The following is a 49,718-nucleotide window of genomic DNA, read 5'->3' on the forward strand; positions in this document are numbered from 1 at the left end:
ACATCGCCTCGATCGACGGCATCTTCGTCAATCCGATGGAGACCTATTCCTACGCCGCGAGCAAGGCCGGGCTGATCCATTTGACCCGGCGCATGGCGGTGAGGCTGATCTCCGACCACGTCGTGGTCACGGCAATCGCGCCGGGCCCGTTCCAGTCCGACATGAACCGCGCCGCGCGCGACCATGGCGACGAAGTCGCAACGCGCGTGCCCGCGGGGCGCATCGGCACCGACGAGGACATGGCGGGCGCCGCAATCTATCTCGCCTCGCGCGCGGGCGATTACGTGGTGGGCGCGACCATCGCGGTGGACGGCGGCATCGTCTACGCCAACCCGGGGATCAAGGGGAGCGGGTGGGATAGCTGAATGCGCGAGTAGCGAGGTAGCGAATGGCGAATAGCACCTCTTGCACTATTCGCCACTCGCCATTCGCCTATCTCACGACTCGATCTTCACGTACTCGAAATCACCCGGCTTGTTGTCGATGCCGACCTTCGGCGGCGAGATCCACGAGGCGAACTTGCCGCTCTCGGTGACGGGCTGCATCAGCGAGGTGATGAAGTCGCCGTCGGCGGTCGAGGGCAGCCATTCGTCCTTGCGCTTCGCCCAGGTGGCATCGTCGATCAGGAGGCCGTCGGGCGTCGCGCGCACGTCCTTGAACTCGCCGATGTGGCGGTGGAAGGCGACATTGGGCAAGGTCAGCTTGAAGTCGTAGCCCGCGGTCGAGATCACCTTGTTCCAGCGCAGCATGCCCTTGACGCAATCCTGGCTGTAATCGTCGCGCAGACGCATGTTGAGCGCGGTCAGCGCCGGCTCGTCGACCAGCTTGATCTCGCCGTTGATGAACTTCAGCACCGGATAGGTCGCGTTCTTGAGCTGGTGATCGTCGTCGATCTGGGTCTCGTGATAGCGGCCCTTGATGCCGGTGTTGAAGGCGTTGGCAGCGTTGGTCGAAACCTCGGAGCCGAACAGGTCGAGCGACAGCGTATAGTGCAGGTTCAGCTTCTTCTGGATGGTCGGCAGGTCGATCACGCCGAGCGCGCGGACTTTTGCGATATCGGTTGGATCGGTGATGCCGGCCTCGCGCATCGCATCGCAGGTGCGCTGCACGACGCGGGTGATGCCGGTCTCACCGACGAACATGTGATGGGCTTCCTCGGTCAGCATGAAGCGGCAGGTGCGCGACAGCGGATCGAAGCCGGACTGCGCGAGCGAGTGCAGCTGCATCTTGCCGTCGCGGTCGGTGAAATAAGTGAACATGAAGAAGGACAGCCAGTCCGGCGTCGCCTCGTTGAAGGCGCCGAGCATGCGCGGTGCGTCGGCATCGCCGGAGCGGCGGCGCAACAGATCGTCGGCTTCTTCGCGACCGTCGCGGCCAAAATATTTCTGCAGCAGATAGACCATCGCCCAGAGGTGACGGCCCTCCTCGACATTAACCTGGAACAGGTTGCGCATGTCGTAGAGCGAGGGCGCGGTCTTGCCGAGATGACGCTGCTGCTCGACCGAGGCCGGCTCGGTGTCGCCCTGGATCACGATCAGGCGGCGCAGCATGGCGCGGTATTCGCCCGGGACTTCCTGCCAGGCCGGCTCGCCAAAATGCTCGCCGAACGGAACGACGCGGTTCTCTTCCTGCGGCGCCAGCAAGATGCCCCAGCGATAGTCGGGCATGCGGACATAGTCGAACTTGGCCCAGCCGCGCGGATCGACCGAATAGGCGGTGCGCAAATAGACCAGCGATTCCTGGAAACCTTCCGGCCCCATGTCGCTCCACCAATCCATGTAGCCGGGATGCCAGCCCTCGAGTGCTTTGAGCACCTGGCGATCTTCGGCGAGATTGACGTTGTTCGGAATCTTGGTCGAGTAGTCGACGTTCATGATGTTCATGTTCATGTGGACCTCCCGTGGGGGACTAGCTCGTTAAGGGGGCGAATGGCGAATGGCGAGTAGCGAATGGAAACTCCTATTCGCCATTCGCCACTCCCTACTCGCTAGACTCGCGTCATATCGAATTTCGGCTTCTGCCCGCTGCCGTAGCGGCGCAGCGCGCCTTCCTCGCCGACCGCGTTGGGGCGCTGGAAGATCCAGTTCTGCCATGCGGTCAAGCGCGAGAAGATTTTCGATTCCATCGTCTCCGGGCCGACGAAGCGCAGGCTCGCTTCCATGCCTGTGAGGCTGTCCGGCGAGAAGCTGGCGCGCTCCTCCAGGAACACGCGGACCTCGTCGTCCCAGTCGATGTCGTCGAGCGCGAAGGTGACGAGGCCGAGCTCTTCGGCCTGCTCGGCGTCGAGCGCGGTGCCCATCGTGGCCTCGGCGCGCTCCACATCCGACGGATCGGCCTGGAAGCGCGACTCCAGCCGCGTCAGGCCGTGGCTCATCGGATACGGGCCGAAATTCATGGCGGAGAGCTCGATCGACGGCGGCGGGCGGTTGTCGCCCTGGCGCGTGCCGATCAGCATGTAGGAGCGGTCGGCGGCGAAGACGAGCTCGGCGAGCGTGCCGGCAAAGCAGGAGCCGGGCTCGACCAGCGTCACCAGCGTGCGCGAGGTGACGTCGATGCGCTTCAGAACGCGCTTCCAATAGTGTCTGATCTCGTTGACCAGCCAGTGCGCCTTGTTGGCTTCGAGGAAGGCGTCACTGGCCAGCACATGGGCGCGGTCGCCATGGCTCTTGAACACCAGCATGGCGATCTCGAGCTCATTGATGCGCAGATGCAGGATCGCGTCATCGAGCTCGCGCGCGACCTGGAGCGGCCAGAACGACGCGCCTTGCGCCATCATGCCGTCGATGTCCGCGGGTGCCGCGGTCTCCGGCGCCTTGATCGAGATGGTGGCGATGCGAGCGGCACGGTCGATATCGACCGTGACGAAGCCGTAGCGGATGCTGTTTTCGTCGATGATGCGCTTGAGCGGCGTCAGCGCGATGCCCTTGCCGCTGCCCTTGCGCTTCGAGGCGGTCGCGAACTCCTTGGCACGCTCGGCGATCTTCGCCTCGAGCTTCGAGTTCGGCGCGATCTCGTCGACGAGGCGCCATTGCACGGCGCGCTTGCCCTTGACGCCTTCCTCGATGGTGCAGAAGAAATCGGCATGATCGCGGCGCACTTTTCGCTTGTCGACGACGCGCGTCAGCCCGCCGGTGCCCGGCAGCACCGCGAGCAGCGGCACTTCAGGCAAAGCGACCGCAGACGAGCCGTCGTCGGCGAGGATGATGTGGTCGGTCGCGAGCGCCAGCTCATAGCCGCCACCGGCGGCGGAGCCGTTCACGACCGTGATGAAGCGCTGGCCGGAATTTTCGGAAGAATCTTCCATGCCGTTACGGGTCTCATTGGTGAACTTGCAGAAGTTCACCTTGTGGGCATGCGTCGAGCCCGCGAGCATGCGGATGTTGGCGCCGGCGCAGAACACGCGGTTCTTGGCCGAGCGCATCACCACGACCTTCACCTCGGGATGCTCGAAGCGCAGCCGCTGGACCACGTCGGCGAGCTCAATGTCGACGCCGAGATCGTAGGAGTTGAGCTTGAGTAGATAGCCCTCGAACAGGCCGCCATTCTCGTCGACGTCCATGGTCAGCGTCGCGACGTCACCCTCGATCGCGAGCTTCCAGTGCTTGTAGCGGGACGGTTCGGTCTGGAAATCGATGAATGTCGCGCCGCCTGCGAGGCGCCGATCTTCCCCGGCCATGGGCCACCCTTGAGCTCGTTTTGGTTTAGCGTTAGATGCACAATAGTGCATCTTTTTGGATGCGTCTAGCCCTTAACCGCCGACGCATGCACTTTGTTTCATGCAGTCGGCCAGGACCGCACAATGGCACCCAGCGGGATCCAGTCGGCCTTCGCGAGCTGCGGGCGGCCGATATTGGCCTGGAGCAGCGCCACCAGGGCCGCGACCGGAAAGCTCTCGACGAAGCCGTCGCCGCCGCTTGCGACCTTGCGCGCGCTCAACGCCCGCAGCTCGGTCAGAGCGTCGCCGAACAGGCGCGCGGCCGAATGCGCCTTCTGCATGCGCAGGCGCAGATTGGCATTGGCGATGTGGATGCAGGCGCGCAGCAGGATGCGTTCGCGGCCGCTCTGCGGGGCCGCGGCCCACACCGTCTCCAGCACCTCCTGCGCTTCCCAGAAATAACCGCGGTCATTGAGCGCGTGTCCGTAGCGCAGCGCGGGATGACGGGCCGGCACGTGGCCGCGAAAGGCCGAGGGCACCAGCGCCTTGGCCAAGCGAAGCGTCTCGTCATCGGCCTCGATGGCGCCGGTTTCGCCCGGCACATAGGCCCATTGCGGCCATGGCAATTGGCCGGTCGCATGTGAAGGCACATTCATGGATGTGCCTCCGCATGGTCATGCGGCGCGTACCCCGAGTCCCTGATCGTCGCGCAGGGCCGCTTTTGCAAATTGCTCAATCGCGTCAAGCGTCGCCCCCGGCGCTTCACGATGCGGGGAATGGCCCGCGTCTGAAATGACTTTAAAATCTATCGGACAGTAACACTCTTCCTGCGCAATTTCGACCTGACGCAATGTCCCATATTGGTCGCCTGCACCTTGCACGACCATCATGGGTACGCGGATATAGGCCAGATATTCCGAGATGTCCCAGTCGCGGAATTTCGGATCGAGCCAGGCGCAGTTCCAGCCGTAGAAGGCGTTGTCGACGTCCTTGTGCCAGCGCGCCAGCTTGGCCTTCAGGTCCGTGGTCTCGAAGCTGGTCTTGATCTCCGCGATGGATTTCACCGAGATGTCCTCGACGATGAAATGCGGCGCGATCAGCACGAGGCCGCTCAGGCGGTGGTCCTGATGCGCGCCGGCATAGATCGTCGCGATTGAGGCGCCGTCGGAATGGCCGAGCAGCAGGCCGCGCCTGAAGCCGATCGCATCGAGCAGCTTCGGCAGCACGTCCAGCGCCTCGCGCTGCATGTAGTCCAGCGGCCGCGGCAATTTCACCGGGCTCGACTGGCCGTAGCCGGCGCGCGAATAGGCGAAGATGCCGGCACCGGTGGCTTGCTGCAGCTTCTCGGGAAAATCGCCCCAGAGCCCGACCGAGCCGAGGCCTTCGTGCAGCATGACGATGGTCGGTGCGTCGGCCGATGCAGGCGCGAGCCATTTATATTCGAGGCTGGCGCCGCCGATGTTGAGGAAGCCGGTGGGGGTGAGGTTTATCATTTCTGCGCTCTTCTCTCTCCGTCGTCATGCCGTCGTCATGCCCGGGCTTGACCCGGGCATCCACGTCTTTCCTCGTACGCGGCGACGCGTGGATGGCCGGGACAAGCCCGGCCATGACGGCTGTGGCTAATTCGCCCCTTCCCGCAACTTGAACCGCTGGATCTTTCCCGTCGCTGTCTTCGGCAAGGACTCCACCACGTCGATCCAGCGCGGATATTTCCAGGGGCCGATCTTCTGCTTGACGTGCTCCTTCAGCATTTCCTGAAGATCGCTCGTCGTCGCGCCCGGCCGCAGCACGACGAAGGCTTTTGGCTTCAACAGCCCTTCCGGATCGGCTTCGGGCACGACGGCGGCCTCCAGCACGGCGGGATGGGTGATCAGCGCGCTCTCGACCTCGAACGGCGAGACCCAGATGCCGGAAACCTTGAACATGTCGTCGGCGCGGCCGCAGAAGGTGTAACGGCCGTCAGCGTCGCGGACATATTTGTCGCCGGTGCGGGTCCACGGTCCCTCAAAAGTACGGCGGCTCTTGTGGCGCTGATTCCAGTAGCCTTCGCCGGCCGAGGGCGCATCGACCAGGAGCTCACCAACCTCGCCATCGGCGACATCCTGGCCGGCCTCGTTGACCAGCCGCACCGCATAGCCCGGCACCGGCTTGCCGGAAGAGCCGTATTTGATGTCGCCGGGCGCGTTCGACAGGAAGATGTGCAACAGCTCGGTCGAGCCGACACCGTCGAGGATGTCGACGCCGAAGCGCGCCTTCCAGCTGGTGCCGACGGATTCCGGCAGCGCCTCGCCGGCCGAGGTGCAGATGCGCAAGGCGCCGCCGCCACGCTCGGCCTTCATGGTCTCGTCGTTGAGCATCGCCGCGAACAAGGTCGGCACGCCGTAGAAGATCGACGGCTTGTAGCGGTTCATCAGATCGAACATGCGCGCCGGCGTCGGCCGTTCGCTGTTGAGGATCACGCTGGCGCCAACCGACATCGGGAAGGTCAGCGCATTGCCGAGCCCGTAGGCGAAGAACAGCTTGGCAGCGGAGAGGCACACATCGCTCTCGCGGATGCCGAGCACCTGCTTGGCGTAGGTGTCGGCGGTCGCCTGCAAATTGGAATGGATATGGCGCACGCCCTTGGGCATGCCGGTCGAGCCGGACGAATAGAGCCAGAACGCTGGCTCATCCGGATGCGTCGCGGCGGTGGAGAACTGATCACTCTCGCCAGCGAGCTCCTCGGCGAGCTGCTTGTGGCCGTTCTGCTTGGCGCCGGAGACCACGACATGCTCGAGATCGGGCATGCGGCCGACCACGTCCTTGATGACAGGATAGAGCGCTTCGGAGACGAACAGCACGCGCGCGCGGCAGTCGGCGAGGATGTAGGCGTACTGGTCCGCGGTCAGCAGCGTGTTCAGCGGCACCGGCACGATGCCGGCGCGGATCGCGCCCAGGAACACCACGGGGAAATCGACGGTGTCCAGCATGATCATCGCCACGCGCTCCTCGCGGCGGACGCCGAGCCGGCGCAGCATGTTGGCGGCGCGTCGGCTCTCGCACTGAAGCTCGCCATAGGTGAGCCGCGAGACGGTGTCGTCGAAGGCCAGCTTGTTGCCCCGGCCCTCCTCGACATTGCGGTCGAGCAGCCAGGTCACCGCGTTATAGGATCCCTCGCTCACGGACTTCTCCCCCGAATTTAGAATTATAATTCATAGAAAGACACCGCTGCGGCTTGCTGTCAATGCTAGCAGGCATTATGTTTCATTAAAATGCGCCGCAGGACATCCTTCAAGAAGACATCCCTTAAAGAAGGCTCATGACCGACAGTCCCGACGCAGAATCCCGATTTCTCGAACAGCTCGGCCAGCGCGTGCGCACCATGCGCGCGTTGCGCGGCATGTCGCGCAAAGTGCTCGCCAAGGTATCAGGAATCTCGGAGCGCTACATCGCGCAGCTCGAAAGCGGCAAGGGCAATGTCTCCATCGTGCTCTTGCGCCGCGTCTCGGACGCGATGGGCGCGCATCTCGAAGATCTGCTTCCCAGTGTCGATCCGACACCGGACTGGCAGATGTTTCGCGACCTGCTGCGCAAGGCCACGCCTGCGCAGATCGCGCAGGCAAAAGATCTGCTCGCCGGCGGCAGTGCCTCCGCGCCGCGGCGTGCGCCGTTCTGCGGCATCGCGCTGATCGGCCTGCGCGGGGCCGGCAAATCCACGCTCGGGCGAATGCTGGCGAAGAAAGTCGGCTGGAGTTTTGTCGAGCTCAACAAGGAGGTCGAGCAGCAGAACGGGCTCTCGGTCGCCGAGATCATCGCGCTGTACGGCCAGGAAGGCTTTCGCCGCATGGAGCAGGCAGCGCTGCAGCAGCTGCTCGCACGCAACGAGCTGATGGTGCTGGCGACCGGCGGCGGCATCGTGTCCGAGCCTTTGACCTTCGACCAGATCCTGACCTCGTTCTACACGATCTGGCTGAAGGCCGAGCCCGAGGAGCACATGGCCCGCGTCCGTCGCCAGGGCGACCTGCGCCCGATGGCCGACGACCGCTCCGCGATGGCGGAGCTGCGCAACATCCTGCTCAGCCGCGAGCCGCTGTACTCGCGCGCGACGGCAGTGGTGGATACCGCGGGCCTCTCCGTCGATGCAGCGGCCGCACGGCTGATCGATGCGGTACGGCCCGTGCTGCAGAACGAGGCCCGCAGCTTCGGCCTGCGGAGTGTGGCGCTGTAGAGATGACCTCCACCGACGTCACCACCTCCATGTTCGAGCGGATCGGCGGCAGCGCGACGATCGACGCCCTCGTCGACCGCTTCTACGACCGCATGGACACGCTGCCGGAGGCGAAGATCATCCGCGCGATGCATGCGGACGACCTCGGCCTGATCAGGGACGTGCTGAAGCGCTATCTCACCGAATGGACCGGCGGACCGCGGCTTTACTCCGTCGAGAAGGGCCATCCGCGGCTGCGCCAGCGCCACATCGGCTTTGCCATCGGCGATGCCGAGCGCGATGCCTGGATGCTCTGCATGCGCGGCGCGCTGGAGGAGACGGTCACCGACACCGCCGCGCGGCAGGAGCTCGACAAGGCGATATCGGGCCTCGCCGACTGGATGCGCAACCGGCAGTGAGAGGGCGGCAGCGCCTCGACGCAATTCGAAGGCGTATCATGGACAGTATCGCGTGATTTGAGTTCCGCAGCGATCGCCTGCTAAGCTCCAGACATGACCGATATCCTTCCCGATACTATCCGCCATCTCTACACCGATCCCGGCGAGTACATCGACAGCGATCATCCGGCCGTGCAGCAATTTGCGGCCGACGCGGTGCGCGCGGATGCGAGCGCGCGCGAGAAGGCGAGCGTGCTCTACAAGGCGGTGCGCGACGGTATCCGCTATAACCCCTACGTCAGCATGCGTGTCGCCGAGACGTTTCGTGCTTCGAGCGTTCTCGCCGCAGGCCAGGGCTATTGCGTCGGCAAGGCCGCGCTCTATGCCGCCGCCTGCCGCGTCCACGGCATCCCGGCACGGGTCGGCTTTGCGGACGTGAAGAACCATCTCACCACAGAGAAGCTGCGCGCGAGCATGGGCACGGACATCTTCACCTGGCACGGCTTTACGGAGGTGCATGTCGATGGCGCCTGGCGCAAGGCGACGCCAACCTTCAACGACACGCTGTGCGCCAAGGTCGGCGTGGCCCCGCTCGATTTCGACGGCCATACCGACGCGCTGCTGCATCCCTTCGACGGAGAAGGCCGCGCCTACATGCAATATGTCAACGACCGCGGCACCTATCACGACGTGCCCGCAAAATTCCTGATGCGCGAGATGGCGCGCGATTACGCCAACATGCAGGGCGAGGATCTGTCCGGCCGCGACATGGAGCGCGAGGCGGAAGCGCAGTAGAGCGCGGAGCCGTAGCCCGGATGAGCGAAGCGACATCCGGGACTCGCAATGACTTTCCCGGGTATCGCTTCGCTCACCCGGGCTACGACACTGCAAGCGTACCGATACTTGGCGCCATGCTGCGCGCGAACGAATGAGACGCACGATGGACGCACCTGCCGATGTCATCCGTCGACCGGCCTCGCCCCGCCTTGCGCGGCTGATCTCCAGCATCTCGTTCTACCGCGAGCGCGGCCTCGGCTTGGCGGCCTTCCGGCACGCCGCGCCGCTTGCGCTGCCTCTCCTGGTGAATCTGGGAACGCCCTTCCGTATTGCACTCGGACACCAACCAGATCGTGCCGACGCGCAGCCGAGTTTCGCGGCGGGTCTGTTTCCCGGGCCGGTCGTGATCGAATCCGACGGCCGCGCCGAATGCGTTCAGGTCGATTTCACGCCGCTCGGGGCGTATCGCTTCTTCGGAGGCGCCGTGCCCGATCTGACCGCGCGCATGGTCGGCCTCGACGACATTCTGGGACGGGATGGCGAGAACCTCCGCGCCAGGGTGGCCGACGCGGTCGGCTGGCAGCGGCGATTCGAGATCGTGGAAGACTTCGTGCGTCGCCGCGCCGTGCACGTGCCCTCGCCTGCGGTGGCTTTCGCCCTGGAGAAGCTCTGGCGAGGCGCGGGCGCGGTCAGGATCGCCGACATCGCCTCCGATATCGGCTGGAGCCGCAAGCATCTCACGCGCCGCTTCCACAACGAGATCGGCGTTGCGCCCAAGACGCTGGCGCAGATGCTGCGCTTTTATCGAGCCTGCGCGCTGGCCCGGACGGACGGCACGGGCGGCTGGGCGGCAATTGCCGCGGACGCCGGCTATGCCGACCAGGCACATCTCGCGCGCGATTTCCGGATCTTCAGCGGCGAGACGCCGACCGGATGGGCCGCGCGGCTCGACGTCGTCGATCCTCGCCTGATGCGCGACGGCGGGGGCTAGCGCCAAAACAGCGGCCAGACGGCGCGAGACGGTCAAGTCCCATTTGTTCAAGCCGGCCGCCGTGATCCGAACTAGGGTCAGCTCTGCAGCAAGCTTGCAAGCACTTGCATCGAACGTCTCGTACCGAACCTGGAGAGTTTCATGAACCAGCCGAACGGCTATGAAGCGCCGCGCCTCTACCACACCATGCGCTGCAAGGATGCCGAGGCGATGATCGCCTGGCTGAAGAACGTTCTCGGCTTCGTCGAACGCGTGGTGTACCGCAACGAGGGCACGGTCGTTCATGCCGAGCTGGCGTTCGGATCGTCGATCCTCATGCTTGGCGCGCATCGAGACGATGCCTACGCCAAACAGGTTGGCGACATCGGCGGCCGGCGGACGGATGCCGTCTATCTGGCCGTTGATGATGCCGACGCGCTCTATGAGAGGGTGAAAGCCGCTGGAGCACAGATCGAGATGGAGCCCTACACAACCGATTATGGCAGCCGCGATTTCGCCGCGCGCGATCCGGAGGGCGGCCTCTGGAGCTTTGGCACCTATTGGCCCAAGGTCGGCGAACAGCCGCTCGCCGGATAGGCGGACGCTCACGTCAGCGACTGCTCGGCGGCCGCGGCTCGAGCCCCGCCGCGTCCGCGCCGGGAAATGCGGGCGGCCGGGCCGTCTTACTTGCTAGATCGACCAGTAGTTCGGATGCTGGTAGGGCCGCGAGCGGTCGCCCCAGTCGAACTCATCGCCATCGAATTCGCAGGGACCGCTGCTCAATTGCTCCGGCGTCAGGTCGGCCTGGAAGGCCTGACGTCCCGGATCATATTTCAACGCGCTCCACTGCACGGGATAATGATGATGTGTCCGGAGCAGCCTGCCGGTCTTGATCACCGCGTAAGCGACCGTTCCACTGACCTTGTCGAGCATCAATCGCTCGATCGTGCCGAGCTTCGTGCCGTCGCCACCATAGACGGCGACGTGCTCGACGCGATCACTGGGAACCATGGTGTGTTGCATGGCATACTCCCTCGTCTGGTGTAGAGCAGATTATAGGCCCAGAGCCCGGATGAGCGAAGCGGCATCCGGGGTCTTGAGATCATTTCCCGGTAGCGCTGCGCTCACCCGGGCTACAGCAGCGAACCTACCCTACTACGCCGCCGCGCGGCCGAAAACTGCCCGATACCAGGGCGTCTGCGGATCGCGAAACCAGACTCGATTTTTTGTCGTCTCAAATTTTGCCAGTTGCTTCATGTCGACGCCATAGCGACGGCAGAGCGCAAGAAACTGCCTGAGATCGTCGTTTCCGGGACGACGCTTTAATCGAACAACCAGACCCCGATTGCCATTGCCCTCGCAACTCCGCACGCACGGGATACGCGTCAACCATTCGAAGAACGCTCTCTCATCACTCAGATGATAGAACTTCACACCCGTATCCATATGCGTGAGCGTAAGAAGAGGTGTGCCTGTTACGCTATTTTTCATAGCAACCTGTCCTTAACATTCGCCGTCCCCTCCTGCAGCAGCGGCAGGAAGCGCTCAATCAATTCCTGCGCCGGCACGCGATCGACATGGGCGCCCATGTTGATTGCGGCGACGATCACGTCGTCGTAGCGGCGGACGGGAACCGAGATCGAGCGGAATTGCGGCTCGGCCTCGCGGTCGACCAATGAATAGCCCTGCGCGCGGTCGGCGGCGATGCGCGTGAGCAGCGCCTTGGGGTCGGTTACAGTCTGCGGCGTCAGCGCCTGGCGCGGCATTGCTTTCAGGCGCGCGGCAAGGTCGGCATCGTCGAGTTGGCTGAGCATGGCGCGGCCGACCGAGGTGCAGAACGCCGGCAGGCGATAGCCGATCTCCAATCCGCCGGAGAACACGCGCGCCGGGCTGCCGCGGGCAATGAACACGACGTCATCGCCGTCGAGCACCGCGAGCGAGGAGATTTCGTTCGCCGCGGTCGCAACGCGATCGAGCACCGGCTGAAGCACCGCGACGAGCTGGTTGGACCGCAAGTAAGTCGCCGCCAGCGTCAGCACATGCGGCGTCAGCGAGAACAGCTTGCCATCGCCGCTGACGAAGCCGCCGCGCTGCAGCGTGAACAGCATGCGCCGGGCGGTCGCGCGCGGCAGATCCGCAGCGCGGGCGAGATCGCTCAGCGTCATCGGGCCTGCCGTCGTGCCGAAGCATTGCAGCAGGCGCAGGCCGCGATCGAGGGCCTCGACAAAATCCGTCGCGCGCTCGTCGCTCTCACTGCGCTTCAGCTTGGGCATGTCCGGGACAATCCTGCAAGATAGTGCTTGCTGCCTTTCCAAGGCATGTCATAATTCGCCCATTCGTTCAATAGGCGAACAAACGCCACTCCACAAAGGGATGCTACTGCCATGATGAGCCAGGAGCAGAACGACCTGATCACCCGCACCGGTCCGAAGGATCCGTGCGGAAAACTGATGCGGAGCTACTGGCAGCCGGCGGCGCTGGTGGATGAACTTGAGGGCGCGCGACCGATCCGCCCCGTCAAACTGCTCGGCGAGAATCTGGTGCTGTTCCGTGACGAGACCGGACGCTACGGCCTGATCGACCGCCACTGCGCGCATCGCGGCGCCGACCTCGCGTTCGGACGGTTAGAACATGGCGGTCTGCGCTGCGCCTTCCACGGCTGGCTATTCGACGCCACCGGCCAGTGCATCGAGACGCCGGCCGAGCCGAAGGATTCAAAGCTTTGCCAAAACATCCGCCAGCGCTCCTATCCCGTGGTCGAGAAGAGCGGCATCCTCTGGGCCTATCTCGGCGAGGGTGACCCGCCGGCTTTTCCGGAGCTCGACTGTTTCGTCGCCCCCGGCACGCACACCTTTGCGTTCAAGGGCCACATGGCCTGCAACTGGCTGCAGGCGCTGGAGGTTGGCATCGATCCCGCGCACGCCTCCTACCTGCACCGCTTCTTCGAGGACGAGGACACGTCCACCGCCTACGGCAAGCAGTTCCGCGGCGCATCTGCAGGGTCTGATCTGCCGATGACGAAAATCCTGCGCGAATACGACCGCCCGATCATCAATGTCGAGCACACCGAATACGGCCTGCGGCTGATCGCACTGCGCGAGATCGACGAGGAGCGCACCCATGTGCGCGTCACCAACCAGCTCTTCCCGCACGGCTTCGTCATCCCCATGAGCACGGAGATGACGATCTCGCAGTGGCACGTGCCGATCGACGACGTGAACTGCTACTGGTACGCGATCTTCACCAGCTATTCGAACCCGGTCGACAAGCAGAAGATGCGTGACCAGCGGCTCGAGCTCTATGAGCTGCCCGACTACAAGTCGCGCAAGAACCGCAGCAACGATTACGGCTTCGATCCGCACGAGCAGCAGACCGCGACCTATACCGGCATGGGCACCGACATCAACGTCCATGACCAATGGGCGGTGGAATCGATGGGCGCGATTCAGGACCGCACCAAGGAGCATCTCGGCTCGAGCGACAAGGCGATCGTGCAATATCGCCGCCTGCTGCGGCAGGAGATCGAGAAGGTCGGCGGCGGCGAGAAGCCGATGCTGTTCCTGGACGACAGCAGAGCACGCAGCATCCAGGGACCGGCCACCATGGACGGCATCGGGCCGACCCAGGGGTGGGAGCTCTACTGGATGGAGGTCGACGTCAAGCGCCGCCGCGGCGCACCTTGGGCCGCACCAGTGCCGAAGGAGATCGCGGACAACGTGCACCGGCTGACGGCGGCGGAGTGATATAGGTACCGTCGTTCCGGGGCGATGCGCCAGCATCGAACCCGGAACCTCGAGATTCCGGGTTCTCGCTTCGCGAGCCCCGGAATGACAAGCAGCGAGGAGCAACCCAAGTGACTTTCGTCGCGCGTCATGCGCTGTGGTCGGATGAGCAGAGGGACGCGGCGGCGCGCATGCGCCGCATCGTCGAGGAGAAGAACCTCGAGGTCATCCGCCTCGCCTTCCCCGACCAGCACGGAATCCTGCGCGGCAAGACCATCATCGCCTCCGAGGCGATCGCCTCGCTGGAGAGCGGATGCTCCATCACCACGACCATGCTCGCCAAGGATACGTCGCACCGCACGGTATTCCCGGTGTTCACCGCGGGCGGCGGCTTCGGCATGAAGGAGATGGAAGGCGCGGCCGACGTGCTGATGGTCGCCGACCCCACCACGTTTCGGGTTTTGCCATGGGCGCCGACCACGGGCTGGGTGCTGTGCGACCTCTACTTCAATGACGGCCGCCCGGTGCCGTTCGCGACGCGCGGGCTCTACAAGCGCGCGCTGGACGAACTCGGCACGCGCGGACACGATTTCGTCGCCGGGCTCGAGGTCGAATTCCACATCTTCAGGCTCGACGACCCGCATATGCGGCCCGAGGACGCCGGCCAGCCGGGCACGCCACCATCGGTGAGCCTGCTCAGCCACGGCTATCAATATCTCACCGAGCAACGCTTCGATCAGATGGAGCCGGTGCTGGAGATCCTGCGCCGCGACATCGTCGCGCTCGGGCTGCCCCTCCGCTCGGTCGAGGTCGAGTTCGGGCCGAGCCAGTGCGAATTCACCTTCGCGCCGCGGAAGGGGATCGAGCCCGCCGACAACATGGTGCTGTTCCGGAGCGCCGTGAAGCAGATCGCACGTCGGCACGGCTATCACGCCACCTTCATGTGCCGCCCGAAACTGCCGAACGTGTTCGCGAGCGGCTGGCACCTGCACCAGTCGATCGTCTCACGCGCCAGCGGCGAAAACATCTTCATGGCCAAAGAAACGGAAAAGGACGGCAGTGAGCCGCTCAGCGCCTTCGGCCGCTCATACCTCGCCGGCCTGCTCGAGCACGCCCGGGCCTCGACGGTGTTCACCACCCCGACCATCAATGGCTACAAGCGCTACCGCTCCTACTCGCTGGCGCCGGACCGCGCGATCTGGGGCCGCGACAATCGCGGCGTGATGATCCGCGTGCTCGGCGGTGCCAATGATGCCGCAACGCGCCTGGAGAACCGCATCGGCGAGCCCGCCGCCAACCCCTATCTCTACATGGCCTCGCAGATCCTCTCGGGCCTCGACGGCGTCGACCGCAAGCTCGATCCCGGTCCCTCCGCCGACACGCCCTACGAGACCAAGGCGCCACTGCTGCCGAAGTCGCTGCGCGATGCGGTCAGCGCGCTGAAGGACGATCCGTTCTTCCGCGAGAAGTTCGGGCCTGAGTTCGTCGACTATTACACCCACATCAAGAACGCCGAGATCGACCGCTTCCTGTCCGAGGTGACCGACTGGGAGCACCGCGAATATTTCGAGGTGTTTTGATAGGGATATGCCTCACATCGGCGTGAGGCGACTTCGTCCTCCCTGTTCCGACGACATCACTCCGCTCTGCGAAGAAGCCGTTTTTCATGCGCCTCGAAAACTGCCGGAAAGAGACGGGGTCTAGATTTCCGTCCATGATCAACAGTGGAGTTCGGTCATGTGGGATCAATTGTTCAGTCTGATCTACCGCTTGTCCTGCCGGTCCACCCTGATCGAGATCGGCACGCACCGTCTATCGCACTAACAGCGGGCAGGTCGAACCAGGTAAGACGGGTTGACCAAAGCGCCGAAAGCCAAACGCCGGCAGCAGTCGAGCGAAGTCCGCGTCATCCGCGAACTGCACCGTCACGGGATCCATGGTGATCGTCCGACCGCCTCCGTCCCGTGGGAACCCTCACCAGCGATAGCCGAGCGTTGCGATGATGGTCAGCGGTGCGCCGCGGTAGCAGTACCCGACCTGGCACGTCGTGTAGTGCAGATTGAAAAGGTTCTTGGCGTTGACCTGGAACTGAACGCCCTTCAGCTCCTTCGCCGCCTGGCCGAAATCATATTTCAGCGCAGCATCAACCAAGGTCACTGAGCTGTTCTTGAACGTGTTCAGATCGTCACCATAGCTCCAGGACATGTAACGCACGCCGCCACCGATGCTCAGCCCGGCAAACGGGCCGGCCAGCGGCAGGGCATAGTTGCCCCACAGCGTCGCGGTGTGCGGCGGATTGCCCGACGGAAACTTGCCGATCTGCGCGCTGTCGCCGGCCTGCTTGGTGACCATGTCGAGATAGGTGTAGGACGAGGTGATGTCGAAACCGCCGCCGAGGCTCGCCAGCGCCTGCAATTCGAAGCCGCGGCTTTGAATCTCGCCGCGCTGGACCGTGACGCCAGTCCCGGTCGTGACGAGGCCCCCGCTCTGGGTCAGGTCGAACACCGCAGCAGTGATGAAGCTCCTCGTCCCCAGCGGCTGATATTTGACGCCGATCTCGGTCTGCTTGCCGGTGGTGGGCTTGAAGAAGGCGCCCGTGGGATCGACGCCGAGATTGGGAAAGAACGAGGTTGAATAGGCGACGTAAGGCGCAACCCCGGAATCGAACACATAGGTCAGCCCGGCTCGCCCGCTATAGGCCTGTTCGGACTGCTGCTGGCGGGTCAGCGCGAACTGATCCTCGCCCGTGGTGCGAACCCAGTCGCTGCGGCCGCTCAGCGTCAGGATCCAGTGGTCGAGCTTGGCCTGGTCCTGAATGTACACGCCGGACTGGGTCTGCCGCTGCTGCGTTGAGGACGAGATCGCGGGATCCGGAATCGATTCCGGCACATAGGCCGGCGCGGCCAGATTGAGGTCGGAGACGCCGAAGCCGAAGCCCTGCTTGTCGTTGAACTTCGATGCCGTGTAGTCGGTGCCGACCAGGAGCGTGTGCTGCACGGGACCGGTCGAGAGTTTTGCCTCGACCTGGTTGTCCATGATGGCCGATTGCAGCGTGTCGTGGACGTAGCCGGTGTAGCGCGAGACGACATTGCCGACGGGAGCGCCGAGAAAGCCGACATAGCGCGTGACCGCATCGACATCGACATAGCGGAATTTCTGCCGAACGGTCACCGCATTGTTGAACGCATGCTCGAACAGATAGCCGACGCGCCCCTGCTCCTGGTCCAGCGAGTTATAGGACGGGCTGCCGGTGAAGATGTCCGTGGTGGTGCCGGTGCCCGTGGAATAGGTGAACATCGAGCCCGGCGTCTTCGATTTCTGGTAGGCGCCGAGAATGGTGAGGGTCGTCGATTGGTCCGGCCTCCAGGTGACGGCGGGAGCGACATAGACACGATTGTCCTTGCCGCCGGGCACGAACACGTCGGCGTCGCGCACCACGCCGGTCAACCGATAGGAAAATTGGCCGTTGGGATCGACCGGACCCGAGAGATCGAAATTGCCCTGAACGCGCTCGCGGTCGCCGAACACCGTCTGCACCTCGTGGAACGGCTGGCTGGTCGGCAGCTTGCTCTGCAGGTCGATCAATCCGCCGGGCGAGCCGAGACCGTAGAGGGCCGAACTCGGCCCGCGCACCACGGTGATGCTGTCAACGCCATAAGGCTCCGTCTTGAACACGCCGAGACCGGCGCCGACGAGGCGCAGGCCGTCGAGATAGATGCCGTTATAGGTGATGTCGAAGCCGCGGATTGAGATGGCGTCGAAGCGCGGATCGTAGCCGGAGGCATCGATGCGGACGCCCGGTTCATAGCCGACCGCCTCCGTCAGCGTCTGCACGGCGCGGTCGTTGAGCTCCTTGCGGGTCACGACCGAGATCGATTGCGGCGTCTCCAGCAGCGGGGTGTTCGTCTTCGTGCCCGCCGAGCTGCTGCTTGCGACATAGCTGTTCTCGCTCGACGCATTGGCACGGCCGCTACCCGCCTCGCGCGTGCCCGCGTTTCTGGCTTGTCCGGACCCGGCATTGCGCGGCGTCGCGACGCGGCCGCGCTGCGATTGTGAGGCGCGCTGGACAGATTGGGCACGCGGACGCGCCTGGCTCGGTGCCTCCACCGTGACCGGAGGCAATGTGCCCGCCGTCGAAGGCGAATTGGTTCCGGAGACCTGTGCGGCCGAGGGCGTCGCGTGCAGGACCACTCCCAAACCGGCCGCTCCCAGACCAGTTCTCACCATCCGTTCCCAGCCAAGCGTCTGCCCGTCGTTCCGCCTCATCGTCTTCCCCGAGTTCCGTGTTCAACAACCCGGGTGTAACCAGATCAAAGCGGCCGCCGCCTTTGCGCGCGCGCAAATCACCTTTGATCCCACGTGGAGGCTTTCGAGTTTACTGATAGCGACTCGGCGAATGGCCGAAGCGCCTGCGGAAGGCTGTCGCGAAATTTGCCGGATGGGCGTAGCCGACCCGATAAGCCGCTTCGGTGACGGACAAGCGCTGGTGAATCAAAAAGGCACGTGCGGCATCGAGCCGCTGAGCCCTGAGATAGTCGATCGCGCTCTGGCCATATGCCATCCGGAATTTCTGGTTGAAGGACCTGCGGCTCAGCCCAGCGTTCCGCGCCAGTTCGTCGATACTCCAGGGATAGGCGAGATCAGCATCCATCCGCTGCTTCACCGATTGCAGCCGCGTCCACTGCAGATCGGTGGTGGGATCGGTCGCAATCCGGCCGCGCTCGCCGAACAAGGCGTGGACCACGATCTCGGCGGCATGCGCCGACAGCAGCAATTGCGCCGCGTTGCCGGTGACCGGCGGCGAAAACATTTCTGCCGCGACCGCCTGTATGCGCGCAGATGCCCTCAGCGAGACGATCGCTGCGTCCGAGACGTCGTTCGCAAACAGCGCCCGAAACTCATCGCCGAGTCCGAGCCCATCGATCGAGGTTTGGGGAAACGCCAGGCCGATCGCGCAACGCTCGCCGGAGTGAACCGCGCGTTCCGCTGCGCAGGTTTCGCGCACGGCAATTGCCGTCATCCGCCCTTCGCAGCCGGTGCTGCGCGTCAGAATGCCGCGGCCTGCGCCACCATCAACGGAGACCGAGATGAACAGGCCCGGGGCTGCGATCGCAGAGCCGTCGGCATCGGCTCGAAACTCGCCTCTGACAAACACGCAGCCCGGAAAATCCAGCCATTGCGCTGTCGAAGCGCCCGGCTGTGCGGAATCGATGTCGTCTTGAGGCCGTCCGACAATTTGATCGTAGAAGTCCCGCATCGAATCCGCTTACGCCGCGGCTTGTTTGACCGCTGGCGGCGGCGCGCTCAAGAGCGCTGCGCGCGGTTTGGAGGGATTCGAAACTGGATTTGCTCGAAGAGAATCTTGCGCGTTACGCGCGGTCGGCAGGAACGTGCGTCAGATGCCGAGATATTTGTGCTGGAGATCCGGTTCCGCCATCAGCTGGTCGGAGGTGCCGCTCCACATCGTCTTGCCGCGCTCGATGATGAAGTGGCGATCGCAGATGCGGGCGAGATGGTCGACGTTCTTGTCGACGACCAGGATCGACTGTCCGCGGCTCTTGAGCAGCGACAGGCAGTGCCAGATCTCTTCGCGGATCAGCGGCGCGAGGCCTTCGGTCGCTTCATCGAGAATCAGGAGCTTCGGATTGGTCATCAGCGCGCGGCCGATCGCGAGCATCTGCTGCTCGCCGCCGGAGAGCTGGTTGCCCATGTTGGAGGCGCGTTCGGCAAGGCGCGGAAACATCACGTAGATCGCGGCCAGAGTCCAGGGATTGGGGCTGCTGAAGCGGTCGGCGGCGGCCGCGACCAGATTTTCGCGCACGGTGAGGTTCGGGAAGATCTGGCGTCCCTCGGGGACCAGGCCGACGCCGAGCTTTGCGATCCTGTACGAGGGAAGCTGCCTGACCTCGGCGCCCGCGAAACGAATGCTGCCGGCGCGCGCCGGCGTCAGGCCCATGATGGAGCGGATGGTCGTGGTCTTGCCCATGCCGTTGCGGCCCATCAGCGAGACCATCTCGCCCGGCCTGATCGACAGCGACAGGCCGAACAGCACCTGGGAGAGGCCGTAACAGGTCTCGATGCCGTCAACCTCGAGCAGCGTGTCAGCCATGATGCGTCACCACGTGCTGGTCGCCGAGATAGGCGCGCTTGACGTCCTCGTTGGCACGGATTGCGGCCGGATCGCCCGAGGCGATGACGCGGCCATAGACCAGCACCGTGATGCGGTCGGCAAGCGCAAACACCGCCGGCATGTCGTGCTCGACCAGCACGATCGAGACTTCCTTGCGCAGCTCCTGGAGCAGCTTCACCATGCGCTGGGATTCGGTGACACCAAGACCCGCCATCGGCTCGTCGAGCAGCAGCAGCTTCGGCTTGCTCGCGAGCGCGACCGCAAGCTCGAGCTCGCGCCGCTCGCCATGGCTGAGCCTGTTCACCACGACATCGGCGCGATGCAACAGGCCGACGCGATCGAGCGCGGCATGCGCGGCATCGCGCAAGGATCGCTCCTTGCGCGCATTGGCAAAGAAGCGGAACGAGGTGCCGGCATGGGCCTGCGCCGCCAGCGCGACATTGTCCGCGGCGGTGAAATCGAGCAGCAGCGAGGTGATCTGGAACGAACGCGCAAGACCCAGCGCACAGCGGCGATAGGCCGGCAGATAGGTGATGTCGCGCCCCGCCAGCGAGACGCTGCCGGAATGCGGCTCGAGATGCCCGGTGAGCTGGCTGATCAGCGTGGTCTTGCCGGCGCCGTTCGGGCCGATGATGGCGTGCAGCTCGCCCGCGGCGACGTCGAGCGAGACGTTATCCGTCGCAACGATGCCGCCGAAGCGACGCACCAGCTTTTCGACGCGAAGCAAGGGTTCAGCCACGGCCGGCCCTCCCCAGCATGCCCATGATGCCGCCGCGGCCGAACAGCACGATCAGCAGCAGCAGCGGGCCCATGATCAGCGCCCAATATTCGGTGATCTGCGACAGGAACTCCTCCAGCAGCAGGAACACCACCGCGCCCATGATCGGGCCGAACAGCGTGCCCATGCCGCCGAGAATCACCATCACCATGAGGTCGCCCGAGCGCGTCCAGTACATCACGGCCGGGCTGACGAAGTCGGTGTTGTTGGCGAGCAGCGCGCCGGCGAGGCCGCACATCGTGCCTGAAATGACGAAGCAGACCAGCTTATAGCGTTTTGCCGGGAAGCCGATCGCCTGCATGCGCTGCTCGTTGGAGCGCAGGCCCTGTACGACGAGGCCGAAGCGCGAATTGACGATGCGCCAGATCAGGAAGATGACGCCGAGGAGGCAGGCGAGGCAGAGATAATAGAACTGCGTGCGGTTCGACAGGTTGATCAGCCCGGAGAAGTCGCTGCGCTTGTAGACGGTGAGGCCGTCATCGCCGCCGTAGCGCGCCAGGCCCGAAGCGACGTAATAGGCCATCTGCGCGAAGGCGAGCGTGATCATGATGAAATAGACGCCACGGGTCCGCAACGACAGCGCGCCGATCACCAGCGCGTAGAGCGCGGACGCCGCGAGCGCGACCGGAAACTGGATGAAGCCGCTGCCGACGCCTTCCTGCGCCAGCATGCCGACCGCGTAGCCGCCGATGCCGAGATAGGCGGCATGGCCAAAACTCATCATGCCGCCAAAACCCATGATGAGGTTGAGGCTCGCCGCCGCCAGCGCCAGGATGATGATGCGGGTGAACAGCGTCAGGATGAAGATGTTGCCGGAGAGCTGCGAATAGAGCGGCAGCAGCAGGAGGCCCGCCAGCATCAGGGCCGTAACGGCCTTGCTCACAGTGAAGGACTTCATCGACGGTTGGCCGGAAACAGCCCCTCCGGCCGCACCACCAGCACGATCGCCATCAGCAGGTAGATCAGCATGGAGGACAATGCGGGCGCGGCGGTGGAGGCCGCGGCGCCGCTCAGCACCTGCCGCAGCAGATTGGGCAGGAAGGCGCGACCGAGCGTGTCGATCATGCCGACGAAGATCGCGGCGAGGAACGCGCCACGGATCGAGCCGATGCCGCCGATCACGATGATGACGAAAGCGAGGATCAGGATGTTCTCGCCCATGCCGATCTGCACGGTGAGGATCGGCGCCTGCATCAGGCCGGCGAGGCCGGCGAGCGCGGCGCCCAAGCCGAACACTAGCGTGTAGAGCAGCTTGATGTTGATGCCGAGCGCGCCGATCATCTCGCGGTTGGAGGCGCCGGCGCGGATCAGCATGCCGATGCGGGTGCGCATCACGCCGAGATAGAGCAGCAGCGCCACCAGCAGCGCCACCACGATGATGGCGAGCCGATAGGCGGGATAGTGAATGCCGGGCAGGATCGGCACCGGCACCGTGAGCCAGGCCGGCAGCGGCAGCGCAAGGCCGGCCGGGCCCCAGATCAGGCGCACGGCTTCGTTGAAGAACAGGATCAGGCCGAAGGTCGCCAGCACATGGTCGAGATGGTCGCGGCCATAGAGATGCCGCAGCGCGCTCATCTCCAGCACGATGCCGAGCACCAGCGTGGCCCCCAGCGCCATCAGCGCCCCGAGCAGGAAACTGCCGGTCCACGCCGCGAAGGTCGCGGCGAAATAGGCGCCCATCATGTAGAGCGAGCCGTGCGCGAGGTTGACGAGATCCATGATCCCGAACACCAGCGTCAGGCCGGCGGCGAGCAGAAACAGCAGCAGGCCGAACTGCAATCCGTTCAGGAACTGTTCGACGACGAGCAGCATCAAGACTCTTTCAGGCGCACGCGGTGTCGCGCCGATGTTCGAACACGTTCGCCATCAGTGAAAGAGCTCCCCCTGCCTGTTCAAGGCGGAAAAATGGGTAATGGCAGTATCGTTCCGAGGCAAGAGCGATTCGACACTAAACATGCACTTTGTTGCATGCGGGTGCATGCGGTCGAGACATTCCTGCAAGAAGGCTGCCGTGCGGCATGGGGCAACCTGCCGCACCCAAACGACAACCCTCTCGCCGGTGGGCCGGCGAGAGGGTGCGACTTCGTCGGAATGTAAGGAAGGATTGCGCCTAGTGCGACGTCATCTGCCGGGGAAGGTGATCCGGGTCGGCGAGCACGCTGTTGACCGTCGAGGCCTCCAGCGCCGCCATCCGGAACAGATAGGCGAGCGTCGTTAATCCGGTGTCTTCCGCCATCTGCGCCAGCTCGAGCGCCATGTCCGACATGTAGCCGAGATCATCGTCCCTGATCTGCGCCATGATCTGGCTGTCCCGCATCATGTTCGACATCTCAGGCGCTCTTTCGTTGCGCGGCAGCAGCGCCGCAAAGGTTGGCACGGGCGACGGCGTCCAGACGCGGGCCGTCCTGGCGCACGACATCCTTCATCCCGATACGGTCGCGCACGACATCGAGCGATTCCTGACGGACCTCGATGGACGCCGCCATGGTCCAGGAATTCTCGATCAGTGCCGGCAATCCCAGCGGGGTCACGACGAAGCCGATGTCATGGAAGCGGGGCAACCACCAAGTCTCCATGACGAGACAGAGACGCTCGATACCCTGATCCAGACAGAACTCCTGCGCCGCCGCCATCAATTGCAGATTGAACGCGCCGTCGCGGCGCTCCCGCGAAACGAAGAAGCGCGACCACTCCCAGACCAGCGGGTCCGAGGGGCAACCGCGCACCGTGGCGAGATGCGGGAAGACCTCGCTCATCATCGTCGGCTTGGTGGTCGGATACAGGCGGGAGCCGCCGAGCACCCGGCGGTTTTCGAGAGCCAGCAGGTAGATCGCGTCCTCATTATCGTAAGCGTCGATCTCGCGGCCGTCGGGCTTGCGCAGCGCCTCCCATTTCCGCTCCTCGACGAAAATCTCGTGGCGCACCCTGAAATGCTGCTCAAGAACGTCCTCGTAAAGGTGCCGGTTAACGGCTGAAATCACATGAACCATTTTCTCCCCCATTGTTCGAAATAATGGGGGAATCCTCACGGAAAACGGCGAAACCGACTATTGGGAAATTTCCCAGTAGGCGCGGATTTCAGGGGATGATGATTCTGTGGCGGATCGCGATCGCGACCGCATGCGTCCGGTTGACGGCACCAAGCTTGCGCGCAGCGGTTGCAAGATGCTCTTCGGCCGTGCGCTGCGTGATGTGGAGGATCTCGCCGATTTCCCAGGCCGACTTGCCCTGCGAGGCCCAGGCGAGCACCTCGCGCTCGCGCGGGGTAAGGCGCATCGATGGATGCGGCGCCGGATCGAGCAGACGACGAATGTGATCGAACCCGTACATCCCGATCAGGTGCAGCGCCGGCTTACTGCGCGCGTTGAGATCGAGATGAACGCCACCCAGCGAGACGCCGGCCTCGTAGCCAGTCAACCCGTGGATCGGCACGACGAAGCCGCGCGACATGCGGAAATCGGCAGCGCGCCGCATCACCTCCACCGCGCCCGGCTCCAGCTCCGGATCATACGGCGCCTCGGACCACTCGAAAGGATTCACCGTCTGCCGACATTTGCGGATCACGGGATCGACACGGTCGTAGCTCTTTTGGGTGTAGAGGCTGAACCACTCGGCCGGCCACTTCTTGGCGAGCACCATCTGGGAAAAGCGCTGATCGGGATTCGGCAATCCCGTTACGATGATATGCTCGAAGCCGTACCGGCCGAACGCGGTTGCAAGCGCGTCCATGGCGTCCGGAACCTTGGTATAGGCTCCAAGCCCCTCAATGAAGTCGAGCGCTTCCCGGCCATAATCCACGGCGGACATCAGTGCGTTTCCTGACCCTCGCCGTTCCGTATAGCACGTATTTGGGGACTGCCTCAATTCGCTGCGGCCGTAGTTTCCCGGTGCTCATCCGCCTGAAGATTTAAACTACTTGTGGCAGAATTGACGTCACGATACACCTGAGCGACCGAAGCGGGAACACCACGATGGAAGACGAGGACATCGCCCTCAACAGCGTGCTCGGCCTGGAATTGAACCGCGTGTTTTTCGCCGTCCGCGAAACGGCAAACAAGCAGAAGATCATCGAGTTCGCGCGCGCGGTGCTGGAAAGCGAGCGCGAGGAGCTGGCCGAGAGCGTATTGCCGGAAGAGCCGGCGAGCTAAACATAGCCGCAGCGCCGACGAACCCATCGAGCGCCCGCCGCCCTTCCATTCGAGCGAAACAATCTAACAGCGAAGTTACTCTTCTCTTATTGAAGAAGCCGACGGGCCCGGCGGCTTTCTCGTGCCCCGGACGCAGCGCAGCGTCTCTTCGACGATGCGCTGCAGAGCCGGGGCCCATCTATCCGCAGCTTACCCTCTGGTTCTCTGGGTCCCGGCTCCGCGCAGCAGCGTTTCACGCTGCAGCGCGTCCGGGACACGAGAGCGACTTCCCCTTCCATCCACATCCACACACTTGCCGCTGGATGACATCACGGCTCTCGTGAGATGATCGCCGCCATGATCGTCTTTCGGATGCCCAGGATATGATGACGCTGCGCCAGGTTGAAGTGATCCGTGCCGTGATGGTGACGGGCACCATCGGCGGTGCGGCGAAGCTGCTCAACGTCTCGGCGCCGGGGATCAGCCGCCTCGTCAAATACACCGAGCGCTCGCTCGGCATCCGCTTCTTCCAGCGCCAGAACGGGCGTTACTTCCCGACGCCGGAAGCCGAGAACATCTTCGAGCAGATCAACGGCGTCTACAAGAAGGTCGACGATCTCTCCGAGATCATCTCCAAGATCGGCCGCGGCGGCCTGTCGGAGCTGCGCATCGGCTCGGTGCCGAGCATCTCGCAGGTGATGGTACCGCGCGCGATCGAGCGCGTCCGGCGCCGCTATCCCGATCTCGCCATCGACATCAACGTCCTCAAGCTCGAGGAAGCCATCGACTATCTCATGCTCGGCCGCGGCGAGTGCGTGGCGATGAGCTACCGGCTGGAGCATTCCGGGCTCGACTTCATGCCGCTCGCCTCGGGCGAGCTCTATTGCATCGTGCCGCCGGGTCACGAACTCGCAGGCCGCAAGCAGGTCTCCGCCGAGGAGATCACCCGCTATCCGCTGATCGGCATCGATCCGAACGATCCCTACGGCCGGATCATGGCGGGGATCTTCGCGCGCAACCGCCTCGACTACAACATCACCATCCGCGCACGCTTCGGCACCACGGTCTGCGCGCTGGTGAAGGCGGGCCTCGGCATCGCCATCATCGACCAGTTCACGGTGGCCCATGGCGGCTATCCCGGGATCGAACTGGTGAAGATCACCGAGCCGACGAAGTTCGACACCTATATCGCAGTCAAACGCGGCACGCCGCTGTCGCTCCATGCCGAGTCTTTCATCGAGTCCCTGCGCGCCGAGATGCGCGCCATCGAGCCGTCTCGCGGCAACGGCAAGGCTGCGCAGGCGCGCGGGCGGAAAAAATAACATTATGTTCGGATTGCAGGACAAAAGGGTAATTGTGTTAGGCAAGGGAAGGACTATCGTCGCACCCCGAACCCCCTTGGAATTGCGTGGATTTGCCGGCTAATGGCCGGAACCGAACGCTCCCCAACGAGACGATAGCAAACATGTCCAAGCGCGGATACGCCGCCAGCAAGAAGCTCCTCACCGGCCTGATCGGTGCGCCGATCGCGCATTCCGCCTCCCCCGCCATGCACGAGCGCGCCGCCGAGGCGCTCGGCCTGCGCGGCCACTACCAGCTCATCGAGGTCGCCGGCGCCGACGCGACCGGGCTCCGCATGATGCTCGAAGGCGTGCGGCGGCTCGGCTTTGCCGGCGTCAACGTCACCTATCCCTACAAGGAAGCGGTGGTCCCGCTGCTCGACGCGCTGGCGCCGGACGCCGCCGCGATGGGCGCGGTCAACACCGTCGTCGTCCGGGACAGCCGCCTGACCGGCCACAACACCGACACCACGGGCTTTGCCCGCGCCGTGGCGCCACTGCTGGCGCCCGCGGGGAATGCCGTTGCGGTGATCGGCGCCGGCGGCGTCGGCAAGGCGATTGCGTTTGCGCTGGCGAGCCTGAAAGTGTCCGACATCCGCATTTTCGACAGCGAGCCGGCGCGCGCGGCGACGCTCGTCTCCCTGCTTGCGCCGCGGGGCGGCGCAAGGATCGCCGCAAGCGTCGAGGATGCGCTGCGCGGCGCGACCGGCCTCGTCAACGGCACGCCGGTCGGGATGCTGCCGGACCGCGGCATGCCGGTTACGGCCGCGCTGCTGCATGAAAAAATGTGGGTTGCGGACGCCGTCTACTCGCCGCTGATCACACCGCTGCTGGCGGCGGCACAAGCCAAGGGCGCGCGGATCATGACCGGGCGGGAGCTCGCGATCTACCAGGCGGCCGACGCCTTCGAACTGTTCACGGGCCTTGCCCCATCGACCGAGATCATGGGACAGGCATTCGACGAGGTGATGGCGGCACGAAGCTCGGCTTATCACGCTGCGTAACCGAAGCGGCCGACACAAGGCCGCGGACAATCTCGACGAAAAATGGGAGGAGAAACCATGAAATCGACCCTGCTGGCAGGCGCCCTGCTTGCCTTCGCGACTGCAACCAGCGTCCACGCCCAGGCCATCAAGCTCGCCAACGTTGCCGAGCTCTCGGGCGGCGGCGCCACTGTCGGCACCAACTGGAAGAACGGCATCGATCTCGCGATCGAGGAGATCAACGCCAAGGGCGGCGTGCTCGGCCGCAAGCTGGAAGTCAGCCATGCCGACTCGCAATCCAACCCCGGCGTCGCCCGCGCCCAGGTGCAGAAGGCGCTCGACGCCGAGCCCTATGTGCTGCTCGGACCCGGCTATTCCGGCTCGGTCAAGGTCACCGCGCCGCTCGCCGCCGAAGCGGGCATCGCGCAGATCATGGGCGGCGAAGCCGCCGAGCTGACGCAGGCCGGCAACAAATTCCTGTTCCGCACCTCGTTCGGCCAGCAATCCTCGATGCCGAAGGTCGCGAAATACATCCACGACGAGATGAAGGCGAAAACGGTCGCGGTGGTCTGGGTCAACAACGACTTCGGCCGCGGCGGACGCGACGTCGTCGTCAAGGAGCTCGACCGGCTCGGCTCCAAGGTGGTCGCCGACCTCTCGACCGAGGCGGGCCAGGCCGATTTCGCCGCCGACGTCGGCAAGATCAAGGCCGCCAATCCGGATGCCGTGTTCGTCTACCTGAACGAAGAGGAGAGCGCCCGCATCCTGAAGGAGCTGAAGCGCCAGGGCGTCACCGCGCCGCTGATGGGCGAGACCACGCTGATCGGCCAGAAGGTGATCGAGCTCGCCGGCGACGCCGCCAACGGCGCACGCGGCCATGTCGGCCTCACCACCGATGCCCCGGTCGACCTGATCAAAGCGTTCCGCGAGAAGTTCTCCAAGAAGTACAATTACGTGCCCGACCATAACGGCCTGAAGGGCTATCTCGCCGTCTACATGGTGAAAGCCACCACCGAGAAGATGGGCAAGGTCGACCCGAAGAAGTTTGCCGAGACGTTGCACGGCCTCACCATCAAGGCCGCGGACGAGCCGGGCATCCTGATGGACGTCACCTTCAGCGACACCGGCGACATCGACCGCCAGAGCTTTCTGGTCGAGGTGGTCGAAGGCAAGCAGGTGGTGAAGCAGGTGCTGCCCAAGGTGAAGTGAGGCGCGCGATCTTTCACCTCTCCCCGCTTGCGGGGAGAGGTCGGGTCGCATCGAAGATGCGATCCGGGTGAGGGGGAGCCTCCACGAGTCCAACCATCAGCGACCTCGCGGAGACTCCCCCTCACCCCGACCCTCTCCCCGCAAGCGGGGCGAGGGAGACGGGACACGAGAGGGGAACATGTCCAACCTATTCGATCTTCTGGTCGCGGGACTGGCCACCGGCGCGATCTATGCGCTGGTCGCGGTCGGCTTCACGCTGCTGTGGCAGACCTCGCAGACCATCAATTTCGCGCAAGGCGAGTTCGTGATGCTGCCGGCGTTCCTGATGCTGGCGGCGATGCACGCCGGCGCGCCGTTCTGGCTCGCGATCATCCTCGGCATCCTCTTGTCGATGATCCTGCTCGGCCTCGGCTTCAAGCTCCTGCTGGTCGACCCGATGATGCGCCACGGCGTGCTGCCGCTCGCGATTGCGACGATGGCGCTGGCGATCGGCCTCAAGGAAGCGGTCAAGCAATTCTTCAGCGCCGAGGCCTCGCCCTTCCCGTCGATCGTGCCGACCGGCGACATCTCCATCCTCGGCCACGCGGTCTCGCTGCAAAGCATCGGCGTGCTCGTCGTCGCCATCGTTGCCGTCTTCGGCTTGACCGCCCTTCTCAACCGCACCTCGCTCGGCCACCAGATGCAGGCGGCGGCGCAGAACCCGACGGTCGCGCGCATCATCGGCGTGCCGGTCGAGCGCATGATCCTGCTGACCTTCCTGATCAACGCCTTCCTGGTCGCACTGGCTTCGCTTTTGATCACACCGATTTACCTCGCAAAATTCTCGTCCGGCGAGGTGCTGGGCCAGGCCGCCTTCATCGCGGCGATCGTCGGCGGCTTCAACCAGGTGCGCGGCGCGATCGCCGGCGGCCTCTTGATCGGCGTGCTCGACAATCTCGCGGCCGCCTATGTCTCGACGCAGTACCGCGCCGCCGTGCCGATGATCTTCCTGATCGCCGTCATCCTGTTCCGGCCCCAAGGACTGCTCGGCCGCGCCGAGGAGCGCACGGTATGATCAGCTTCGGCAAACCTCTGAAGATCGCGCTCGGCCTGATCGTCATCGCCGGCCTGATCATCGTCCCCATGAACTTCAACCGCTACGGCCTGTTCATCCTGAGCCAATGGGCGGTGATGACCATCGCTGCGATGGGCCTCAACCTCACGCTCGGCTATGCCGGCCAGGTCTCGCTGGCGCAGGGCGCCTTCGTCGGCATCGGTGCCTATGCAGCGGCGATCATGACCACGCATGGCTGGCCGTTGCCGGCGGCGATCGTCGTCGCCATCGTGCTGAGCTTCGCGGTCGGCTGGGTGCTCGGCTATCCCGCGCTGCGCGTGCAGCACCACTACCTCGCCTTCGTCACCCTGGCCTTCTCCACCCTCGCCTTCCTGGTGTTCCGCAACGAGAGCTGGCTCACCGGCGGCATCTACGGCATCTCCAACATCCCGCGTCCGCATATCTTCGGTTTCGCGACCAACAAGCCGCTGCCGTTCTACTACGTCTGCCTCGGCTCGCTCGCGATCGTGTCGCTCGCGGTGTGGTGGCTGATCCGCTCACCCTGGGGCCGCGCCTTCATGGCATTGCGCGAAAACCCGCTGCGCGCCCAATCGCTCGGCATCGACACGCGCCGCTACACGCTGATGGCGTTCGCGATCGGCTCGGCGCTCGGCGGCATCGCCGGCGGACTCTATGCGCCGCTCACGCAATATATCGACCCCGTGCCGTTCAACCTGTCGCTCTCGCTCGACCTTCTGATGATGGTGATCGTCGGCGGCGCGGGCTTCTATTTCGGTCCCTTCCTCGGCGCGATGATCGCGGTGTTGCTGCCGGAATGGCTGCGCTTCACGGAGGGCTATTATCTGATGCTCTACGCGGTGGCGGTGATGCTGCTGCTGATCTGGTCGCCGACCGGCATTTTGGGAATCCTCGACCGCTATCTCGCCGAGCGCCGCACCAAGGCTGCCTCCGCGCTGCGCGCCGTCGCAAAATCCCGCCTGGAGACGGTGCAATGAGTGCGGTGCTCGAAGTCTCCGATATCAAGAAGAACTTTGGCGGCATCAGCGCCGTCGACGGCGTCTCCTTCGACGTGCGCGAGGGCGAGATCCTCGGCCTGATCGGTCCGAACGGTTGCGGCAAGTCCACGCTATTCAACTGTATCCTCGGCCAGCTCACCCCGTCAGGCGGCGAGGTCAAGCTCGACGGCAAACTCGTCACAGGCCTCCGCCCCTCCGAGCTGAACAAGCTCGGCGTCAGCCGCACCTTCCAGCTGTTGCAGGTGTTTCCAAAGCTCTCGGTGCGCGAGAACCTGATCCTCGCGGGCCAGGAGCATCAGGGCAACATGGCCTCGCGCCTGGTCGGCCGCTCCGATGCCGGACTGACTGATACCGCCAACCAGATGATCGGGTTCTTCAAGCTCGATCATCTCGCCGACGAGCCGGCCGGCGGATTGTCCTATGGCCAGCAAAAACTGCTCGACGCCGCCATGGCCTTCATGGGCGGCCCGCGCCTGGTGCTGCTCGACGAGCCTGCCGGTGGCGTCAACCCGTCGATGCTGGCGGACCTGAAGGACCGCCTGGTCGCGATCAACCGCGAGAAGAACGCCACCTTCGTCGTGATCGAGCACAACATGGAGTTCGTGATGTCGCTGTGCTCGCGCGTGATGGTGATGGCGGAAGGCAAGGTGCTGGCGATGGGGCGGCCCGACGAGGTCCGCAAGAACCCCGCCGTGATCGAAGCCTATCTCGGACATTGAGGAGCCGATCATGAGCGAGCCTATCCTCTCGGTTCACAATCTCGTCGGCGGCTACGGCAAGATGACGATCTTGAACGGCACGACGTTTGCCGTGCCTCAAGCCACGATCACCACGATCATCGGTCCCAACGGCGCCGGCAAGTCCACCGTGTTCAAGGCGATCTTCGGCCTGTTGAAGCTGCGCGAGGGCAAGATCAGCTTTGCCGGCCGCGACATCATCAATTTGAGCCAGCGCGCGCTGCTCAATGCCGGCATCTGCTACGTGCCGCAGGGCCGCAACATCTTCCCCGAGCTGTCGGTGCGTCAAAATATCGAGCTCGGCGGCGTCGCCGCCGGCAAGGGCCTCGACCTGCCCACGCGGATCGAGGCTGCCCTCGACCTGTTCCCCGCATTGCGCCGCAAATCGACACAGCAGGCCTCGACACTTTCCGGCGGCGAGCAGAAGCAGCTCGAGATCGCCCGCTCGCTGCTGCTCGAGCCGAAGCTGGTACTCATCGACGAACCCTCGATCGGCCTGTCGCCGCTGATGGTGCAGCAGACCTTCGACATCCTCAAGCGCCTGCGCGACCGCGGCGTCACCATCCTGATGATCGAACAAAACGCGCGCTCGGCGCTGGAAATCTCCGACATCGGCATCGTGCTCGAGCTCGGCCAGACCCGCATGGTTGACGACGCCAAGCGCATCCTGAACGATCCCCGCATCGGCCAGCTCTTCCTCGGCGGTGCCATGGAGGACAATGCAGCATGAACAAGCGCTCGATCGCCACCGTCTCCCTCTCAGGCGCCCTCGACGAAAAACTTCGCGCCATCGCATTGGCCGGGTTCGACGCGGTCGAGATCTTCGAGAACGATCTGCTGTCGTTCGGCGCAAGCCCGCGCGACATCGCAAAGCTCTGCAAGGACCTCAATCTCGAGATCTGCGCGTTTCAGCCGTTCCGCGATTTCGAGGGCATGCCGGAGCCGCAGCGCGCACGCAACTTTGCCCGCGCGGAACGCAAGTTCGATCTGATGCAGGAGCTCGGCACCGATTTGCTGCTGATCTGCTCCAACGTCTCGCCCGCCTCGCTCGGTGGCATCGATCGCGCCGCGGACGATTTTCGTGAGCTGGGCGAGCGCGCCGCCAGTCGGGGCTTGCGCGTCGGCTACGAGGCCTTGGCCTGGGGACGTCATGTCAACGACTACCGCGATGCCTGGGAGATCGTGCGCCGCGCCGACCATCCCGCGATCGGCGTCATCCTGGATAGTTTCCACGCGCTGGCACCCGGCTTCCCGGTCCGCGCGATGGCCTCGATCCCCGGCGACAAGATTTTTCTGGTGCAGCTTGCCGACGCGCCGAAGCTCGAGCTCGACATCCTGTCCTGGAGCCGGCACTTCCGCTCCTTCCCCGGACAGGGCGATCTGCCGGTCGGCGAGTTCATGGCGGCGATCGCGGCAACCGGCTATGCCGGGCCGCTGTCGCTGGAGATCTTCAACGACCAGTTCCGCGCCGGTTCGGCCGCGCAGACCGCGCTCGACGGCCTGCGCTCGCTGATCCTGCTGGAAGACCAGCTTGCGCCGGATTGGCCGAGATTCGCCGCCGAGCCGCTGGCACCAAAGGCGAAGAGCCGCGGCACCGGGTTTATCGAGTTTGCCGTCAACGAGAGCAAGGCCGGCGAGCTCGCCCGCCTGTTTGCACAACTCGGCTTCCGCAAGACCGGCGCGCATCGCAGCAAGGCGGTGGAGCGCTGGTCGCAGGGCAAGGTCGAGCTCGTCATCAACAGCGAGACCGACGGCTTTGCGCATTCGCACTATGTGACGCACGGTCCCGGCGTCTGCGCGATTGCACTCGATGTCGACAATGCCGGCCTTGCCTTGCAGCGTGCCGAGATGCTGAAGGCGCGCACCTTCTACCAGCCGGTCGGGCCGGGCGAATTGGAGATCCCGGCGATCCACGGCGTCGGCGGCAGCCTGCTGTATTTCCTGGATCAGGCCGGCAAGAACTGGGACACGGATTTCGAGCCTGTCCCGAGCGATGCAGCCGCGGACGCGCTGCTCACCGTCGATCACATCGCGCAGTCGATGCCCTATGACGAGATGCTGTCCTGGCTGCTGTTCTACACCGGCATCCTCGACCTCAAGCGGCTGCCGCAGATGGAGATCGCCGATCCCCGAGGCCTCGTGCAGAGCCAGGCCATCATCAACGCCGACCAGAGCCTGCGCTTCGTGCTCAACGGCTCCTCCGCCAACCGGACGTTGCCGGCACGCTTCATCTCGGAGTTCTTCGGCTCAGGCGTGCAGCACGTCGCGTTCTCGTGCCGGGACATTTTTGCGGCGGTCGCGGAGATGCGCAAGCGCGGCGCGGATTTCCTGGATATCCCCGACAATTACTACGACGACATCGAAGCCAAATATGACCTCGCGCCCGACCTGATGGCGCAGCTCCGCGCCAATCACATCCTCTACGACCGCGAGGGCGACGGCGAGTTCTTCCAGGTCTACACCCACATTTTCGACGAGCGGTTTTTCTTCGAGATCGTCGAGCGCAGGAATTATCAGGGGTTCGGTGCGGCGAATGCCGGGATCAGGCTCGCAGCCCAGTCCCGCGAAGTGCGGCCCGCCAGCATGCCACGGGTGTGATCACCCTCTCCCCCTGTGGGAGAGGGTGGCTCGCCGCGACAGCGGCGAGACGGGTGAGGGGTATCTCTCGGCGAACTCGATGGAAATTGCTTTGCGGAGAGATACCCCTCATCCGGCGCTTCGCGCCACCTTCTCCCACAAGGGGAGAAGGGGCAACGTCGCTTGTAGCTACTTCATCTTGCACTTGTCGTGGAAACGATCCTGGTCGTTCTCCACGATGGTCGCGACCGTCTTCAGCGAGAGCTGGCCTTCGGCGTCCTTCACGACGTCCTGGAGATAGAAGCTCTGCACCGGGATGTGGTTCTTGCCGTATTTGAACGCGCCGCGCAGCGATTTGAAGTTGGCCTTCTCCATCTCGGCCTTCATCGCATCCTTCTTGCTGGTGTCGCCCTTCACCGCGACCACCGCGCTGTTGATGAGCTGGGCGGCGTCATAGGATTGCGCGCCGTAATAGGTCGGGCGCAGACCGGTGTACTTCTTGCGATAGTCGGCGACGAAGCGCTTGTTCTGCTCGTTGGGGAGGTCGTTGACCCATTCCTGCGCGCCTGGCACCCCGAGCGCGTTCTCCTTCTGTAGCGGCAGCGACAGCTCGTCCACCGTGAAGGCGGTGTAGAGCGGCATCGTGCTCTTCAGGCCGGCCTGCGCATATTGGTTGAGGAACTGCACGCCGGCTGCGCCCGGATAGAACACGAAGATCGACTCCGCGCCCGAGGCGCGCGCCTTGGAGAGCTCGGCGGAGAAATCGAGCTGGCTCGGCCACACCGTGTATTCCTCGCCCTTGATCTCGCCCTTGAACGTGTTCTTCAGGCCCGCGAGCATGTCCTTGCCGGCCGCGTAGTTCGGCCCGATCAGGAACACGCTCTTGACGCCCTTCTGGTTCATGTAGAGGCCCATAGCCTGCGGCGTCTGGTCGTTCTGCCATGAGGTCGAGAACACGTAAGGCGAGCACAGCTCGCCGGCGAGCTGCGACGGGCCGGCGTTGGCCGAGATCAGGAAGGTCTGCGAGTCGACCGCGGTCTTCAGCGAGGCCAGCAGCACGTTCGACCAGATGTAGCCGACGATGAAATCGACCTTGTCCGACTGCACCAGCTTCTCGGTCTTCTGCTTGCCGACATCGGGCTTCTGCCCGTCATCCTCGTAGATGACCTCGACCGGCTTGCCGTCCATCTTGCGGCCCATGTGATCCAGCGCGAGCTCGAAGGAGTTGCGCATATCGTTGCCGATCACGGCGGTCGGGCCGCTGAAGGTCGAAACGAAACCGATCTTGATGGTGTCGCCGGCGAAAGCCGGGCTCGCCAGCACCAGCGCCGCTGCGCCCGCCAGCCAGAATGCCGTCCTCATAACCACTCCCCTCCTTATTATCGGTCCCGGAAAACGGGGTGATCGCCGCCCCGGGCCTGTCTCTATTGAACGCAAAATCTGTCGCGCCGCCAATGGCTCAGCGGCCGCTGCTGCACCATATTTCGCCCCAATCGGCGATGGCAAGAAATATAATTCTACATACTTCGGCCAAGGCCTGATCCGAGCCTGCGGCGCTTTTTCGCGCCCGATCGATACATCCGGCCTATGCGGCGATTGATGACAGCTATTGGACCGCGGCGTCCGATCCGCACTTAAATGGGGGTGTGGAGCAGCGAGATTCGAGGGCACATCATGACCACGACACCGCATCGCGTCGTCATCGTCGGCGCCGGCTTCGGCGGGCTGGAGACGACCTACCGGCTTGCGGGTGCGCCGGTCGAGATCACGCTGATCGACCGCCGCAACCATCATCTGTTCCAGCCGCTGCTCTACCAGGTCGCGACCGCCTCTCTCGCCACCAGCGAGATCGCCTGGCCGATCCGCCACCTGATGCGAGACAGGCCCGAGGTGACGACGCTGTTCGCGACGGTCAGCGGCGTCGATGCGGCAAGGCGCTGCGTGCTGATCGACGACGGCAGCGAGGTGCCTTACGACACGCTGGTGCTCGCCACCGGCGCGCGCCACGCCTATTTCGGCCACGACGAATGGGAGCAGTTCGCGCCGGGCCTGAAGACGCTGGAGGACGGCACCACGCTGCGCCGCCACATCCTGGTGGCGTTCGAGCGCGCCGAGCGCGAGACCGATCCGGCGAAGCGCGCGGCGCGGCTGACCTTCGTCATCGTCGGCGGCGGCCCCACCGGTGTCGAGCTCGCCGGCACCATCGCCGAGATGGCGCGTCACACATTGCCCGGCGATTTTCGCAACATCGACACGACCAAGGCGCGCGTGGTGCTGATCGAAGCGGGGCCGCGCGTGCTCGCGGGCTTCGCCGACGATCTCTCTGCCTATGCGCAGGCCTCGCTGGAGAAGATCGGCGTCGAGGTCGTGCTGGGGCAGGCCGTCACCGAGATCAATCGTGAGGGCGTGGTGTTCGGGGGCAAGCTGCTCGAGGCAAAGACCCGAATCTGGGCGGCAGGCGTGCGCGCCTCACCCGCCGCAGAATGGCTGGACGCGCCGGCCGATCGTGCTGGCCGCGTACAGGTCAAGGACGATCTGAGCATCCCTGATCATCCCGAGATCTTTGCGATCGGCGACACCGTCTTGATCAATGCCTGGGAGGGCAAGCCGGTGCCCGGCATCGCACCGGCCGCCAAGCAGCAGGGCCGTCACGTCGCCGAAACGATCAAGGCGCGGCTGAGCGGAGAGCCGACTGGCCCATTCCGCTACAAGCACTCCGGCAGCCTCGCGCAAATCGGCAAGCGGCTTGCGGTGATCGACTTCGGCCGCATCAAGCTGCGCGGCACCATCGCATGGTGGATCTGGGGTATCGCCCACATCTACTTCCTGATCGGCCTGCGCCACCGCCTCAGTGTCGCGCTGAGCTGGCTCTGGATCTACGCGCGGGACCAGCGCGCAGCGCGGCTGATCACGCAAGGAAGCAGCAAGGTGGTGTAGCGTCTTCTTCCCTTCTCCCCTTGTGGGAGAAGGTGGCGCGAAGCGCCGGATGAGGGGTCTCTCTCCGCTCGCGAGAGTACCCGCGAGGAGAGAACCCCTCACCCGGCTTCGCTTTGCGAAGCCACCCTCTCCCACAGGGGGAGAGGGTGCAGCGGCGCTCGCCGCGACAGCTACTTCACCAGCTCGCACCCGCCTTCAGCCAGCGGGCGGAACGCCTGGTCCGCCGGAATCGTCGAGACCAGCTTGTAATAATCGTACGGATATTTCGATTCCTCCGGCTTCTTCACCTCGAACAGGTACATCGGATGCACGACGCGGCCGTCCTGACGGATGGTGGTGTCGCCGAACAATTTGTCCTTGCCTCTGAACTTCTTCATCTCGGGCACAGCGTCCTTGGCGTTGTCGCTGCCGGTCGCGGCGACCGAGTTGAGATAAGCGAGCGTCGAGGCATAGACGCCGGCCTGGTTGCCGCTCGGCATCTTGCCGTTCATGCCCGGCCGCGCGGCGAAACGTTTGGCGAACGCGCGGGTGTCATCGTTCATGTCCCAGTAGAAGGCTTCCATGAGCTGGAGGCCCTGCGCGACCTTGATACCCATGCCGTGAACGTCGTTGATGAAGAGCAGGAAGGCGACAAGCTTCTGGCCGTTCTGCTGGATGCCGAACTCGGCAGCCTGCTTCACGGCGTTGATGGTGTCACCGCCGGCATTGGCAAGGCCGATCACCTGGGCCTTCGACCCCTGCGCTTGCAACAGGAACGAGGCGAAATCGGAAGTGCCGAGCGGATGCTTGGACGAACCCAGCACCTTGCCGCCGTGTCCCTCGATGTATTTCTGCGCCTCAGCCTCGATGCCCTTGCCGAGCGCGTAGTCGACCGTGAGGAAATACCAGTCCTTGCCGCCGCGCGACATCATTGCGGCTGCCGTGGTGTTGCCGGTCGCCCAGGCGTCATTGACCCACTGGATGGTGTTGGGCGAGCAGGCCTTGCCGGTGAGATCGGAGCTCGCGGTCGAAGAGGCCAGGAACGTCATGCGGCTGTCGCGCAGCAGCGTGTTGATGGAAAGACCAACCGCTGAGTTCGGCACGTCGACGATGGCATCGACGCCCTCGACGTCGAGCCATTTGCGCGCAATGGCGTTGCCGACATCGGCCTTGTTCTGGTGGTCGGCATAGACGATCTCGACCTTGATGTTCTTGCCGCCGCCGTTGAAATCCTCCGCGGCCATGCGCGCGGCTTCCACCGAGCCCATGCCGTTGGTGTCCTGGAAGATGCCGGAGATGTCGTTGAGCACGCCGACGCGCACGACATTGTCCGAGATCTCGGCGGTCGCCGCGCCGGTCACCAGGCTGGCGGCCAGCGCAAGCGTCCATTTCAGATGTTTCATTCTTCCCTCCCCTGTTTGATGGTTTGCCGCGCCGGACGTTGCCGGCGCGTCGAGACTCAGACCTGCCGTTCCGGCAGCTTCACCACGAGCCCGTCGAGCTCCGGCGTGATCTTGATCTGGCAGGACAACCGGCTGTTGGGCAGCCGCTCGCTCGCAGTGCCGTCGAGCAGCGCGTCCTCGTCGTCAGCCGCGGCGGGAAGCCGCCCGAGCCAGCTCTCGTCGACATAGACGTGGCAGGTCGCGCACATGGCGTTGCCGCCGCATTCGGCCAGAATGCCGTCGAGGCCGTGACGGGTCGCCGCCTGCATGGCGCTCTCGCCGTCCGCGGTCTCGACGCGCTCGGACTTGCCGTCGGAATGGATGAAAGTGATGGCGGGCATCAAAGCTCCTGGTCAGGCCGGGGTGATGGTGACGGGCAGGCTATCGAGCCCGCGCAGCGTGTTGTTGAAGCGGCGCTTCGGCTCGCCCGTGATCTCGATCTTCGCGATGCGCCGGGCCAGCGCCGTCAGCATCACCTCGCCTTCGAGGCGGGCAACGAGCTGGCCGACGCACATGTGGATGCCCGAGCCGAAGCCGACATGACCGGAGGTGCGGCGGGTGATGTCGTAGCTATCAGGCTCGTCCCAGCGTCTGGGATCGCGATTGGCGGCGGCCAGAAACATCAGCACTTTCTCGCCCTCGCCGATCGTCGCGCCTGACAGCTCGACATCGCGCGTGGTGGTGCGGAAGAAAGTCTGCACCGGACTTTCGAACCGCACGGCCTCCTCGAAGGCGTTGCGCGCCAGCGTCAGATCAGCGCGCAGGCGCTGCCACTGGTCGGGGAAGCGCGCAAGGCAATAGACCGCCGCGCCGATGCCGTTGACGGTGGTGTCGAGACCGGCGGACAGCAGCGAGCGCACCAGCAGCGGGGCCTCGGTCGCGGTGATCTCGCCGTCATCGACGCGGGCGTGGATACAGGCACCGAAGCCACCGGGTGCGAGGTTGTCGCGCTGGCATTGCTCGGCGACATAGGCCTGGTGCGGCGCCGAGCGCGCGATCGCCTCCTGGCGCAACTCGTTGGGCGGGCCGAACGCGTTGAACACGACGCTCGCATAGGGGATCAGATGCTCGCGCCCCTCCGCCTTCAAGCCCAGCGCATCCGGAAAGATCGAGAGCGGATAGGCCTCGGCGAGATCGGTGATCGCGTCGAAGCTGCGCTTGTCCAGCAGCGCATCCACCCGCTCCTCCGCCGCGGCGGCAAAGCGATCGCGCACCTGCTTCATCACGGTCGGCGACAGCACCTTTGACAGCACGGCGCGGGTGCGGGTGTGCGCGGGCGGATCGGCCTCAAGGATCAGGCTCGGCGGCCGCCACGGCGTCTCCTTCTTGAAGTCGGACAGGCCGACGCCGCGGCTGGAACAGAAGGTCGCGGGATCGTTCAGCACCGCATGGACCTCGGCATAGCGCGCCACGCCATAGACGTTCCACTTGTCGAGATAGACCACCGGACCGGCCTCCCGCAGCCGCTGATGCGTCGGATACGGGTCGGCGAAAAAATTCATGTCGAAGGGATCGACGTCGAGATGCGGGACGGCCGCAGAGCCTGTCGATGCAGGGGTGCCGGATGCGGTCATGGGAGACCTCTCTCATTTTGATCTTGTGAAAGCGCAGCGCATGCCTTTAGGTCGGTGGCCTCACCGCGAGACAGAACGCCGACATGCCTGCGCCTTCGACCAGACCCCGCCACAAGCCTGCGCCCGCAGAGGCGGGACCGACGCTCGATCTCGAGCGTTACGTCCCGGCCTTCGTCACCTTCATCGCCAACAAGCTCTCGAACAGCGCGACTGCGTTCTATCAGCGGGAGTTCGGCGTCAACGTCACGGAATGGCGGATCATGTCGCTCCTGGCGATCGAGCCCGGCATTCCGGCCTCGCGCATCTGTCACGTCATCGGCTTCGACAAGGGTCCAGTGAGCCGGACGCTGGCGGGCCTCGAGAAGCGCGGGCTGATCTCGATCCGCACCGACCCAAACGACGGCCGCACCCATTCGATTTCCCTGACGGCGAGGGGCCGCGCCACCCATGACAAGGTGATCGCCGCCGCGCTCGAACGCGAGCGGCGGCTGTTGTCCTGCCTCAACAAGGACGAGCGCGAGGTGCTGATCGGCCTGCTCCGCCGGCTGCACGAAAATCTCGGCGCAGTCACCGGCGGCACTGAGACCTGACGGGGCGCGCTTCAGGCATCGCCCTCCGTCACATCCAGGCATGCGCCGCCGTTTGCCGACGGCACCGTTCGGGCCGAGCATCGTTTCCTCCAGGATCAGACGCGGCGGTTTTCCCGCCGTCATCGCTCTCTGGAACGGTTCGCATAAATTAGTTGCTTAGGCAACAAAAGAATCAGCAATATATTGCGGCAGGGGGACTGGCGTATTGGGCGGGGACGTCTCGCTTGCTTCCTTCTCCCCTTGGGAGAGGGGAAGATCGCGGCCAGCTACAGCCCGATCCACTCGCCCGACGCATCATCGTTCAACCGCGCCACCGCATCGGCGCGGCGCGTCAGCACGGCGCGCTGGTTGATGTAGCCCTTGTCGGTGATCTCGCCGCCATCGACCGACGGCGGCTCGGCGAGAAGCAGCGCGCGCGTGGCGTGGCCGGAGGAGTTGGGGCCCTGCTGCTTCAGTTTCGCCAGTCCCTGCGCGATGACGATCCTGACCTTGTCGTGGGCGAGCACCTCGTTCACATCGGCCGTCTCGCCCAAGCCGGCATGGGCGCGGCAAGCCGCGATGTTCGGGATCACCAGGAAGCGCACCTCGTCGCCGCCATGGCCTGCGACGACGATGTCCTGCGCCAGCGGCGCCAGCGCGGCGATGCCGGCGACGCGCAGCGTGCCGACGCTGACCCATGTGCCGGAATTGAGCTTGAAATCCTCGGCGACGCGGCCGTCGAAGAACAGACCGCGCTCCGGCCGCGCGTGATCGGCGAGCTTCACGGCATCGCCGATCAGATAAAAACCCTCTTCATCAAAGGCCTGCTTCGTCAGCTCCGGCGCCTTCCAATAGCCCGGCGTGACGTTGGGACCGCGCACCCGCACCTCAAGCTTGTCGCCGGAAGGGACGAGCTTCAGCTCGGTGCCGGGAATGGGGACACCGATATTGCCGGAGCGCTCCGCGAGGAAATGGCAGTCGGCCGCGAGCGGCGACGTCTCGGTCGAGCCCCAGGCCGAAACCATCGGCATCGCGCGGCCGACGGTCCTGATTGAGAGGTCTTCGAGCGCATCCCAGAGATTCTGCGGCAGCGCCGCGCCGGCATAGAAGGCGAACTTCACCTCGCTGAAGAAGCGGCGGCGCAGCTCCTCGTCGCCGCGCAGTGCCGCGATCAGCATGTCGAAGCCGCGCGGCACGTTGAAATAGACCGTCGGCATCACGCTTTTCAAATTGGCCAGCGACGTCGCAAACAACCCGGGCGCCGGCTTGCCGCCGTCGATATAGAGCGAGCCGCCATTGCGCAGCACGAGATTGAAATTGTGATTGGCGCCGAAGGTGTGGCTCCAGGGCAGCCAGTCGAGAATGACGAGATCGCCGCCACCCTGCTCCAGAAACGTCCAAGTCTGCGCCTTGGCCTGCTGGCTCGAGGTCAGCATGCGCTGGGTGTTGATGACGGCTTTGGGCGTACCTGTCGACCCCGAGGTGAACAGGAGTTTTGCGATCGTATCCGGCGTCACCGCGGCGAACGCCGTTGCGACGTCGGGCGTTTCGGGCGTCGCGGCGATGGTGTGGAACGCGAGCGCATCGACATCGTCAGCGTTCCCGCTGATGATCTGCGCCTTGTGCAGCGGCTTGATCGCGGCGAGCGCTGGCGCAAATGGTTTCGTGGCGGAGACATAGATCGCGCCCGGCTCGAGCAGCGCGATCATGCTCTTGAGCTTGTCGAAATCTTTCGACATCAACGAATAGGCCGGCGAAATCGCGGCCGAGGGCACGCCGACATGCTGGGCGGCAAGCGCGAGCAGCGCGTGGTCGATGCTGTTGTCGGAGAGGATCGTGAGCGGGCGCTCCGCGCTCAGACCCTGCGCCAGAATCCAGGACGCCGCCGCACGCACCTGGCGCAGCGCCTGCGCATAGGTGACGGTGGTCCAGGGCGCGTCAACATTGCCGCGCTCGCCGAGGAAGATCGCATCCGGCGTCTGCCGCGCCCATTGCTCCAGCCAGTCGCCGACGCAGCGCGCGCCATCGCGCAATGGATCGGGCGAGCGCAGCACGATGCTGCCGTCGGCGCGATGCTCTGCGACCGTCCGTGGCGTTGCAAACAAGCTTGCGGCATCGCCGCGTGCGGCGGTTGTCATGATTTCCTCCTCCGCCCGGATCCCGGATCGGCCGCAGCCTCGTTCCGGGCTGCTTTGGCCATAATGTTGGGCATGACAATTGTTGTCGTCAACAACAATCTTTCGCCCGAGCGACAGAGACGCTACAACAGGTCCGGCAGGAGACGCGATTTGACAGCCACCGCAGCCCAGACTTCCGCACGCAAGCGCGCCGGCAACGGCGCGGCGCCTCGGGATATGGCCGACGATATCGGCCTCGACGCACTGGTCGGGCACGCCGGCTATGCGGTGCGACGCTTCCAGATCTGGATCTTTCAGGACTTCATCAGAACGCTCGGCAATGTCGACATCCGGCCGACGCAATATTCGGTGCTGACGGTGATCGGCGCCAATCCGGGCCTGTCGCAGATGGCGGTGGCAAAACGCCTCGGCATCGAGCGCGCCCGGCTGGTGCATCTGCTCGACAGCCTCGAACAGCGCAAGCTCGTGAAGCGGGTCAAATCGAAAGCGGACCGGCGCTCGCATGCCCTGCATCTCACGCCCCAGGGCGAGACAGCGCTGGCGAAGTTCAAGCGGCTTGCGGCCGAGCACGAGCGGCATGTCGAAGAGAAGATCGGCAAGGAAAACCGGGCGCAGCTACTTCGGATCCTCGCCGGCTTCACCTGATCTCGACTGCCCAGGATTTGGGCAGATGCCCGTCACAGGGCGCCGATGCAATCGCCCGGCAGCCTGTCGAAATATCCCCCAAGCCACTGATCACACGGATAATATCCGCGGCAGCATTCCTGCCCGGATAATGTACACAATGGCACATCGCTTGCTTCACTCCGGATGAAGCAGTTGCCGGAGTTTTGTCGCCATGAGGGCTGAAATGGGGGCTGAGCAGCCTGAAACGATCGCCGCGATTGTGGCCGCGCATCGCGCGGGCGCGCTGACGCCGGCAGAGACGATCGCGCGGACCTATCAGCGCATCCGCGACCACAATGATCCCGCCATCTTCATCAGCCTGCGCGACGAGAAGGATGCGATCGCCGAGGCCGAGAAGCTTGCTACGAAGGACGCCGCCAGCCTGCCGCTCTACGGCGTGCCTGTCGCGGTGAAGGACAATATCGACGCGCTGGGATTTCCGACCACGTCGGCCTGCCCGGCCTTCTCCACTACGCCGACGCATGACTCGACTGCGGTGGCGCGGCTGCGCGCGGCCGGCGCCATCATCATCGGCAAGACCAATCTCGACCAGTTCGCGACCGGCCTCGTCGGCGTGCGCTCGCCTTACGGCATTCCCAAGAATTCGATCCGCGAGGATCTCATTCCCGGCGGCTCCAGTTCGGGCTCCGCTGTGGCAGTCGGCGCGGGGCTCGTGCCGCTGTCGCTGGGGACGGACACCGCCGGCTCGGGCCGCGTGCCGGCAATGCTCAACAACATCGTGGGTCTGAAGCCGAGCCTCGGCATGATCTCGAACGCGGGCCTCGTGCCGGCCTGCCGTACGCTCGATTGCATCTCGGTATTCGCGCTGACGGTCGACGACGCCGCACTCGCGCTCTCCGTGATGGCGGGGCCGGACCCGGCCGATCCGTTCTCGCGCGACCGGCCGCTGGGCGCGCTCACGCCGTTCCCGGCAGGCTTGCGCCTCGGCGTCCCGCGCAACGGACAGCTGATCTTCTTCGGCGACAAGAAGGCGGAAACCGCCTACGCCGATGCGCTGAAGCGCTGGACTGCGCTTGGAGCGAAGCTCGTCGAGTTCGATCTCGAGCCGTTCTACGAGACGGCGCGGCTGCTCTACGAGGGCCCCTGGGTCGCCGAGCGTTATCTCGTGATCAAGGATCTGCTGGCGTCCGCGCCGGATACGATCCATCCTGTGACGCGCGAGATCACCGCGGCCGGCGCGCGACTCACCGCTGCGGACACGTTCTCGGCGCTCTATCGCCTGCAGGGCCTGCGCAAGATCGCCGAGCGCACGTTTGCCAATATCGACGCGCTGGTGCTGCCGACGGCGCCGACGGCCTATACGACCGCGCAGGTGCTGGCCAATCCGATCGAGCTCAACAGCCGGCTCGGGACCTACACCAATTTCGTCAATCTGCTCGATCTCTGCGGTCTGGCGCTGCCGGCTTCGGTGCGCAGCGACGGGATTCCGTTCGGCATCACGCTGCTCGCGCCCGCAGGACATGACGCGCTGCTCGCGAGCATCGGCCGCGTTTTCCATGCCGATACCGAGCTGAGCCTCGGCGCGAAGGGCGCGGCGCAAGCTCCGCTGCCGCCGCCGCCGCCGGCAAGCAGCGGCGACGAGATCCCCATCGCGGTCGTCGGCGCGCATCTGTCCGGCATGGTGCTCAACGGCGAATTGAAGGCGCTGTACGCAAAGCTGATCGAGGCAACCAGAACCGCGTCCGACTATAAGCTCTACGCGCTCAAGACCACGCCGCCGAAGCCCGGCATGCTGCGCGTGGAAGCCGGCAAGGGCGCCGCCATCGAGCTGGAGATCTGGTCGCTGTCGCCCTCCGCCTTCGGCAAGTTCGTCAACGCGATTCCTTCGCCGATGGCGATCGGCACGGTGCGCCTTGCCGATGGTCGCAGCGTGAAAGGGTTTCTCGTCGAGCCGGAAGTGCTGGGCGATGCGCGGGATATTACGGCGTATGGGGGGTGGCGCGCGTATATGAAGGAAGCTGCGACAAAGTAGGTCTCGTAGGGTGGGCAAAGCGAAGCGTGCCCACGATCCCGACCTTCATGAAAAACCGTGGGCACGGCGCTTTGCGCCTTTGCCCACCCTACGGCATCTCACTCCGCTGTCGTCCCGGACAAGCGGAGCGCCGATCCGGGACCCATACCCACAGGGAGTGGTTTGGCGAAGACTCGGAGTGGGAGCTTTGCCTCACACTTCCCCCTGTGGTTATGGGTCCCGCGTTCGCGGGGACGACACCGAGGGTGTGGCAGCGGACGTCGCCTTACACCGAAACCGCGTAGATCTCGTACTCACCGCGCACCAGCTCGATATGCGCACGCATCGCCGCCGCGGCGCCCTGCTTGTCGCCGCGCATGATGGCGACGACGACGCGGTCGTGCTCGGCTTGCGATTTGGCGAGACGGCCGAGATTGCGGAACTGGGCGCGGCGGAACGGCTGCACGCGCACCCGCGTCGCCAGCGTGATCTCGGCGATGTAGCCGTTCTGCGATCCCGCATAGATCGCGTTGTGGAAGCGCTCGTTGACCTCGTGAAAGCGATCGGGATTGCCGGTGTAGCTCAACACCCGCAGCTCCTCGTGGACGGCCTCCAGGCCGTGGCGCTCGGCCGCGGACATGCGCTCGGCGGCGAGGCCGGCGCACAGCGCCTCGAGCTCGGCCATCGCCTCGAACATGCTCGTGAGACGCTCGATCGAGGGCTGCGCCACCACCGCGCCGCGATGGGCACGCGCTTCGACGAGGCCGCTGGCCACAAGCTGACGCAGCGCCTCGCGCACCGGCGTTCGCGACACGCTGAAGCGGCGCGCGATGTCGGTCTCGTCCAGGGGCGAGCCGGGGGCCAGGGCGCCGCGCACGATCTCGTCGGCGAGCTGCAAGCGCAGCTCCTCGGCGCGCGTGACCTTCAGCAGCGATGGTGAGGCGCGGTCGACGCGGGGCACCACCGGCTCGGCCGGCAGCGCTCCCTGCGGAAGATCGTCGAGCGTCATGCGGTCAGGTCTCTTTCGGCTCGTCGATCATGCTGACATGGGCTGCGACGACGCGCCAGCCCTCGGGAAAGCGAATCCAGGTCTGCATCTGCCGGCCGACCTTGCCGGGCGCTGTGTCGCGATAGAACAAAGTGGAGGCCACCGCGGTGTCGCGGCCATAGCTGCTGATCACCGTCTTGGCGGTGCGGCGGTTCAGGCCGACCGGCGAGCGCGCGGCGCGGAAGCCGTTGATCGCCTCGTAGCCATAGAGATTCTCGCCGATGCCGTAGCGCAGCGTGCGGGGATCGTTGCGGAAGAGTTCGCCGAGCACGGCAACGTCGTTGCTGACGAGGGCCTGCTCATAACGTTCGAACGCGGCTTTGACTTCCGCGATCACGTCGGGGAGATCGATCTCCATGTCAGAATCCTCTCGGCGCGGGCGCTGCGGCGACGCCCATCTTTTCCAGGGCGTACGCGACGCGGAGCGCGATGTCCTCGCGCCAGGGCGCAGCGATGATCTGCACGCCGATCGGCAGCGGCTCGAGCGGCACCGGGACCGCGACCACCGGCAGGCCGATGAAGGAGATCGGCTGGGTGTGGATGCCGATATTGGCGCGCACCGGCAGCTCGACGCCGTCGAGGTTGAAATTCACCTGGCCGAGCTTTGGCGCGGTGCAAGGCGTCGCCGGCGCGAGCAGCACGTCGACGGACTTGAAGATCTCGGCGAGCTGCGCGCGATACCAGCGGCGGAATTTTTGTGCCCGATCGACCATCGGCGCCGGCACCATCGCGCCCGCGATCAGCCGGTCGCGCACGGCCGGATCGAAATCGTTCGGCCGCTTGCGCAAGCGATCGAGATGCAGCGAAGCGCCCTCGGTGGTGGTGATGACATAGGCTGCCGCGCGGGCGCGCGCGGCTTCGGGAACGTCGACCACCTTCGTTGCGCCGAGCGCCTTGGCGACGCGGCTGACGGCCTCGACCGCTTCCGGAAACACGTTCTTCTGGAAATAGCCGCCGGCGATGGCGATGCGCAGATCCGAGACCGGATTGGCGATCAGCGGCAGCGTCGGCTCCAGCCCGCGCGTCGTGCAGGCGCTGTCCTCCGCGTCCGGGCCCTGCATCGCGTCATAGGCGAGCGCGAGATCGGCGGCGGAACGCGCGAACGGGCCGAGATGATCGAGGCTCGCGACAAACGGGAACGAGCGCGCGCGCGACAGCCGGCCATAGGTCGGCTTCAAACCAAAAATGCCGCAGAACGAGGACGGCACGCGGATCGAGCCGTTGGTGTCGGAGCCGAGCGCGATCGGCACCAGCGCGCCGCCGACCGCACTGCCCGAACCGCCGGACGAGCCGCCGGTCATTCGCGTGGTGTCGTGCGGATTGCGCGAGGGACCGTCATGGACGTTCTCGCCGGTGAAGTCATAGGCGTATTCGCCCATGTTGAGTGCGCCGACCAGCACGGCGCCGGCGGCTTCCATGCGCTCGATCAAGCTGGCGTCACGCTTGGCGGGCGCGAGGTCGCGATTGATCTTCGAGCCCGCGCGCGTCGAAAGGCCCGTGACATCGAACAGGTTCTTCACCGCGAAGGGAACGCCGGCGAGCGGGCCGACTTCCTTGCCGGCGGCGATATCGGCGTCGATGGCACGCGCCTTCGCGCGGGCGCGCTCGGCGGTGACGTCGGTGAAGGAATTGAGGATACCGTCGTGCTGCTTGATGCGCGAAAGTGCCGCTTCAGTGGCATCGAGCGCGGACATCCTGCGGCTCGCAACCGCACTCGCAATTTCTGAGGCCCTCATCTCTGGCTTGCTGGTCATGGCAACATCAAGCGGTGAAAATCGGTGCCGGCTCGGTCTCGTCCGGCAGCGCGAATTCGTCGACGAGGCGGGAGAGCCGCAGCGAGACCTCGAGGTTGGCGCGCACCGCAGGCCTCCAGGCCTCTTCGATCGGCAATGCCAGCGCTTTCGATACGGCGTCGATATAATCGTCCAGCGGCTCGGCCATCACGCTCCCAAACTATCTCGGTGTACCTGCAACGGCGGATGCGGGATCGCCGTCAGCAGCTCCTTGGTGTAGTCGTCCTGCGGATCGCTGAGGACCTGCTCGGAAGAGCCCTCTTCGACGATTCGACCCGTCCGCATCACAATGACACGATCGCACAGCAAGCGCACCACATTCAAATCATGCGAGACGAACAGATAGCTCATACCTAGCCGCGCCTTGAGATCCTGGAGCAGGTTCAGAACGACAGCCTGCACCGAGACGTCCAGCGCCGCCGTCGGCTCGTCGAGGATGACCAGCTTGGGATGCAGCGCGATGGCGCGGGCGATGCCGACGCGCGCCTTCTGGCCGCCGGAGAGCTGGTGCGGGAAGCGATCGAGCAGATTGTGCGGCAGGCCGACCATGGTCGCCAGTTCCTCGCAGCGGGCGCGGAGCGCGTCGCGCCCCCTGATATCGCCCAATTGCATGATCGGGTCGGCGATGGCACGCGCGGCGGTGAAGCGCGGGTTGAGGCTGTCGGTCGGATCCTGGAACACCATCTGGATGCGGCTGCGCTGCGGCAGGCGGGCGAACGAGGCCGGCGCGATGCCGCCGATGTCCTCACCGTCGAACTGGATCAGGCCGGAGGTCTGGTCGAGGAGGCGCATCACCATCATTGACGTGGTCGATTTGCCGCAGCCGGACTCGCCGACGAGGCCGACGCTCTCGCCATGGCCGATCGAGAAGCTGATGCCGTCGACGGCGCGGAACGCATCCGGCTCCAGCGGTGGCTTGCGGCCGAACAGCTTTCCGAGCGTCGCGGTGGCACCCTGGCGCGGGTATTCCTTGACGAGCTTTTCGACGCGGAGGAGGGGCTTTGATGTCTCGTCACCCCCGGGCTTGACCCGGGGGTCCATCGACGGAGATGAATCTTGCGAAGCGTGATGGATGGCCGGGTCAAGCCCGGCCATGACCGGTGCAGCGTCTTCCTCCGGCAGCAGATCCCGCAACGACACACCGAGCCGCGGCGTCGCGCGCATCAGCTTCTTGGTGTAGGGGTGCTGCGGGTTAGCGAAGATGTCGGCGGCTTTGGCGGTCTCGACCACGCGGCCCTTCTCCATCACGACGACGCGGTCGCAATAGGCGGCGGCCAAACCGAGATCGTGCGTGATCAGGATGGTCGACATCGCGCGGCGCTTGGTCAGCTCTACGATCAGGTCCATCACCGCCTTCTGCGTGGTCACATCAAGGCCGGTGGTCGGCTCGTCCGCGATCAGCAGCTGCGGATTGCAGGCGAGCGCGAGCGCGATGACGACGCGCTGACACATGCCGCCCGAGAGCTCGAACGGATAGGCATGATAGCGCTCGCGCGGGCGGGCGATCTTGACCTGCTCCAGCGCCTCGATCGCCTTCTCGCCGTGATCGGCGACCTGGGCCTGCTGCACATGGGTGCGCAGCACATCCTCGATCTGGTCGCCGACTTTCCGGATCGGATTCAGTGCTGCCCGCGGATTCTGAAAGATCATCGAGACTTCGCGGCCGCGCAAATCGCGCATCTGGTCCTCGGTCGCGGCCTTGACGTCGATGCCGGAGAACATCACCGAGCCCTCGGCGATCCGCCCCGCGCGGTCGAGGATGCGCATCACCGCGTAGGACGTCACCGACTTGCCGGAGCCGGACTCGCCGACGATCGCCAGCGTCTCGCCCTTGGCAACGGAGATGTTGACGTGCTGCACGGCTTTGACGATGCCGCGGCGGGTGGTGAATTCGACGGTGAGGTCCTGGACGTCGAGCAGCGGCTGGGCGGTCATGGATGC

Annotated in this window: 48 protein-coding genes; 21 read left to right on the forward strand and 27 right to left on the reverse strand. The window is 64.8% G+C overall.

Going from position 1 to position 49,718, the window contains the following annotated elements; genetic code table 11:
• Positions 1–365, forward strand: a 365-nt coding sequence (locus tag CV770_RS26895; protein WP_146101366.1) for an SDR family oxidoreductase, incomplete at its 5' end; no start/stop codon positions are given.
• Positions 366–437: 72 nt separating this feature from the next.
• Here the strand turns inward: CV770_RS26895 and boxB are convergent.
• From boxB to CV770_RS26920, 5 genes are all read right to left on the reverse strand, one after another.
• A complete protein-coding gene (boxB, locus tag CV770_RS26900; RefSeq protein ID WP_091965855.1) occupies positions 438–1,889 on the reverse strand; it encodes a benzoyl-CoA 2,3-epoxidase subunit BoxB in 1,452 nt (483 codons plus the stop codon).
• A gap of 98 nt (positions 1,890–1,987) precedes the next feature.
• Positions 1,988–3,676 carry a 2,3-epoxybenzoyl-CoA dihydrolase gene (gene boxC / locus CV770_RS26905; RefSeq protein WP_104464523.1) on the reverse strand — a complete coding sequence of 563 codons (1,689 nt, stop codon included), beginning with the start codon at positions 3,674–3,676 and terminating at the stop codon, positions 1,988–1,990.
• Between the two features lie 98 nt (positions 3,677–3,774).
• Positions 3,775–4,311, reverse strand: coding sequence for a DUF309 domain-containing protein (locus tag CV770_RS26910; RefSeq protein WP_104464524.1), 537 nt, complete (start codon positions 4,309–4,311; stop codon positions 3,775–3,777).
• 18 nt (positions 4,312–4,329) lie between these two features.
• On the reverse strand, positions 4,330–5,148 hold the full coding sequence (locus tag CV770_RS26915) for an alpha/beta fold hydrolase (protein WP_104464525.1): 819 nt from the start codon (positions 5,146–5,148) through the stop codon (positions 4,330–4,332).
• Between the two features lie 126 nt (positions 5,149–5,274).
• Positions 5,275–6,816, reverse strand: a complete 1,542-nt coding sequence (locus tag CV770_RS26920; RefSeq protein WP_104464526.1) for a benzoate-CoA ligase family protein — start codon at positions 6,814–6,816, stop codon at positions 5,275–5,277.
• Between the two features lie 137 nt (positions 6,817–6,953).
• On the opposite strand from CV770_RS26920, the gene CV770_RS26925 reads away from it, so the two are divergent.
• From CV770_RS26925 to CV770_RS26945, 5 genes are all read left to right on the forward strand, one after another.
• The gene (locus CV770_RS26925) at positions 6,954–7,862 is read left to right on the forward strand and encodes a helix-turn-helix transcriptional regulator (RefSeq protein ID WP_091965860.1); all 909 of its coding nucleotides are present in this window, start codon (positions 6,954–6,956) and stop codon (positions 7,860–7,862) included.
• Positions 7,863–7,864: 2 nt separating this feature from the next.
• Positions 7,865–8,260, forward strand: coding sequence for a group II truncated hemoglobin (locus CV770_RS26930; RefSeq protein ID WP_104464527.1), 396 nt, complete (start codon positions 7,865–7,867; stop codon positions 8,258–8,260).
• A gap of 93 nt (positions 8,261–8,353) precedes the next feature.
• On the forward strand, positions 8,354–9,034 hold the full coding sequence (locus CV770_RS26935; RefSeq protein ID WP_104464528.1) for a transglutaminase-like domain-containing protein: 681 nt from the start codon (positions 8,354–8,356) through the stop codon (positions 9,032–9,034).
• 145 nt (positions 9,035–9,179) lie between these two features.
• Positions 9,180–10,007 (forward strand): helix-turn-helix domain-containing protein, encoded by an 828-nt coding sequence (locus CV770_RS26940; protein ID WP_245453872.1) that lies wholly within the window; start codon positions 9,180–9,182, stop codon positions 10,005–10,007.
• A 141-nt stretch (positions 10,008–10,148) separates the two neighbouring features.
• A complete protein-coding gene (locus CV770_RS26945; protein ID WP_104464530.1) occupies positions 10,149–10,583 on the forward strand; it encodes a VOC family protein in 435 nt (144 codons plus the stop codon).
• A gap of 93 nt (positions 10,584–10,676) precedes the next feature.
• Here CV770_RS26945 and CV770_RS26950 read toward each other — a convergent pair whose 3' ends face one another.
• The 3 genes from CV770_RS26950 to CV770_RS26955 all read right to left on the reverse strand — a co-directional run bounded on the left by CV770_RS26950 (position 10,677) and on the right by CV770_RS26955 (position 12,259).
• Positions 10,677–11,009, reverse strand: a complete 333-nt coding sequence (locus CV770_RS26950; RefSeq protein WP_104464531.1) for a PRC-barrel domain-containing protein — start codon at positions 11,007–11,009, stop codon at positions 10,677–10,679.
• A gap of 132 nt (positions 11,010–11,141) precedes the next feature.
• Entirely contained in the window at positions 11,142–11,477 is a 336-nt protein-coding gene (locus CV770_RS41770) for a hypothetical protein (RefSeq protein ID WP_146101367.1), read from the reverse strand.
• Positions 11,474–12,259 carry an IclR family transcriptional regulator domain-containing protein gene (locus tag CV770_RS26955; protein WP_104464532.1) on the reverse strand — a complete coding sequence of 262 codons (786 nt, stop codon included), beginning with the start codon at positions 12,257–12,259 and terminating at the stop codon, positions 11,474–11,476. Before CV770_RS26955 ends, CV770_RS41770 begins: the two co-directional genes overlap by 4 nt.
• 111 nt (positions 12,260–12,370) lie before the next feature.
• Between CV770_RS26955 and CV770_RS26960 the strand changes: the two genes are divergently transcribed.
• Together CV770_RS26960 and CV770_RS26965 are read left to right on the forward strand one after the other, a co-directional pair.
• On the forward strand, positions 12,371–13,729 hold the full coding sequence (locus CV770_RS26960; protein WP_104464533.1) for an aromatic ring-hydroxylating dioxygenase subunit alpha: 1,359 nt from the start codon (positions 12,371–12,373) through the stop codon (positions 13,727–13,729).
• A 110-nt stretch (positions 13,730–13,839) separates the two neighbouring features.
• Positions 13,840–15,288 carry a glutamine synthetase family protein gene (locus CV770_RS26965; RefSeq protein WP_091965868.1) on the forward strand — a complete coding sequence of 483 codons (1,449 nt, stop codon included), beginning with the start codon at positions 13,840–13,842 and terminating at the stop codon, positions 15,286–15,288.
• A 394-nt stretch (positions 15,289–15,682) separates the two neighbouring features.
• Here CV770_RS26965 and CV770_RS26970 read toward each other — a convergent pair whose 3' ends face one another.
• From CV770_RS26970 to CV770_RS27010, 9 genes are all read right to left on the reverse strand, one after another.
• On the reverse strand, positions 15,683–17,974 hold the full coding sequence (locus CV770_RS26970) for a TonB-dependent siderophore receptor (RefSeq protein WP_245453873.1): 2,292 nt from the start codon (positions 17,972–17,974) through the stop codon (positions 15,683–15,685).
• Positions 17,975–18,083: 109 nt separating this feature from the next.
• The gene (locus CV770_RS26975) at positions 18,084–18,863 is read right to left on the reverse strand and encodes an AraC family transcriptional regulator (RefSeq protein WP_245453874.1); all 780 of its coding nucleotides are present in this window, start codon (positions 18,861–18,863) and stop codon (positions 18,084–18,086) included.
• A 240-nt stretch (positions 18,864–19,103) separates the two neighbouring features.
• The gene (locus CV770_RS26980) at positions 19,104–19,817 is read right to left on the reverse strand and encodes an ABC transporter ATP-binding protein (protein WP_104464536.1); all 714 of its coding nucleotides are present in this window, start codon (positions 19,815–19,817) and stop codon (positions 19,104–19,106) included.
• Positions 19,810–20,577: an ABC transporter ATP-binding protein gene (locus CV770_RS26985; RefSeq protein ID WP_018316880.1), complete on the reverse strand. Its 768-nt coding sequence runs from the start codon at positions 20,575–20,577 to the stop codon at positions 19,810–19,812. The genes CV770_RS26980 and CV770_RS26985 overlap by 8 nt, the downstream gene beginning before the upstream one ends.
• Positions 20,570–21,514, reverse strand: a complete 945-nt coding sequence (locus CV770_RS26990) for a branched-chain amino acid ABC transporter permease (protein ID WP_104464537.1) — start codon at positions 21,512–21,514, stop codon at positions 20,570–20,572. Before CV770_RS26990 ends, CV770_RS26985 begins: the two co-directional genes overlap by 8 nt.
• On the reverse strand, positions 21,511–22,428 hold the full coding sequence (locus CV770_RS26995; protein WP_028139755.1) for a branched-chain amino acid ABC transporter permease: 918 nt from the start codon (positions 22,426–22,428) through the stop codon (positions 21,511–21,513). The genes CV770_RS26990 and CV770_RS26995 overlap by 4 nt, the downstream gene beginning before the upstream one ends.
• 298 nt (positions 22,429–22,726) lie before the next feature.
• Complete coding sequence (locus CV770_RS27000; RefSeq protein ID WP_104464538.1) at positions 22,727–22,945, reverse strand: hypothetical protein; 219 nt, start codon at positions 22,943–22,945, stop codon at positions 22,727–22,729.
• A gap of 1 nt (position 22,946) precedes the next feature.
• Positions 22,947–23,606, reverse strand: a complete 660-nt coding sequence (locus CV770_RS27005; RefSeq protein WP_201760056.1) for an acyl-homoserine-lactone synthase — start codon at positions 23,604–23,606, stop codon at positions 22,947–22,949.
• Positions 23,607–23,694: 88 nt separating this feature from the next.
• The gene (locus CV770_RS27010) at positions 23,695–24,423 is read right to left on the reverse strand and encodes a LuxR family transcriptional regulator (RefSeq protein WP_091965875.1); all 729 of its coding nucleotides are present in this window, start codon (positions 24,421–24,423) and stop codon (positions 23,695–23,697) included.
• Positions 24,424–24,587: 164 nt separating this feature from the next.
• Here CV770_RS27010 and CV770_RS27015 point away from each other — a divergent pair, with 164 nt between their 5' ends.
• The 9 genes from CV770_RS27015 to CV770_RS27055 all read left to right on the forward strand — a co-directional run bounded on the left by CV770_RS27015 (position 24,588) and on the right by CV770_RS27055 (position 33,680).
• Entirely contained in the window at positions 24,588–24,764 is a 177-nt protein-coding gene (locus tag CV770_RS27015) for a hypothetical protein (RefSeq protein WP_091965876.1), read from the forward strand.
• Between the two features lie 362 nt (positions 24,765–25,126).
• Positions 25,127–26,065, forward strand: a complete 939-nt coding sequence (locus tag CV770_RS27020) for a LysR family transcriptional regulator (protein ID WP_091965877.1) — start codon at positions 25,127–25,129, stop codon at positions 26,063–26,065.
• A gap of 143 nt (positions 26,066–26,208) precedes the next feature.
• Positions 26,209–27,087 (forward strand): shikimate dehydrogenase, encoded by an 879-nt coding sequence (locus tag CV770_RS27025; RefSeq protein ID WP_104464540.1) that lies wholly within the window; start codon positions 26,209–26,211, stop codon positions 27,085–27,087.
• Between the two features lie 57 nt (positions 27,088–27,144).
• Entirely contained in the window at positions 27,145–28,275 is a 1,131-nt protein-coding gene (locus tag CV770_RS27030) for an ABC transporter substrate-binding protein (protein WP_018316871.1), read from the forward strand.
• Between the two features lie 178 nt (positions 28,276–28,453).
• Entirely contained in the window at positions 28,454–29,329 is an 876-nt protein-coding gene (locus CV770_RS27035) for a branched-chain amino acid ABC transporter permease (RefSeq protein ID WP_038946887.1), read from the forward strand.
• Positions 29,326–30,324 carry a branched-chain amino acid ABC transporter permease gene (locus CV770_RS27040; protein ID WP_104464541.1) on the forward strand — a complete coding sequence of 333 codons (999 nt, stop codon included), beginning with the start codon at positions 29,326–29,328 and terminating at the stop codon, positions 30,322–30,324. Before CV770_RS27035 ends, CV770_RS27040 begins: the two co-directional genes overlap by 4 nt.
• The gene (locus CV770_RS27045; protein WP_091965881.1) at positions 30,321–31,064 is read left to right on the forward strand and encodes an ABC transporter ATP-binding protein; all 744 of its coding nucleotides are present in this window, start codon (positions 30,321–30,323) and stop codon (positions 31,062–31,064) included. The genes CV770_RS27040 and CV770_RS27045 overlap by 4 nt, the downstream gene beginning before the upstream one ends.
• Positions 31,065–31,074: 10 nt before the next feature.
• Positions 31,075–31,812: an ABC transporter ATP-binding protein gene (locus CV770_RS27050; protein WP_104464542.1), complete on the forward strand. Its 738-nt coding sequence runs from the start codon at positions 31,075–31,077 to the stop codon at positions 31,810–31,812.
• Positions 31,809–33,680: a bifunctional sugar phosphate isomerase/epimerase/4-hydroxyphenylpyruvate dioxygenase family protein gene (locus CV770_RS27055; RefSeq protein WP_104464543.1), complete on the forward strand. Its 1,872-nt coding sequence runs from the start codon at positions 31,809–31,811 to the stop codon at positions 33,678–33,680. The genes CV770_RS27050 and CV770_RS27055 overlap by 4 nt, the downstream gene beginning before the upstream one ends.
• 168 nt (positions 33,681–33,848) lie before the next feature.
• On the opposite strand, the gene CV770_RS27065 is transcribed toward CV770_RS27055, so the two are convergent.
• The gene (locus CV770_RS27065) at positions 33,849–35,021 is read right to left on the reverse strand and encodes an ABC transporter substrate-binding protein (RefSeq protein WP_091964200.1); all 1,173 of its coding nucleotides are present in this window, start codon (positions 35,019–35,021) and stop codon (positions 33,849–33,851) included.
• Positions 35,022–35,333: 312 nt separating this feature from the next.
• Here CV770_RS27065 and CV770_RS27070 point away from each other — a divergent pair, with 312 nt between their 5' ends.
• Positions 35,334–36,596: an NAD(P)/FAD-dependent oxidoreductase gene (locus CV770_RS27070; RefSeq protein ID WP_201760057.1), complete on the forward strand. Its 1,263-nt coding sequence runs from the start codon at positions 35,334–35,336 to the stop codon at positions 36,594–36,596.
• A gap of 170 nt (positions 36,597–36,766) precedes the next feature.
• Here CV770_RS27070 and CV770_RS27075 read toward each other — a convergent pair whose 3' ends face one another.
• The 3 genes from CV770_RS27075 to CV770_RS27085 are packed head-to-tail and all read right to left on the reverse strand — an operon-like array spanning position 36,767 to position 39,591.
• Positions 36,767–37,978, reverse strand: coding sequence for an ABC transporter substrate-binding protein (locus tag CV770_RS27075; protein WP_104464546.1), 1,212 nt, complete (start codon positions 37,976–37,978; stop codon positions 36,767–36,769).
• Between the two features lie 56 nt (positions 37,979–38,034).
• Complete coding sequence (locus CV770_RS27080) at positions 38,035–38,358, reverse strand: 2Fe-2S iron-sulfur cluster-binding protein (protein WP_104464547.1); 324 nt, start codon at positions 38,356–38,358, stop codon at positions 38,035–38,037.
• Positions 38,359–38,370: 12 nt separating this feature from the next.
• Positions 38,371–39,591, reverse strand: coding sequence for a cytochrome P450 (locus tag CV770_RS27085; RefSeq protein ID WP_104464548.1), 1,221 nt, complete (start codon positions 39,589–39,591; stop codon positions 38,371–38,373).
• Between the two features lie 83 nt (positions 39,592–39,674).
• Here CV770_RS27085 and CV770_RS27090 point away from each other — a divergent pair, with 83 nt between their 5' ends.
• Positions 39,675–40,181 (forward strand): MarR family winged helix-turn-helix transcriptional regulator, encoded by a 507-nt coding sequence (locus CV770_RS27090; protein WP_104464549.1) that lies wholly within the window; start codon positions 39,675–39,677, stop codon positions 40,179–40,181.
• Between the two features lie 266 nt (positions 40,182–40,447).
• On the opposite strand, the gene CV770_RS27095 is transcribed toward CV770_RS27090, so the two are convergent.
• A complete protein-coding gene (locus CV770_RS27095) occupies positions 40,448–42,298 on the reverse strand; it encodes a feruloyl-CoA synthase (protein WP_104464550.1) in 1,851 nt (616 codons plus the stop codon).
• 150 nt (positions 42,299–42,448) lie between these two features.
• On the opposite strand from CV770_RS27095, the gene CV770_RS27100 reads away from it, so the two are divergent.
• Positions 42,449–42,943 carry a MarR family winged helix-turn-helix transcriptional regulator gene (locus CV770_RS27100; protein ID WP_091964558.1) on the forward strand — a complete coding sequence of 165 codons (495 nt, stop codon included), beginning with the start codon at positions 42,449–42,451 and terminating at the stop codon, positions 42,941–42,943.
• Between the two features lie 205 nt (positions 42,944–43,148).
• The gene (gene atzF, locus CV770_RS27105; protein WP_104464551.1) at positions 43,149–44,957 is read left to right on the forward strand and encodes an allophanate hydrolase; all 1,809 of its coding nucleotides are present in this window, start codon (positions 43,149–43,151) and stop codon (positions 44,955–44,957) included.
• 265 nt (positions 44,958–45,222) lie between these two features.
• Here the strand turns inward: atzF and CV770_RS27110 are convergent, their stop codons facing one another.
• Genes CV770_RS27110 through CV770_RS27130 form a run of 5 tightly spaced genes read right to left on the reverse strand, consistent with a single transcriptional unit; the run spans position 45,223 to position 49,712 of the window.
• On the reverse strand, positions 45,223–45,945 hold the full coding sequence (locus CV770_RS27110; protein WP_104464552.1) for a GntR family transcriptional regulator: 723 nt from the start codon (positions 45,943–45,945) through the stop codon (positions 45,223–45,225).
• Between the two features lie 4 nt (positions 45,946–45,949).
• Positions 45,950–46,342 carry an oxalurate catabolism protein HpxZ gene (gene hpxZ / locus CV770_RS27115; RefSeq protein WP_104464553.1) on the reverse strand — a complete coding sequence of 131 codons (393 nt, stop codon included), beginning with the start codon at positions 46,340–46,342 and terminating at the stop codon, positions 45,950–45,952.
• Between the two features lies 1 nt (position 46,343).
• The gene (locus tag CV770_RS27120; RefSeq protein ID WP_201760058.1) at positions 46,344–47,738 is read right to left on the reverse strand and encodes an AtzE family amidohydrolase; all 1,395 of its coding nucleotides are present in this window, start codon (positions 47,736–47,738) and stop codon (positions 46,344–46,346) included.
• A gap of 7 nt (positions 47,739–47,745) precedes the next feature.
• On the reverse strand, positions 47,746–47,925 hold the full coding sequence (locus CV770_RS27125) for a DUF4089 domain-containing protein (RefSeq protein ID WP_201760059.1): 180 nt from the start codon (positions 47,923–47,925) through the stop codon (positions 47,746–47,748).
• A complete protein-coding gene (locus tag CV770_RS27130) occupies positions 47,925–49,712 on the reverse strand; it encodes a dipeptide ABC transporter ATP-binding protein (protein ID WP_091964230.1) in 1,788 nt (595 codons plus the stop codon). Before CV770_RS27130 ends, CV770_RS27125 begins: the two co-directional genes overlap by 1 nt.
• Positions 49,713–49,718 lie beyond the last annotated feature (6 nt).

The sequence above is a fragment of the Bradyrhizobium sp. AC87j1 genome (assembly GCF_002936975.1).
Classification (GTDB): domain Bacteria; phylum Pseudomonadota; class Alphaproteobacteria; order Rhizobiales; family Xanthobacteraceae; genus Bradyrhizobium; species Bradyrhizobium shewense.

Excerpts from the sequence above, each read along its gene's own strand:
- boxB (WP_091965855.1), bottom strand. The coding sequence starts at position 1,889 with ATGAACATGAACATCATGAACGTCGACTACTCGACCAAGATTCCGAAC.
- boxC (WP_104464523.1), bottom strand. The coding sequence starts at position 3,676 with ATGGCCGGGGAAGATCGGCGCCTCGCAGGCGGCGCGACATTCATCGAT.
- CV770_RS26910 (WP_104464524.1), bottom strand. The coding sequence starts at position 4,311 with ATGAATGTGCCTTCACATGCGACCGGCCAATTGCCATGGCCGCAATGG.
- CV770_RS26915 (WP_104464525.1), bottom strand. The coding sequence starts at position 5,148 with ATGATAAACCTCACCCCCACCGGCTTCCTCAACATCGGCGGCGCCAGC.
- CV770_RS26925 (WP_091965860.1), top strand. The coding sequence starts at position 6,954 with ATGACCGACAGTCCCGACGCAGAATCCCGATTTCTCGAACAGCTCGGC.
- CV770_RS26930 (WP_104464527.1), top strand. The coding sequence starts at position 7,865 with ATGACCTCCACCGACGTCACCACCTCCATGTTCGAGCGGATCGGCGGC.
- CV770_RS26935 (WP_104464528.1), top strand. The coding sequence starts at position 8,354 with ATGACCGATATCCTTCCCGATACTATCCGCCATCTCTACACCGATCCC.
- CV770_RS26940 (WP_245453872.1), top strand. The coding sequence starts at position 9,180 with ATGGACGCACCTGCCGATGTCATCCGTCGACCGGCCTCGCCCCGCCTT.
- CV770_RS26945 (WP_104464530.1), top strand. The coding sequence starts at position 10,149 with ATGAACCAGCCGAACGGCTATGAAGCGCCGCGCCTCTACCACACCATG.
- CV770_RS26950 (WP_104464531.1), bottom strand. The coding sequence starts at position 11,009 with ATGCAACACACCATGGTTCCCAGTGATCGCGTCGAGCACGTCGCCGTC.
- CV770_RS41770 (WP_146101367.1), bottom strand. The coding sequence starts at position 11,477 with ATGAAAAATAGCGTAACAGGCACACCTCTTCTTACGCTCACGCATATG.
- CV770_RS26955 (WP_104464532.1), bottom strand. The coding sequence starts at position 12,259 with ATGCCCAAGCTGAAGCGCAGTGAGAGCGACGAGCGCGCGACGGATTTT.
- CV770_RS26960 (WP_104464533.1), top strand. The coding sequence starts at position 12,371 with ATGATGAGCCAGGAGCAGAACGACCTGATCACCCGCACCGGTCCGAAG.
- CV770_RS26970 (WP_245453873.1), bottom strand. The coding sequence starts at position 17,974 with ATGAGGCGGAACGACGGGCAGACGCTTGGCTGGGAACGGATGGTGAGA.
- CV770_RS26980 (WP_104464536.1), bottom strand. The coding sequence starts at position 19,817 with ATGGCTGACACGCTGCTCGAGGTTGACGGCATCGAGACCTGTTACGGC.
- CV770_RS26990 (WP_104464537.1), bottom strand. The coding sequence starts at position 21,514 with ATGAAGTCCTTCACTGTGAGCAAGGCCGTTACGGCCCTGATGCTGGCG.
- CV770_RS26995 (WP_028139755.1), bottom strand. The coding sequence starts at position 22,428 with ATGCTGCTCGTCGTCGAACAGTTCCTGAACGGATTGCAGTTCGGCCTG.
- CV770_RS27000 (WP_104464538.1), bottom strand. The coding sequence starts at position 22,945 with ATGTCGAACATGATGCGGGACAGCCAGATCATGGCGCAGATCAGGGAC.
- CV770_RS27005 (WP_201760056.1), bottom strand. The coding sequence starts at position 23,606 with ATGGTTCATGTGATTTCAGCCGTTAACCGGCACCTTTACGAGGACGTT.
- CV770_RS27010 (WP_091965875.1), bottom strand. The coding sequence starts at position 24,423 with ATGTCCGCCGTGGATTATGGCCGGGAAGCGCTCGACTTCATTGAGGGG.
- CV770_RS27015 (WP_091965876.1), top strand. The coding sequence starts at position 24,588 with ATGGAAGACGAGGACATCGCCCTCAACAGCGTGCTCGGCCTGGAATTG.
- CV770_RS27020 (WP_091965877.1), top strand. The coding sequence starts at position 25,127 with ATGATGACGCTGCGCCAGGTTGAAGTGATCCGTGCCGTGATGGTGACG.
- CV770_RS27025 (WP_104464540.1), top strand. The coding sequence starts at position 26,209 with ATGTCCAAGCGCGGATACGCCGCCAGCAAGAAGCTCCTCACCGGCCTG.
- CV770_RS27030 (WP_018316871.1), top strand. The coding sequence starts at position 27,145 with ATGAAATCGACCCTGCTGGCAGGCGCCCTGCTTGCCTTCGCGACTGCA.
- CV770_RS27035 (WP_038946887.1), top strand. The coding sequence starts at position 28,454 with ATGTCCAACCTATTCGATCTTCTGGTCGCGGGACTGGCCACCGGCGCG.
- CV770_RS27040 (WP_104464541.1), top strand. The coding sequence starts at position 29,326 with ATGATCAGCTTCGGCAAACCTCTGAAGATCGCGCTCGGCCTGATCGTC.
- CV770_RS27045 (WP_091965881.1), top strand. The coding sequence starts at position 30,321 with ATGAGTGCGGTGCTCGAAGTCTCCGATATCAAGAAGAACTTTGGCGGC.
- CV770_RS27050 (WP_104464542.1), top strand. The coding sequence starts at position 31,075 with ATGAGCGAGCCTATCCTCTCGGTTCACAATCTCGTCGGCGGCTACGGC.
- CV770_RS27055 (WP_104464543.1), top strand. The coding sequence starts at position 31,809 with ATGAACAAGCGCTCGATCGCCACCGTCTCCCTCTCAGGCGCCCTCGAC.
- CV770_RS27065 (WP_091964200.1), bottom strand. The coding sequence starts at position 35,021 with ATGAGGACGGCATTCTGGCTGGCGGGCGCAGCGGCGCTGGTGCTGGCG.
- CV770_RS27070 (WP_201760057.1), top strand. The coding sequence starts at position 35,334 with ATGACCACGACACCGCATCGCGTCGTCATCGTCGGCGCCGGCTTCGGC.
- CV770_RS27075 (WP_104464546.1), bottom strand. The coding sequence starts at position 37,978 with ATGAAACATCTGAAATGGACGCTTGCGCTGGCCGCCAGCCTGGTGACC.
- CV770_RS27080 (WP_104464547.1), bottom strand. The coding sequence starts at position 38,358 with ATGCCCGCCATCACTTTCATCCATTCCGACGGCAAGTCCGAGCGCGTC.
- CV770_RS27085 (WP_104464548.1), bottom strand. The coding sequence starts at position 39,591 with ATGACCGCATCCGGCACCCCTGCATCGACAGGCTCTGCGGCCGTCCCG.
- CV770_RS27090 (WP_104464549.1), top strand. The coding sequence starts at position 39,675 with ATGCCTGCGCCTTCGACCAGACCCCGCCACAAGCCTGCGCCCGCAGAG.
- CV770_RS27095 (WP_104464550.1), bottom strand. The coding sequence starts at position 42,298 with ATGACAACCGCCGCACGCGGCGATGCCGCAAGCTTGTTTGCAACGCCA.
- atzF (WP_104464551.1), top strand. The coding sequence starts at position 43,149 with ATGGGGGCTGAGCAGCCTGAAACGATCGCCGCGATTGTGGCCGCGCAT.
- CV770_RS27110 (WP_104464552.1), bottom strand. The coding sequence starts at position 45,945 with ATGACGCTCGACGATCTTCCGCAGGGAGCGCTGCCGGCCGAGCCGGTG.
- hpxZ (WP_104464553.1), bottom strand. The coding sequence starts at position 46,342 with ATGGAGATCGATCTCCCCGACGTGATCGCGGAAGTCAAAGCCGCGTTC.
- CV770_RS27120 (WP_201760058.1), bottom strand. The coding sequence starts at position 47,738 with ATGACCAGCAAGCCAGAGATGAGGGCCTCAGAAATTGCGAGTGCGGTT.
- CV770_RS27125 (WP_201760059.1), bottom strand. The coding sequence starts at position 47,925 with ATGGCCGAGCCGCTGGACGATTATATCGACGCCGTATCGAAAGCGCTG.
- CV770_RS27130 (WP_091964230.1), bottom strand. The coding sequence starts at position 49,712 with ATGACCGCCCAGCCGCTGCTCGACGTCCAGGACCTCACCGTCGAATTC.